35 protein-coding genes, 2 tRNA genes and 1 pseudogene are annotated in these 46,303 nt (G+C 71.6%); 32 read left to right on the top strand and 6 right to left on the bottom strand.

The window, feature by feature from the left end:
* The first annotated feature begins 216 nt into the window (after positions 1–216).
* The 3 genes and pseudogenes from ACQKM2_RS35000 to ACQKM2_RS34990 all read left to right on the top strand — a co-directional run bounded on the left by ACQKM2_RS35000 (position 217) and on the right by ACQKM2_RS34990 (position 2,415).
* Positions 217–1,604: pseudogene (locus ACQKM2_RS35000) on the top strand (pyridoxal phosphate-dependent decarboxylase family protein).
* Positions 1,601–2,056: an HD domain-containing protein gene (locus ACQKM2_RS34995; protein WP_427716991.1), complete on the top strand. Its 456-nt coding sequence runs from the start codon at positions 1,601–1,603 to the stop codon at positions 2,054–2,056. Before ACQKM2_RS35000 ends, ACQKM2_RS34995 begins: the two are co-directional and overlap by 4 nt.
* Before the next feature lie 164 nt (positions 2,057–2,220).
* Entirely contained in the window at positions 2,221–2,415 is a 195-nt protein-coding gene (locus ACQKM2_RS34990; RefSeq protein WP_007264064.1) for a hypothetical protein, read from the top strand.
* A gap of 78 nt (positions 2,416–2,493) precedes the next feature.
* On the opposite strand, the gene ACQKM2_RS34985 is transcribed toward ACQKM2_RS34990, so the two are convergent.
* Positions 2,494–2,564 (bottom strand) — tRNA-Gly (locus tag ACQKM2_RS34985).
* A 177-nt stretch (positions 2,565–2,741) separates the two neighbouring features.
* Between ACQKM2_RS34985 and ACQKM2_RS34980 the strand changes: the two genes are divergently transcribed.
* The 5 genes from ACQKM2_RS34980 (at position 2,742) to clpX (ending at position 7,482) form a co-directional block, all read left to right on the top strand.
* A tRNA-Pro gene (locus ACQKM2_RS34980) sits at positions 2,742–2,818 on the top strand.
* Positions 2,819–2,996: 178 nt separating this feature from the next.
* Positions 2,997–4,376 (top strand): trigger factor, encoded by a 1,380-nt coding sequence (gene tig / locus ACQKM2_RS34975; protein ID WP_427716990.1) that lies wholly within the window; start codon positions 2,997–2,999, stop codon positions 4,374–4,376.
* Between the two features lie 286 nt (positions 4,377–4,662).
* Positions 4,663–5,280 carry an ATP-dependent Clp protease proteolytic subunit gene (locus ACQKM2_RS34970; RefSeq protein ID WP_007264062.1) on the top strand — a complete coding sequence of 206 codons (618 nt, stop codon included), beginning with the start codon at positions 4,663–4,665 and terminating at the stop codon, positions 5,278–5,280.
* 104 nt (positions 5,281–5,384) lie between these two features.
* Positions 5,385–6,041 (top strand): ATP-dependent Clp protease proteolytic subunit, encoded by a 657-nt coding sequence (locus ACQKM2_RS34965; RefSeq protein WP_427716993.1) that lies wholly within the window; start codon positions 5,385–5,387, stop codon positions 6,039–6,041.
* A 154-nt stretch (positions 6,042–6,195) separates the two neighbouring features.
* A complete protein-coding gene (gene clpX / locus ACQKM2_RS34960; protein WP_007264060.1) occupies positions 6,196–7,482 on the top strand; it encodes an ATP-dependent Clp protease ATP-binding subunit ClpX in 1,287 nt (428 codons plus the stop codon).
* A 67-nt stretch (positions 7,483–7,549) separates the two neighbouring features.
* Here the strand turns inward: clpX and ACQKM2_RS34955 are convergent, their stop codons facing one another.
* A complete protein-coding gene (locus ACQKM2_RS34955) occupies positions 7,550–8,581 on the bottom strand; it encodes a hypothetical protein (RefSeq protein ID WP_427716988.1) in 1,032 nt (343 codons plus the stop codon).
* Positions 8,582–8,708: 127 nt separating this feature from the next.
* On the opposite strand from ACQKM2_RS34955, the gene ACQKM2_RS34950 reads away from it, so the two are divergent.
* A complete protein-coding gene (locus ACQKM2_RS34950) occupies positions 8,709–11,330 on the top strand; it encodes a valine--tRNA ligase (RefSeq protein WP_427716987.1) in 2,622 nt (873 codons plus the stop codon).
* 71 nt (positions 11,331–11,401) lie between these two features.
* On the opposite strand, the gene ACQKM2_RS34945 is transcribed toward ACQKM2_RS34950, so the two are convergent.
* Positions 11,402–11,992: a vitamin K epoxide reductase family protein gene (locus ACQKM2_RS34945; RefSeq protein ID WP_427716986.1), complete on the bottom strand. Its 591-nt coding sequence runs from the start codon at positions 11,990–11,992 to the stop codon at positions 11,402–11,404.
* Positions 11,993–12,154: 162 nt separating this feature from the next.
* Here ACQKM2_RS34945 and ACQKM2_RS34940 point away from each other — a divergent pair, with 162 nt between their 5' ends.
* A complete protein-coding gene (locus ACQKM2_RS34940) occupies positions 12,155–13,303 on the top strand; it encodes a sensor histidine kinase (RefSeq protein WP_427716984.1) in 1,149 nt (382 codons plus the stop codon).
* A 21-nt stretch (positions 13,304–13,324) separates the two neighbouring features.
* Here ACQKM2_RS34940 and ACQKM2_RS34935 read toward each other — a convergent pair whose 3' ends face one another.
* Positions 13,325–14,374: a rod shape-determining protein gene (locus ACQKM2_RS34935; protein ID WP_427716983.1), complete on the bottom strand. Its 1,050-nt coding sequence runs from the start codon at positions 14,372–14,374 to the stop codon at positions 13,325–13,327.
* Between the two features lie 117 nt (positions 14,375–14,491).
* Between ACQKM2_RS34935 and folC the strand changes: the two genes are divergently transcribed.
* The 18 genes from folC (at position 14,492) to galE (ending at position 38,531) form a co-directional block, all read left to right on the top strand.
* Positions 14,492–16,018: a bifunctional tetrahydrofolate synthase/dihydrofolate synthase gene (gene folC / locus ACQKM2_RS34930; RefSeq protein ID WP_427716981.1), complete on the top strand. Its 1,527-nt coding sequence runs from the start codon at positions 14,492–14,494 to the stop codon at positions 16,016–16,018.
* 7 nt (positions 16,019–16,025) lie between these two features.
* Positions 16,026–16,385, top strand: coding sequence for a DUF4233 domain-containing protein (locus tag ACQKM2_RS34925; protein ID WP_401251874.1), 360 nt, complete (start codon positions 16,026–16,028; stop codon positions 16,383–16,385).
* A 64-nt stretch (positions 16,386–16,449) separates the two neighbouring features.
* The gene (gene ndk, locus ACQKM2_RS34920; protein ID WP_405980701.1) at positions 16,450–16,860 is read left to right on the top strand and encodes a nucleoside-diphosphate kinase; all 411 of its coding nucleotides are present in this window, start codon (positions 16,450–16,452) and stop codon (positions 16,858–16,860) included.
* A 316-nt stretch (positions 16,861–17,176) separates the two neighbouring features.
* Positions 17,177–18,196 (top strand): rod shape-determining protein, encoded by a 1,020-nt coding sequence (locus tag ACQKM2_RS34915; RefSeq protein WP_030008578.1) that lies wholly within the window; start codon positions 17,177–17,179, stop codon positions 18,194–18,196.
* A 167-nt stretch (positions 18,197–18,363) separates the two neighbouring features.
* Positions 18,364–19,314, top strand: coding sequence for a rod shape-determining protein MreC (mreC, locus tag ACQKM2_RS34910; RefSeq protein WP_427716979.1), 951 nt, complete (start codon positions 18,364–18,366; stop codon positions 19,312–19,314).
* Between the two features lie 3 nt (positions 19,315–19,317).
* A complete protein-coding gene (gene mreD, locus ACQKM2_RS34905) occupies positions 19,318–20,013 on the top strand; it encodes a rod shape-determining protein MreD (RefSeq protein WP_427716977.1) in 696 nt (231 codons plus the stop codon).
* 16 nt (positions 20,014–20,029) lie between these two features.
* On the top strand, positions 20,030–22,192 hold the full coding sequence (gene mrdA / locus ACQKM2_RS34900; protein ID WP_427716976.1) for a penicillin-binding protein 2: 2,163 nt from the start codon (positions 20,030–20,032) through the stop codon (positions 22,190–22,192).
* A 9-nt stretch (positions 22,193–22,201) separates the two neighbouring features.
* Positions 22,202–23,401, top strand: a complete 1,200-nt coding sequence (gene rodA, locus ACQKM2_RS34895) for a rod shape-determining protein RodA (RefSeq protein ID WP_427716992.1) — start codon at positions 22,202–22,204, stop codon at positions 23,399–23,401.
* Positions 23,402–23,484: 83 nt separating this feature from the next.
* On the top strand, positions 23,485–25,008 hold the full coding sequence (locus ACQKM2_RS34890; protein WP_427716975.1) for a CHAD domain-containing protein: 1,524 nt from the start codon (positions 23,485–23,487) through the stop codon (positions 25,006–25,008).
* A gap of 75 nt (positions 25,009–25,083) precedes the next feature.
* On the top strand, positions 25,084–27,024 hold the full coding sequence (locus ACQKM2_RS34885; protein WP_427716973.1) for a TIGR03960 family B12-binding radical SAM protein: 1,941 nt from the start codon (positions 25,084–25,086) through the stop codon (positions 27,022–27,024).
* A gap of 98 nt (positions 27,025–27,122) precedes the next feature.
* Positions 27,123–28,130: a hypothetical protein gene (locus tag ACQKM2_RS34880; RefSeq protein ID WP_427716971.1), complete on the top strand. Its 1,008-nt coding sequence runs from the start codon at positions 27,123–27,125 to the stop codon at positions 28,128–28,130.
* 109 nt (positions 28,131–28,239) lie between these two features.
* Entirely contained in the window at positions 28,240–29,019 is a 780-nt protein-coding gene (locus ACQKM2_RS34875) for a TIGR03936 family radical SAM-associated protein (protein WP_427716970.1), read from the top strand.
* A 235-nt stretch (positions 29,020–29,254) separates the two neighbouring features.
* On the top strand, positions 29,255–33,310 hold the full coding sequence (locus ACQKM2_RS34870) for an Rne/Rng family ribonuclease (RefSeq protein ID WP_427716968.1): 4,056 nt from the start codon (positions 29,255–29,257) through the stop codon (positions 33,308–33,310).
* A 280-nt stretch (positions 33,311–33,590) separates the two neighbouring features.
* Entirely contained in the window at positions 33,591–33,911 is a 321-nt protein-coding gene (gene rplU / locus ACQKM2_RS34865; RefSeq protein ID WP_007264039.1) for a 50S ribosomal protein L21, read from the top strand.
* Between the two features lie 13 nt (positions 33,912–33,924).
* Positions 33,925–34,179 carry a 50S ribosomal protein L27 gene (rpmA, locus tag ACQKM2_RS34860; RefSeq protein WP_007264038.1) on the top strand — a complete coding sequence of 85 codons (255 nt, stop codon included), beginning with the start codon at positions 33,925–33,927 and terminating at the stop codon, positions 34,177–34,179.
* Positions 34,180–34,349: 170 nt separating this feature from the next.
* Positions 34,350–35,795, top strand: coding sequence for a GTPase ObgE (gene obgE, locus ACQKM2_RS34855; RefSeq protein WP_427716966.1), 1,446 nt, complete (start codon positions 34,350–34,352; stop codon positions 35,793–35,795).
* A 65-nt stretch (positions 35,796–35,860) separates the two neighbouring features.
* On the top strand, positions 35,861–37,498 hold the full coding sequence (locus ACQKM2_RS34850) for a glycosyltransferase family 2 protein (protein WP_427716965.1): 1,638 nt from the start codon (positions 35,861–35,863) through the stop codon (positions 37,496–37,498).
* Positions 37,499–37,514: 16 nt separating this feature from the next.
* Positions 37,515–38,531, top strand: coding sequence for a UDP-glucose 4-epimerase GalE (gene galE / locus ACQKM2_RS34845; RefSeq protein WP_427716964.1), 1,017 nt, complete (start codon positions 37,515–37,517; stop codon positions 38,529–38,531).
* 71 nt (positions 38,532–38,602) lie between these two features.
* Here galE and ACQKM2_RS34840 read toward each other — a convergent pair whose 3' ends face one another.
* Together ACQKM2_RS34840 and ACQKM2_RS34835 are read right to left on the bottom strand one after the other, a co-directional pair.
* Entirely contained in the window at positions 38,603–39,784 is a 1,182-nt protein-coding gene (locus tag ACQKM2_RS34840; RefSeq protein WP_427716962.1) for a glycosyltransferase, read from the bottom strand.
* Positions 39,781–42,651 carry a bifunctional glycosyltransferase/CDP-glycerol:glycerophosphate glycerophosphotransferase gene (locus ACQKM2_RS34835; protein WP_427716961.1) on the bottom strand — a complete coding sequence of 957 codons (2,871 nt, stop codon included), beginning with the start codon at positions 42,649–42,651 and terminating at the stop codon, positions 39,781–39,783. The genes ACQKM2_RS34840 and ACQKM2_RS34835 overlap by 4 nt, the downstream gene beginning before the upstream one ends.
* A gap of 159 nt (positions 42,652–42,810) precedes the next feature.
* Here ACQKM2_RS34835 and ACQKM2_RS34830 point away from each other — a divergent pair, with 159 nt between their 5' ends.
* The 4 genes from ACQKM2_RS34830 to ACQKM2_RS34815 all read left to right on the top strand — a co-directional run bounded on the left by ACQKM2_RS34830 (position 42,811) and on the right by ACQKM2_RS34815 (position 45,957).
* Positions 42,811–43,794: a glycosyltransferase family 2 protein gene (locus ACQKM2_RS34830; RefSeq protein WP_427716959.1), complete on the top strand. Its 984-nt coding sequence runs from the start codon at positions 42,811–42,813 to the stop codon at positions 43,792–43,794.
* Positions 43,791–44,258: a GtrA family protein gene (locus tag ACQKM2_RS34825; protein ID WP_427716958.1), complete on the top strand. Its 468-nt coding sequence runs from the start codon at positions 43,791–43,793 to the stop codon at positions 44,256–44,258. The genes ACQKM2_RS34830 and ACQKM2_RS34825 overlap by 4 nt, the downstream gene beginning before the upstream one ends.
* A gap of 93 nt (positions 44,259–44,351) precedes the next feature.
* Entirely contained in the window at positions 44,352–45,479 is a 1,128-nt protein-coding gene (gene proB / locus ACQKM2_RS34820) for a glutamate 5-kinase (RefSeq protein WP_427716956.1), read from the top strand.
* Positions 45,480–45,525: 46 nt separating this feature from the next.
* A complete protein-coding gene (locus tag ACQKM2_RS34815) occupies positions 45,526–45,957 on the top strand; it encodes a hypothetical protein (RefSeq protein WP_386274904.1) in 432 nt (143 codons plus the stop codon).
* The last annotated feature ends 346 nt before the right edge of the window (positions 45,958–46,303 follow it).

The following is a 46,303-nucleotide window of genomic DNA, read 5'->3' as shown; positions in this document are numbered from 1 at the left end:
CTTCGGGGCGGTCCTGAGGTCTGCGCAGCCCCGCCGGCGTTTGAGGCGCGGGGGTCTGGGGGCGGAGCCCCCAGGAAGGGGTCCGGGCGCAGCCCGGGGAACGGGCGAAGGGCGGGTAGGGGACCTGGCCCCGCGCAGCGGCGCCCGGACCCGGCCGGGCCACTAGGCGCGGATTGGCCCGCCCCCCAGCCCCCGGCGGGGTCTAGCGTGCCGCCCATGGACCGCACCCTCGCCGCCGACCTCGCCCGGCTCCCCGAGCTCCTCGACGCCACCCGCCGCGCCGCCGCCGAGGCCCTCGCGAGCCTGGACGAACGCCCCGTCGTACCGCCGCAGGACCCCCCGCCGCCGCCGGCCCCGCTCCCCGCGCACGCCACCGGCACGGAAGCCGCCCTCGCCGAGTTCCGGGCCCGCTGGGAGCCCCGCCTCTCCGCCTCCGCGGGGCCCCGCTACCTCGGCTTCGTCACCGGCGGCGCCACCCCCGCCGCCCTCGCCGGGGACTGGCTGACCGCCGCGCACGACCAGAACTCCAACTCCGCCATGGACGGCGCCGGCCAGCACCTCGAACGCGAGACCACCGGCTGGCTCCGCGAGCTCTTCGGCCTCTCCGACGCCCACACCGGCACCTTCGTCAGCGGCGCCACCATGTCCAACACCGCCGGACTCGCCATCGCCCGCGAGTGGCTCGGCGAACGCCTCGGCATCTCCCCGGCCCAGGACGGCGTCGCCGCCCTCGGCCCCGTCCGCGTCCTCTCCGGAGCCCCGCACTCCTCCATCGCCAAGGCCCTGTCCGTCCTCGGCCTCGGCCGCGCCGCCCTCGTCCCGGTGCCCACCCTCCCCGGCCGGGAGGCCGTCGACCCCGCCGCCCTGGACCGGGCCCTCGCCGACGCACCCGGCCCGGCGGTCGTCGTCGCCAACGCCGGCACCGTCAACACCGTCGACTTCGACGACCTGCGTGCCGTCGCCGCGCTCAGGGAACGCCACGACTTCTGGCTCCACACCGACGCCGCCTTCGGCGCCTTCGCCGCGCTCACCCCCGAGCACGCCCACCTCGTCGCGGGCCTCGACGCCTCCGACTCCGTCTGCGTCGACCTGCACAAGTGGCTGAACGTCCCCTATGACAGCGCCGTCCAGTTCACCCGCCGCCGCGACCTCCAGTCCCGGGTCTTCGCCAACGCCGCCGCCTACCTCGGCCCCCTCGGCCCCGACCCGGACCTCGTCCACCTCACCCCCGAGAACTCCCACCGGCTGCGGGCCCTCGCCGCCTGGTTCACCCTGCGCGCCTACGGCCGCGAGGGCCACCGCGAGATCGTCGAACGGGACATCGCCTGCGCCCGCGCCCTCGGCGAGCGCCTCGACCGCGACCCCGCCTTCCGGCTGCTGGCCCCGGTCCGCCTCAACGTCGTCTGCTTCACCCTCGCCGGGAACCCGGCCCCCGAGCGGTTGGCCGCCCTGCGCGAGGCCGTCGCCGCCGACGTCTTCGTCACCCCACCGTCCTCGGGGGAACCGCCGGCCTGCGCGCCGCGTTCTCCAACTGGCGCACCACGCCCGCGGACGTGGACCGGGCCGCCGGGGCCCTGCGCGCGGCAGCGAAGGAGATCGCATGACGGACCGCTCCCTGACCCTCGCCGAGGTGGAGGCCCTCGCCCGCTCCGCGCACGAGGGCCAGACCGACAAGGCCGGGCGGCCCTACGCCGAGCACCTGGCGGCCGTGGCCGAGGGCGTCCGCCTGCGCGGCGGCAGCCCCGCCCAGCAGGCCGCGGCCTGGCTCCACGACGCGGTGGAGGACGACGCGCTCAGCCCGGAGCAGCTCGCGTCCGCGGCCCTCCCGCAGGAGGTCAAGGACATGGTGCTGGCCCTCACCAAACGCGCCGGGGAACCGGTCGGGGAGTACACCGCCCGTATCCTCGCCACCCCCGGAGCCCTCCTCGTGAAGGAGGCCGACCTCGCGCACAACGCGGACCCCGTACGCCTGTCCGTACTGGACGCGCCCACCCGCGACCGGCTGACCGCCAAGTACGCCCACGTCCGCTCCCTCCTCGGCATCACCGCACCCTGACGCCCGAAATGTCCCCCCTGGGCGCCCGCTTGGCGGGAAAGCCGCGATGGCGATTCGTCACGGGGCGGATAGCGGGGGCCGGTTGGTGGGAGGATGGTGCATGTGGGGCGCGCAACGCCGCGCGCGCCGGGCCGGCCAGGGGACGACCGAAGGTGTGATCAGTAGTGGCCATTTCGCTGTCAGTGGTGGTTCTGTTGGCGGTCATCCTGGTGATCCTGATCCGCGGCAACCACATCAAGGCGGGCCCCGCGATCATCGCGGTCCTCTTCGGGTTCTTCCTCGCGTCCAGCTCCATCGCCCCGGACGTCAACCGCTTCCTGAACTCCCTCGCGGACACCATCGCGGGCATCAAGCTCTGAGCGGAAACGGCAAGGGCGCGGAAACGACAAGGGGCCAGGTCCTGGAGAAGATCTCCGGCCTGGCCCCGAGCCATGAAGAGCGGGTGACGGGAATCGAACCCGCGTAGCTAGTTTGGAAGACTAGGGCTCTACCATTGAGCTACACCCGCAATACGTGCGCCGCAGGTCCGGGGACCGCGGCACGAGAGCATCCTAGCGGGTCGCGCGGGGGGAGTGCACACCGCTTTTCCCGCCGTGTCCGTGCCCGCCCCGCACGCGCGTGCGCCCGCCGGGAAAACCGGGGGCGTCGGAGGGTCTCCGGGCATGTACCCTACGTGTCGCACCGACGGGGTGTGGCGCAGCTTGGTAGCGCGTCCGCTTTGGGAGCGGAAGGTCGTCGGTTCGAATCCGGCCACCCCGACCACTCAGTACCGCCCGCGCCACCGATCGTTCGCCAAGATCGCGTTGTGGGCTGATTGCCGCTTGCGGTTACTATGCAAGCTGCGTGCCCGTGTGTCTGATGCCGGGCCGAATCCGCCGAGGCCGCTGAATCGCAGCGTTCCGGCAGAACCCCAAGCAGTCAGCCACAAGGAGACCGAACCGTGAAGAGCGCCGTGGAGACCCTGAACCCGACTCGGGTTCGGCTCACTGTCGAGGTGCCCTTCGAGGAGCTCAAGGACAGCCTCGACGCGGCGTACAAGAAGATCAACCAGCAGGTCACGGTGAAGGGCTTCCGCAAGGGCAAGATCCCGAACCGCGTCATCGACCAGCGCTTCGGCCGCGGTGCGGTGCTGGAGGAGGCCGTCAACGACGCCCTCCCGAAGTTCTACACCGAGGCCGTCAACGAGGCCGACCTGAACCCGCTGGGCCAGCCCGAGGTCGACATCACCGAGCTGAAGGACGGCGAGCTGCTGGCCTTCACCGCCGAGGTGGACGTCCGCCCCGAGATCGAGATCCCGGACTACTCCGGCATCGAGGTCGAGGTCGACGCGGTCGAGGTCTCGGACGAGGACGTCGAGAAGTCGGTCGAGCAGCTGCGCGGCCGCTTCGCGTCCACCAAGGACGTCGAGCGCGCCGCCGTCGAGGGTGACGTCGTCACCATCGACCTGGAGGCCAAGGTCGACGGCGAGGTCCTCGCGGACGGCGTCGCCACCGACGTCTCCTACACCATCGGCTCGGGCGAGCTCCTCGACGGCATCGACGAGGCCGTCAAGGGCCTCGAGGCCGGCGGCGAGGCCACCTTCACCTCGCAGCTGAAGGGCGGCTCCGCCGAGGGCAAGGACGCCGAGGTCACCGTCAAGGTCACCAAGGTCTCCGCCCGCGAGCTGCCGGAGCTGGACGACGAGTTCGCCCAGATGGCGAGCGAGTTCGACACCCTCGACGAGCTCAAGGCCGACAGCCGCAAGCGCCTCGAGAACATGAAGCAGTACGACCAGGCCACGCAGGCCCAGGAGCGCGTCCTGGAGAAGCTGCTGGAGCTCGTCGAGGTCCCGATCCCCGAGAAGCTCCTCGCGGACGAGGTCCAGACCCGCAAGCACAACCTGGAGCACCACCAGCTCGGCCAGATGGGCCTGAACCTCGAGAAGTTCCTCGAGATCCAGGGCAAGACGGTCGAGGAGTTCGACGCCGAGACCTCCGAGCAGGCCGTCAAGGGCATCAAGACCCAGTTCGTCCTCGACGCGCTGGTCAACAAGGAGAAGCTGGGCGTCAACCAGGAGGAGCTCACCGAGCACCTCATGCGCCGCGCGCAGTCCTCCGGCATGTCCCCCGACCAGTTCGCCCAGGCCGTCGTCGAGGGCGGCCAGGTCCCGATGCTGGTCGGCGAGGTCGCCCGCGGCAAGGCCCTCGCGGTCGTCGTCGAGGCCGCCAAGGTCGTCGACACCAACGGTGAGGTCGTCGACCTCTCCGACGACGAGGACGAGACCGAGACGGCCGCCGAGGTCGTCGAGGCCGCCGTCGAGGGTGACGCCGAGGCCAAGTAACACCTCCGGGAGGCACCCCCGCGGAGCCCCCCGAGCAGTGCCCCGAAGGGCCCGGACGCAGCCGCGTCCGGGCCCTTCCGCGTGCCCTCGCGGGGCGCTCGGGAGCTTGCGCTCCGAGCGAACAGTTCGGGAAGCGGGATGGCGTTGTCCTACCTGCGCGTTAGGGTCCATGAATACGAGGGCACGGGAGTACCCGAAGCCGGCGGGCATCGACCCCCGGTAGGTCCGCGCCCCAGAACGAGACGCTGAGACGGCATGTGGCCGTCGGAGACGAGCAGGTGGATACGTGACGAATCTGAAGCCTTACGCCGCGGGTGAGCCGTCCATCGGTGGCGGCCTCGGCGACCATGTCTACAACCGGCTGCTCGGCGAACGCATCATCTTCCTCGGCCAGCAGGTCGACGACGACATCGCGAACAAGATCACGGCGCAGCTCCTCCTCCTGGCCGCGGAGCCGGAGAAGGACATCTACCTGTACATCAACAGCCCCGGTGGCTCGGTGACGGCGGGCATGGCGGTCTACGACACCATGCAGTACATCCCGAACGACGTCGTCACCATCGGCATGGGCATGGCCGCCTCCATGGGCCAGTTCCTGCTCACCGGCGGCACCCCGGGCAAGCGCTTCGCGCTCCCGAACACCGACATCCTGATGCACCAGGGCTCCGCCGGCATCGGCGGCACCGCCTCGGACATCAAGATCCAGGCCCAGTACCTGCTGCGCACCAAGCAGCGCATGGCCGAGATCACCGCGCACCACTCGGGCCAGACCGTGGAGGCGATCATCCGCGACGGCGACCGCGACCGCTGGTTCACGGCGGAGGAGGCCAAGGACTACGGCCTCATCGACGAGATCATCTCCGCCGCGTCCCTGGTCCCGGGCGGCGGCGGCACCGGGGCCTGACCCCGGCCCGGCGCACGGGGTCCCGTACGAGGACCCCTGCGCCCCGCCCGCCCGTGCCAGGCACCCACAGCCCGCAGAACGCCACCAGGACGGTGAACACCCAGATGATGCAGAACAACTTCTCCGCGAGCGGCCTCTACTCCGGCCCTCAGGTCGACAACCGGTACGTCATCCCGCGCTTCGTCGAGCGCACCTCGCAGGGCGTGCGCGAGTACGACCCGTACGCGAAGCTCTTCGAGGAGCGCGTGATCTTCCTCGGCGTGCAGATCGACGACGCCTCGGCCAACGACGTCATGGCGCAGCTGCTGTGCCTGGAGTCGATGGACCCGGACCGCGACATCTCGATCTACATCAACAGCCCCGGTGGCTCCTTCACCGCGCTGACGGCCATCTACGACACGATGCAGTTCGTGAAGCCGGACATCCAGACGGTCTGCATGGGCCAGGCGGCCTCCGCCGCCGCGGTCCTGCTCGCCGCCGGCACCCCCGGCAAGCGCATGGCCCTCCCGAACGCCCGCGTGCTGATCCACCAGCCGTCCGGCGGCACCGGCCGCGAGCAGCTCTCCGACCTGGAGATCGCGGCCAACGAGATCCTGCGCATGCGCGACCAGCTGGAGACCATGCTGGCCAAGCACTCGTCGACGCCGATCGAGAAGATCCGCGACGACATCGAGCGCGACAAGATCCTCACGGCCGAGGACGCGCTGGCGTACGGGCTGATCGACCAGATCGTCTCGACCCGCAAGATGAACGCGGTCTGATCCTTGCCGCCACTCGGCGCGGCCGCACCGCGGAATCCCGCGATGTGAACCGCGTCAAGGGGGCCCCGAACGGGGCCCCCGGCAAGGTACCGTCGGATATGAGGCACCAGGAGCGCTGAACCAAAGCGTCTCCCAGGCGAAGGGGAAGCACCTCGTGGCACGCATCGGTGACGGCGGCGACCTGCTCAAGTGCTCGTTCTGCGGAAAGAGCCAGAAGCAGGTGAAGAAGCTCATCGCAGGACCCGGTGTGTACATCTGCGACGAGTGCATCGACCTCTGCAACGAGATCATCGAAGAGGAACTCGCGGAGACCTCCGAGGTCCGGTGGGAGGAACTCCCCAAGCCCCGTGAGATCTACGAGTTCCTGGAGAGCTACGTCGTCGGCCAGGAGCCGGCGAAGAAGGCGCTCTCGGTAGCGGTCTACAACCACTACAAGCGCGTGCAGGCCGGCGAGAACGGCGGCGCGCAGGGCCGTGACGACGCGATCGAGCTCGCGAAGTCCAACATCCTCCTGCTGGGCCCCACGGGCTCCGGCAAGACCCTGCTGGCCCAGACCCTGGCCCGCATGCTCAACGTCCCGTTCGCCATCGCCGACGCGACGGCGCTGACGGAGGCGGGGTACGTCGGCGAGGACGTCGAGAACATCCTGCTCAAGCTGATCCAGGCGGCCGACTACGACGTCAAGAAGGCCGAGACCGGGATCATCTACATCGACGAGATCGACAAGGTCGCCCGCAAGAGCGAGAACCCGTCGATCACGCGCGACGTGAGCGGGGAAGGCGTCCAGCAGGCCCTCCTCAAGATCCTGGAAGGCACGACGGCGTCCGTCCCCCCGCAGGGCGGCCGCAAGCACCCGCACCAGGAGTTCATCCAGATCGACACGACGAACGTGCTCTTCATCGTGGGCGGCGCCTTCGCCGGCCTGGAGAAGATCATCGAGTCGCGCGCGGGCGCCAAGGGCATCGGCTTCGGGGCGACGATCCGCTCGAAGCGGGAGATCGAGGCGAGCGACCAGTTCCAGGAGGTCATGCCGGAGGACCTGGTGAAGTTCGGGATGATCCCGGAGTTCATCGGCCGCCTCCCGGTCATCACCTCGGTCCACAACCTGGACCGGGAAGCCCTCCTGCAGATCCTGGTCGAGCCGCGCAACGCCCTGGTGAAGCAGTACCAGCGCCTGTTCGAACTCGACGGCGTCGAGCTGGACTTCGAGCGCGAGGCCCTCGAAGCCATCGCGGACCAGGCGATCCTCCGCCAGACGGGCGCGCGCGGCCTGCGCGCCATCATGGAAGAGGTCCTGATGTCGGTGATGTACGAGGTCCCGTCCCGCAAGGACGTGGCCCGCGTGGTCATCACGGCCGACGTGGTCCGCTCCAACGTCAACCCGACGCTGGTGCCCCGCATCGTCCCGAAGGACCAGGGCCCGCACGAGAAGTCGGCGTAGCCGCGAGGACACACGAGAAGGGGCGCTCCCGACCGGGAGCGCCCCTTCTCGCGTACGTGCCGTGCGGTTACTTCTTGACGCGGGCGCTCTTGTAGAGCTTCGCGGTCAGGTCCGCGTCCTGCTCCAGGGTGTAGCCCGGCTTGCTCGCGAGGATCGCGGCGGCGTCGCTGGCGAAGACCGAGGCCGTGGTGCTGTAGTCGGCCCAGACGCACACCGGAAGCGTGACCTCCTTGGGGCCCTTGTTGTTCGGGTCCTTCGAAGTGGCCTTCAGCTCCGCGCACTTCATGACGGCACCGTCGAAGCCGTCGGGGGTGAACTCCTTGGGGGTGCCGACGAACTTGGCGTCCGACTTGCCGTCCTTGGTGATCTTCGCCTGCACGGTGGCGAAGGCCGCGTCGACGGTCTTCTCCGGGTCGGCGATCTCGCCGTAGTAGCCGCTGAAGGTGAGGCCCTTGAACGTGAGCGGGTTCTTCGGGTCTCCGACGTAGTAGTCCATCCCCACCTGGGTGGGGTTCTTGATGCCCGCAGCCTCGACCTGCGGCTTGTCCGCGTCGCTGAGCTGCTTGGGCTGGTACTTCGGGTCCTTCTGGAACTCGCCCACCGCTTCCGGGGCGACCAGCTTGTAGCCCTTCGTCTCGTCGGAGACGGAGCCGCCGGAGCCCAGGAACCACCAGGCGCCGCCCGCGATCACGGCGACGGCCACGACCGCCCCGATGATCGGGCCGGCCTTCGACTTCTTCGGGGGTGCCGGCGGCGGGGGGACGTACGCGGGCGTCTGGGGCTGCTGCTGCTGCGGCTGCTGGTAGCCGTACGCGGGCGGCGGCGGCGGGGGCGGCGGGGTCTGCTGGTAGCCGCCCTGCTGGGGGTAGGACGGCTGGGCGGGCTGCTGCGGGTAGGACGGCTGCGCGGGCTGCTGCGGATAGGCCGGGGCGGGGGGCTGCTGCGGGTAGCCGTAGCCGGGCTGCTGGGGCTGCTGGCCGTACGGGTTCGGCTGCTGGGGCTGCTGGCCGTACGGATTCGGCTGCTGCGGGGGCTGCTGGCCGTAGGGGTCGGGCTGCTGCGGCTGCTGGCCGTAAGGCCCCGGCTGGTTGTAACTCATCCCGCGTCCCCCTGTGAGGTGTGCTTATCCGTTTCACACATCCTGGCGGAAGGCCGGGGCGGCGGGGGCGCCCGGCCCCTGGATTACCGGTTTCAATACCGGACCGTTACGCCTCTAAACTGTGCCCGTGACCGAGAACACGCAGACACCCAGTGCCCCCAACTCCGAACTGCCGACCGCGTACGCCCCGGCCGAGGTAGAGGGGAAGCTCTACGAGAGCTGGGTAGAGCGTGGCTACTTCACGGCCGACGCCGCGAGCGAGAAGCCCGCGTACACCATCGTCATCCCGCCGCCGAACGTCACCGGCTCGCTCCACCTGGGCCACGCCTTCCAGCACACCCTCATGGACGCCCTGACCCGCCGCAAGCGCATGCAGGGCTTCGAGTCCCTGTGGCTGCCCGGCATGGACCACGCCGGCATCGCCACCCAGAACAAGGTCGAGCAGCAGCTCGCCGAGGAGGGCAAGTCCCGCCACGACCTGGGCCGCGAGGAGTTCGTCGAGCGCGTCTGGCAGTGGAAGGAAGAGTACGGCGGCAAGATCCTCGGCCAGATGCGCCGCCTCGGCGACGGCGTCGACTGGTCGCGCGAGCGCTTCACCATGGACGAGGGCCTGTCGAAGGCCGTCCAGACCATCTTCAAGAAGCTCTACGACGACGAGCTGATCTACCGCGCCGAGCGCATCATCAACTGGTGCCCCCGCTGTCTGACGGCCATCTCCGACATCGAGGTGGAGTACCAGGAGGACGCCGGCGAGCTGGTCTCCATCAAGTACGGCGAGGGCGAGGACACCCTCGTCGTCGCCACCACCCGCGCCGAGACGATGCTCGGTGACACGGCCATCGCCGTCCACCCGGACGACGAGCGCTACAAGCACCTCGTCGGCAAGCTCATCAAGCTGCCGCTCACCGACCGCTCCATCCCGGTCGTCGCGGACGCGCACGTCGACCCCGAGTTCGGCACCGGCTGCGTCAAGGTGACCCCGGCGCACGACCCGAACGACTTCGCCATCGGGCAGCGCCACGACCTGCCCAACATGACGATCATGGACGAGCACGGTGTCATCACCGTCCACGGCCCCTTCCTCGGTCTGGACCGCTTCGAGGCCCGTTCCGCGGTCGTCGGCGCGCTGCGCCAGCAGGGCCGGATCGTCGCGGAGAAGCGCCCCTACCTGCACTCCGTCGGGCACTGCTCGCGCTGCAGCACGACCGTCGAGCCCCGCCTGTCCCTCCAGTGGTGGGTCAAGGTCGAGACCCTCGCCAAGGCCGCGGGCGACGCGGTCCGCGACGACCGGGTCAAGATCCACCCGAAGGAGATGGAGAAGCGCTACTTCGACTGGGTCGACAACCTCAACGACTGGTGCATCTCGCGCCAGCTGTGGTGGGGCCACCGCATCCCGGTCTGGTACGGCCCGGACGGCGAGATCGTCTGCGTCGGCCCCGACGAGCAGCCGCCCACGGGTGAGGGCTGGACCCAGGACACCGACGTCCTGGACACCTGGTTCTCCTCCGGCCTGTGGCCCTTCTCCACGCTGGGCTGGCCGGAGAAGACCCCGGACCTGGCGAAGTTCTACTCCACCGACGTCCTGCTCACCGGCCACGACATCATCTTCTTCTGGGTCGCCCGGATGATGATGTTCGGCCTGTACGCCATGGACGGCGAGGTCCCCTTCAAGACGATCGCGCTGACCGGCCTGGTCCGCGACGAGCGCGGCAAGAAGATGTCGAAGTCCTTCGGCAACGTCGTCGACCCGCTCGACTGGATGGACAAGTACGGCTCCGACGCCGTCCGCTTCACCCTGGCCAAGGGCGCCAACCCCGGCACCGACGTGCCGATCGGCGAGGACTGGGTCCAGGCGTCCAGCAAGTTCGCCAACAAGATCTGGAACGCCACGCGCTTCGCGCTGATGAACGGCGCCACGACCGAGGGCGAGCTGCCGCCGGCCGAGCAGCTGTCGGCCACCGACCGCTGGATCCTCTCCCGCCTGAACAAGACGGTCGCGCAGGTCGACGGCTACTACGAGGACTTCCAGTTCTCCAAGCTCAGCGAGGCGCTCTACCACTTCGCGTGGGACGAGGTCTTCGACTGGTACGTCGAGCTGTCGAAGACGACCTTCTTCGCGGGCGGCGAGCAGGCGAAGGTCTCCAGCCGGGTCCTCGGCGAGGTCATCGACGTCATGCTGCGCCTGCTGCACCCGGTGGTCCCGTTCGTCACCGAGACCCTGTGGACCACGCTGACCGGCGGCGAGTCCCTCGTCATCGCCGACTGGCCGAAGGACAGCGGCTTCCGCGACGAGGCCGCCGAGGCCGAGATCGAGAGCGTCCAGAACCTGGTCCGCGAGGTCCGCCGCTTCCGCAAGGAGCAGGGCCTCGACGACAAGCAGAAGGTTCCGGCGCGCCTGGACCTGTCCGGTACGGCGCTCGCCGCGCACGAGGCGGCCATCCGCCAGGTGCTGCGCCTCCAGCCGGAGGGCGACGCCTTCAGTGCCTCCGCGACCCTCCCGGTCGGCGGTGCGACGGTGGCCCTCGACCTGTCGGGCACCATCGACGTCGAGGCCGAGCGCAAGCGCCTGACGAAGGACCTGGGCGCCGCCGAGAAGGAGAAGCAGCAGGCCGAGGCGAAGCTCGCGAACGAGGCGTTCATCGCCAAGGCCCCCGACAACGTCGTGGACAAGATCAAGGGCCGTCTCGCCAAGGCCGAGGCGGACATCGCCCGGATCCAGGCGCAGCTGGCCGGCCTGCCCGCCGCCTAGTCGCGCAGCGGGGCAAGACGTACGAAGGCCCCCGCGCCGTCTCCGGACGGTGCGGGGGCCTTCGCGCGCGTTCAGAGCAGGCCGGTGCCGAAGCGGGTCACGACCAGCGCGGCCACCGCCAGGTACAGGGCGGCCGGGACCAGCCAGTGGGGGAGGGCGCGCAGCGGGGAGCCGGGGCGGGCCAGGTGCCGGGTGACGTACCAGAACAGCGGGATCATCACCGCCCAGACGACGAGGCACCAGGGGCACAGGGCGCCGATCACGTACAGGCACTGGCCGATCAGCCACAGGGTGAGGACGAAGCCGGCGGCGAGCGCGGCCCACAGGCCCTGCCAGAGCCGGCGCGGGAGGCGGGCCCCGGCGGCGACCGCCAGGCCGAGGCCCGCGAGGGCGGCGAAGGCGGCGAGGCCGAGCAGGGCGTTGGGCGGGCCCAGCAGCTCGCTCTGCCAGGCGGTCATCACGTCGCCGCAGCTCAGCACCGCGTTGATGTTGCAGCCGGGGGTGAAGAGGGGGTCCTCCAGCGCGCGGATGTGGTCGTAGGCCAGCGCCCCGGAGGCCAGGGCGCCGGCCAGGCCGCCGATGAGGAGGAGCAGCCCGGTGCGGCGGCTCTCGGCGGACGGGGCGGACGTGGCGGACGTGGCGGACGTGGCGGCGGTGGTCATCCTTCCGACGCTACGGGGGCCGGCGGGGGCGGCGGCAGGGCGGAAGGTCGCTTCGGGGAGGGGCTTCGGTCCCCTGTCACGAACCAAGCGGAGTGCCGCATATCACTTGATATGTCCCAGCCGTCGATCCGATCCCGGGCGCGGACCACGGATGATGGGGAGATGCACGTCAAGCCCGCCCCGTCGGCGTTCCAGCGGCTCGTGGCCTTCGGCCGCCGGTCGGCCGGGGGCCGGGGAGCCTCTCCGCGGGCGCAGGACGTCCTCGCGGCGCTGAGCTGCCTGGCCCTGATGGCGCTCGACCTGCCCGGCCTGGCCGCCGCCGACAACTCCCTCAACGGGGCCGGGGCCGCCGTCGTGCTCACCGTGGGCTGCTCGACGCTGCTGCTGCGGCGCCGGATGCCGTGGGCGGCGTACCTCACGGCCCTGGTGTTCATCGGCTGGCTGCACGAGCTGACGCTGATCCAGTTCGCGCTGTACTCCGTCGGCCGCTACCGGGGGCGGCGCGCCGCGGTGCTGGCCACCGTCGGGTACCTGGCCTTCACGGTCGCGGTGTTCTGCGTGCCGGGCTGGCCCGAGCCCAAGGCCGAGACGCTCAGCTCCTTCCTCGGCCTGGTGGTGCCCATCGGGGTGCTCGCCTCGGCCGTCGGGATCGCCGCCTACCGGCACGACCTGGTGCGCGAGCTGGAGGCCAGGCGGGCCGAGTCGGCGGTGCTGAACGCCGTGCAGGAGGAGCGGACCTCGGTCGCCCGGGACGTCCACGACTTCGTGGGGCGGGAGCTGACCCTGCTGACGGTGCGCTCGGAGGTGCTGTCGATGCGGGCGCGCGAGACCCCGTACGCGAAGGACTTCGAGGAGCTGTCGGACACGGCGCGGCGGGCGCACCTGGTGCTGAACGAGATCATCGTCCAGCGCGGGGAGCGCGCCGCCACCCCCGGCGTGGACGGGCTCGCGGCGCTGGCGGAGGAGAGCGGGCGGGCTGGCTCGCCCGTCCGGCTGGCGATGGACCCGCAGGCGCACGGGCTGTCGCCGCTGCGGCAGGCGGCGGTCTACCGGGTGGTGCAGGAGTGCCTGACCAACGCGGCCAAGCACGCGCGCGGCGAGACCATCGAGGTGTCGGTCCGGGCGGACGGCCCCCACGTGCGGATCGCCGTGAGCAACGGCCTGCCGGGCGGCGCCCCGGGCCGGGCCCCGGTCTCGGCGGGCTCGGGGACGGCGAGCATGGCCGAGCGGGTCCGCAGCCTGGGCGGCACCCTGACGGCGACCCGGACGCCGGACTCGTACGAGGTCGTGGCGGTGCTCCCGCGCGGCTGACCGGGGCGCCCCGGCCGCCGGTCAGGCCTTCGCGGGGGAGAGCAGGCCGCTGAGGGTGTCGAGGTCCTCGACGCAGCGGCCGGAGCCGAGGGCCACGCAGTCCAGCGGGGCGTCCGCGACGAACACCGGGATGCCGGTGGCGGAGGCGATGCGCAGGTCCAGGCCGGGCAGCAGGGCGCCGCCGCCGGTGAGGACGATGCCGTGCTCCATGATGTCGCCGGACAGCTCGGGCGGGCAGTCCTCCAGGGTGGCGCGGACCGCGGCGATGATCGCCTCGACGGGCTCGTCGAGGGCGGCCCGGACGTCGGGAGCGGTCAGCTCCAGGGTCTTGGGCATGCCGCCGACCTTCTCGCGGCCGCGCACGGTGAAGGTCCGGGTCTCCAGCTCGGGCCGGTCCGGGACGGGCCAGGCGGAGCCGATGGCGACCTTCACGTCCTCGGCGGTGCGCTCGCCGATGAGCAGTGCGTGCTCCTTGCGCACGTAGTCCATGATCGCGGCGTCCAGCCGGTCCCCGCCGACCCGCAGGGACTGCGAGGTGACGATCCCGCCGAGGGAGATCACGGCGACCTCGGAGGTGCCGCCGCCGATGTCCACCACCATGGAGCCGCGCGGTTCGGCGACCGGCAGGCCCGCCCCGATCGCGGCGGCCATCGGCTCCTCGATGAGGTGGACGGTCTTGGCCCCGGCCCGGGTGGAGGCGTGGATGATGGCCCGCCGTTCGACGGGGGTCACGCCGGACGGCACGCAGATCACCATCCGGGTGCGGGGGCGGCGGCCGGGCACGGCCTTGCGCACGAAGTGCCGGATCATCTCCTCGGCGGCCTCGTAGTCGCAGATCACCCCGTCCTTGAGGGGGCGGATGGCGGTGATGGAGCCCGGCGTGCGGCCGATGGTCTCCTTGGCCTCCGCCCCGACGGCCAGGGCGGTGGTGGTGCCGGCCTTGACCGCCACCACGGACGGCTCATTGAGGACGATCCCGTGGCCGCGGGCGTAGACGAGGGTGTTCGCGGTCCCCAGGTCTATCCCTATGTCGCGGCTGGAAGCGGTCGTGGTGGTGCTGGCCTGCGGCATTTGTTCCCCTATCTCCTGCCCGCAAGGCTTGCATAACGATCAGGTCGCTTTCGCGGCCGAAGGTCCCGAAACGGCCGGGCCGAAAGTCCCCCGGGGCCCCGTCCGTAGACTGGACCCGTGAGTGAGCAGCAGCCCGAGAGCCACGACCGCGACCGCGACCGTCCCTTCGACGAGTTCGACCAGATCGTGGCGGAAGAGTCCACCCGCGACCCCGACCTGGCGGTGATCGAGGCCGGCAGCCGTACCCTGCGCGCCCAGGCCGGGCCGCCCTCGGGCGACCCCGTGCCGACCCGCCCCGAGGACCCGGAGGTGGCGAAGGCGCTGCAGGAGGTGGAGCAGGAGCTCGCCACCCGCTGGGGCGAGACCAAGCTGGAGCCGTCCGTCAGCCGGATCGCCGCGCTGATGGACGTCCTGGGCGAGCCGCAGCACGCGTACCCGTCCATCCACGTCACCGGCACCAACGGCAAGACCAGCACGGCCCGCATGATCGAGGCCCTGCTGAACGCCTTCGACCTGCGCACCGGCCGCTACACCAGCCCGCACGTGCAGTCGGTGACCGAGCGGATCAGCCTGGACGGCGCGCCGATCAGTGCCGAGCGGTTCATCGAGACGTACCACGACGTGAAGCCGTACGTGGAGATGGTCGACGCGGCCGAGGAGTACCGGCTGTCGTTCTTCGAGGTGCTCACCGGCATGGCGTACGCGGCCTTCGCGGACGCGCCGGTCGACGTCGCCGTCGTCGAGGTCGGCATGGGCGGCAGCTGGGACGCCACCAACGTGCTCGACGGGACGGTCGCGGTGATCACCCCGATCAGCCTGGACCACACGGACCGGCTCGGCTCCACGCCCGGCGAGATCGCCCAGGAGAAGGGCGGCATCATCAAGCAGGACGCCACCGTGATCCTGGCGCAGCAGCCGGTGGACGCGGCGCAGGTGCTGCTGAAGAAGGCCGTCGAGGTCGACGCGACCGTCGCCCGCGAGGGCATGGAGTTCGGGGTCGTCTCCCGCGAGGTGGCGGTCGGCGGCCAGATGCTGACCCTGCGCGGGATGGGCGGCGAGTACGAGGGCATCTTCCTGCCGCTGTACGGCGCCCACATGGCGCACAACGCGGCGGTCGCGCTGGCCGCCGTCGAGGCCTTCTTCGGCGTCGGCGGGGAGCACGCGCGGGAGCTGGACGCGGACACGGTGCGGCAGGCCTTCGCCTCGGTGACCTCGCCGGGCCGCATGGAGGTCGTGCGCCGCAGCCCGACGGTGATCCTGGACGCCGCGCACAACCCGGCGGGCGCGCAGGTCACCGCGGAGGCGGTGACCGAGGCCTTCGGCTTCAGCCGGCTGATCGGTGTCGTGGCCGCGAGCGAGGGCAAGGACGTCAAGGGCGTCTTCGAGGCCTTCGAGCCGATCTTCGCGGAGGTCGTGGTCACCGAGAACACCAGCCACCGGGCCATGGGCGCCGACGAGCTGGCGGCCATCGCGGTCGAGGTCTTCGGCCCGGACCGGGTGCAGGTCGAGCCCCGCCTGGACGACGCCCTGGAGGCGGCCGTCACCCTGGCGGAGGAAGAGGCCGAATACGGAGGGGCCGGCGTCCTGGTGACCGGTTCCGTCATCACGGTGGGCGAGGCCCGCCTGCTGTTCAAGAAGGGCTGAGGGATCGATGCGCACGCTCTGCGCGAGCACGCTGATCGGTGAATTCTTCATCGTCGGCTTCGCGGGCCTGGTGGCCATGAAGAACCCGGACCTGACCCAGGCCCAGGTGTGGACGGTCTGCGGTGTGACGATGCTGGTGTCGGTGCTGCTGTGCGGGATGCTGTCGCGCCCCGGCGCGGTGCAGATCGGCTGGGCACTGCAGATCGGGCTGATCGCGAGCGGCTTCGTGGTCCCGACGATGTTCTTCCTGGGCGCGGTCTTCGCGGGCCTGTGGTGGTGCTCGGTGCACTACGGCCGCAAGATCGACGCGATCAAGGCCAGCTGGGCGGCCCGTCAGGCGGAAGCGGCAGCTCCTGACGCTGCGTGACGGTTCACCGTTTCGGCCCTGTAGATTCGTCGCACCGCACCCGTTTGCCGCAAGGAGTTGTCACATGACCCAGCGCACGCTCGTCATCCTCAAGCCCGACGCCGTCCGTCGCGGCCTGGTCGGCGAGATCATCGGCCGCATCGAGCGGAAGGCCGGCTGGACCATCCCCGCGCTGGAGCTGCGCACGCTGGACGCGGAGACCCTGGAGGCCCACTACGGTGAGCACAAGGGCAAGCCCTTCTACGAGCCCCTGATGGGCTTCATGGCGAGCGGCCCCGTCGTCGTCCTGGTCGTGGAAGGGGAACGCGCGATCGAGGGTGTCCGCCAGCTGGCCGGACCCACCGACCCGATCGCCGCGGCGCCCGGCTCCATCCGGGGGGACTTCGGCACCATCGTGCGCGAGAACCTGATCCACGCCTCGGATTCCGAGGAGTCCGCGGAGCGCGAGCTGAAGCTCTTCTTCCCGGCTCTCTGAGCGTAACGGAGCATGTGAGAGCGCGCTTTTCTGACGAGACATCAGCCAAATAGCGCTCATGACCTGGGGCGACCGAAGTAATTTCGGTCGCCCTTCGGTATTGCCGGAAGCATCCGGGAACGCATGGCAAGAGCACGACGTCACCACTAAGGGGGCGGGTTGCCCGTCCGGCGCCATCGCCGGAGTCCCGTCGCGCGGTACCGGTACTCGCGGCCTTACGATGGGGCCTCCACCCACACACCCACCTCGCCGACCTGACAGCAGCCGCTATCAACTGGAAGGCCAGACGCTCCTCATGGGGAACAAGGGGAACAACATGTCGTTCATCGGCCGTGACATGGCGATCGACCTCGGGACCGCCAACACGCTGGTGTACGTGAGGGGCCGGGGAATCGTTCTGAACGAGCCGTCCGTGGTCGCCATCAACACGAACACCGGTGGAATCCTGGCGGTCGGCTCCGAGGCGAAGAAGATGATCGGGCGCACGCCCGGCAACATCGTCGCCGTACGGCCCCTCAAGGACGGCGTGATCGCCGACTTCGAGATCACCGAGCGCATGCTCCGGTACTTCATCCTCAAGATCCACAAGCGTCGCTACCTGGCGCGTCCGCGCGTCGTGGTCTGCGTACCCTCCGGCATCACCGGAGTGGAGCGGCGCGCCGTCATCGAGGCGTCCACGCAGGCCGGCGCCCGCCAGGTGCACATCATCGAGGAGCCCATGGCCGCCGCCATCGGCTCGGGCCTGCCCGTCCACGAGGCCACCGGCAACATGGTCGTGGACATCGGCGGCGGCACCACCGAGGTCGCCGTCATCTCCCTCGGCGGAATCGTCACGGCGCAGTCCATCCGGGTGGCCGGCGACGAGCTGGACAACGCGATCATCCAGCACATCAAGAAGGAGTACTCGCTCCTCCTCGGCGAGCGCACCGCCGAACAGATCAAGATCACCATCGGGTCGGCGTACGACCTCGACAAGGACGAGCACACCGAGATCCGCGGCCGCGACCTGGTCTCCGGCCTCCCGAAGACCGTGGTCATCTCCGCCGCGGAGGTGCGCAAGGCCATCGAGGAGCCCGTCAACTCCATCGTCGACGCCGTCAAGACCACCCTCGACAAGTGCCCGCCGGAACTCTCCGGCGACATCATGGACCGCGGCATCGTCCTCACCGGCGGCGGCGCGCTCCTGCGCGGCCTCGACGAGCGGCTGCGCCGCGAGACCGGCATGCCGATCCACATCGCCGAGGACCCCCTCGACTCCGTGGCCCTCGGCTCCGGCAAGTGCGTCGAGGAGTTCGAAGCCCTCCAGCAGGTCCTGGACGCCCAGCCCCGGCGCTGATCAAACCCCCTCCAACGGGGCATGCGGAACACAAGGATCCGCCGTACGGGTGCTACCGCGCCCGTGCGGCGGATCGTTGATATACAGGCACAGTCCGGTGCAGCCCCGGCTCCGCCGGAGCGGCTCCGCCGCACGGGTTTTCTACGAGGAAGGCACGGCCGCCGCACGTGAGGGACACACGAGAGAGCCGGCTGCTCCTGGTGCTGCTGATCGCCATCGCGTTCGCATTGATCACGGTGGACATCAGAGCGGGCGAGGAGTCACCGGTCGACGGTGCCCGCAAGGCCGCCGCAGCGGTCTTCGGCCCGGTCGAGAAGGGCGTCGCGACCGCCGTGGACCCGGTCGCCAACGCCATAGGGGCCGTACGCGACTCCGACGAGCGCCACAACCGCATCACCCGTCTGGAGCACGAGAACTCCCTCCTGAAGACCAGGATGGGCAGCGACGAACGGGCCAAGAGCCGCATCCGCGAACTCGACGAGATGCTCAAGCGGGCCGGCGCCGGACAGTACGGCATCAAGGGTGCCGAGGTCATCGCCATAGGAGCGGCCCAGGGCTTCTCCTGGACCGTCACCATCGACGCCGGCAGCAAGGACGGCATCGAACGCGACATGACCGTCCTCAACGGCGACGGACTCGTCGGCCGCGTCACCACCGTCGGCCCCGACACCTCCACCGTCCTCCTCGCCAGCGACCCCGACTTCACCGTCGGCACCCGCCTGGAGGCCAGCGGCGAACTCGGCTTCGCCACCGGCCAGGGCGACCGCCCGCTGGCCGTCCAGATGCTCAACGGCCGCGCCAAGGTCGGCCCCGGCGACCGCCTGGTCACCTTCGGCTCCCGCGCCAACAAGCCCTTCGTGCCCGGCGTCCCGCTCGGCGAGGTCGTCCGCGTCGACCCCTCCAACGGCGGCCTCACCCGCACCATCCACGTCCGGCCCTTCGTCGGCTTCTCCCGCCTCGACATCGTCGGCGTGGTCGTGGTCCCGCCCCGCGAGGACCCCCGCGACACCGTCCTGCCCCCCAAGCCCGAACCCCCCAAGCCCACACCCACGGTCACCGTCACGGTCACGCCCACCCCGAGCGTCTCCGGCCGGCCCGCGGACGAGGAGGAACGCTGAGCCATGCGCTTCAACCGGATCCTGCTCTCCGCCACCCTCGTCGTGGTCGCCCTCGTCGTCCAGGTCACCATCCTGGGAAGGCTCCAGCTCCCCGGCGCCGTCCCCGACCTGATGCTGCTCACGGTCGTCGCCCTGTCCCTGGTGTACGGGCCCACCTCCGGCGCCGTCCTCGGCTTCGGCGCCGGACTCCTCGCCGACCTGGCCCCGCCCGCCGACCACGCCGCCGGCCGGTACGCCCTCGTCCTGTGCATCATCGGCTACCTCGTCGGCCTGGCCCGCCCCGACAACGGCCGGTTCCGGTCCGCCTGGGGCCCCATGCTGACCGTCCTCGCCGCCGCTGCCGGATCGATCATCCTGTACGTCGGCGTCGGCGCCCTGGTCGGAGACACCGCCGAACGCCACGTCGGCCTCGGCGGGCTGCTGTTCACCGCCGTCCTCTACGACCTCCTGCTCGCCCCCTTCACCGTGCCGTGGATCATGGCCCTGGCCCGCCGCGCCGAGAACGACCCCATGGCCGTCGAAGCCAACACCGGCCCGTCGCAGGGCGCCGACGTCTCCACCGGCTGGCTCACCGGCGGCACCGGCCTCAGGATCGGCAGCCAGCGCGGCGGCCTGCGGCTGCGCACCGCCCGCGGCCGCGCCAACCGGGCCGTCCGGATAAAGGGCGTCAAAGGCGTGAAGAACGTCAAGAAGCTGTGACGGGGGAGCACCAGGCATGACCAACATTCCCGAGACCGGCCGCACCCCCCGGGTGCAGATCCGGCTCGTCATCATCCAGATCCTCGTCTTCTCCCTCCTCTTCACCCTCGGCGGCCGCCTCTGGTACCTCCAGATCCGCAACGGCCACGAGTACGCCGACGAGGCCCGCAGCAACCACGTCCAGCGCGTGGTGCAGCCCGCCGTGCGCGGGGACATCCTCGACGCCCGCGGCGTCCCCCTCGCCGACAACGAGACCCGCCTCGTCGTCTCCGCGTCCCGCACCGAGCTGATGCGGATAAAGGACCGGGGCAAGGCCGTCCTGACCCGCCTCGCCGGAGTCCTCGACATGAAGCCGCAGGACGTCATGGACAAGATCCGGCTCTGCGACTCCCAGACCCCCAAGCCCTGCTGGAACGGCTCCCCCTACCAGCCGATCCCCGTCACCACCGAGGCCACCACCCAGCAGGCCCTCCAGATCCGCGAACGCCCCGAGGACTTCCCCGGCATCACCGCCGAACCCACCGCCGTGCGCCGCTACCCGGCCGTCGGCGGCGGCCGCGCCGCCCAGGTCCTCGGCTACCTCTCGCCCGTCACCGACGACGAGATCCAGAAGGCCAAGAACACCGACTCGCCACACCTGCGCTCCGACCAGGTCGGCCGCTCCGGCATCGAGCGCACGTACGACAGGGAGCTGCGCGGCAAGGCCCAGGTGACCTCCTACGAGGTCGACAACCTCGGCCGCGTCATGGGCGAGACCAAGTCCGACCCCGGCATCGCCGGCTCCACCCTCGTCACCAGCATCGACGCCCGCGTCCAGGCCGTCGCCGAGTACGAGCTCGCCGAGGCGATGAAGGTCGTCCGCAACGAGACCGACAACATCACCGGCCGCAAGTACGAGGCCGACTCCGGTGCCGTCGTCGTCATGGAGACCAAGACCGGACGCGTCGTCGCCATGGCCTCCCAGCCCGACTACGACCCCAACGTCTGGGTCGGCGGGATCTCCGGCCAGGACTACGCCAAGTTCACCAGCAAGGACTCCAACTACCCCCTCCTCAACCGGGCCATCCAGGGCCAGGCCCCCGCCGGCTCCATCTTCAAGGTGGTCTCCGCCAGCGCCGCCGTCCGCGCCGGCTACGCCTTCGACGACAAGTACAACTGCAGCGCCTCCTACAACATGGGCGGCCGCAGCTTCGCCAACTTCGAGTCCAAGGGCCACGGCCCCATCACCCTCGGCGAAGCCCTCAAGTTCTCCTGCAACACCGTCTTCTACGCCCTCGGCCACAAGGAATGGCAGCGCGACGGCGGCCTCGAACCCAAGAACCCGCACGACTGGTTCTACAAGACCGCCCGCGAGTTCGGACTCGGCTCCGAGACCCACATCGACCTGCCCAACGAGGTCAGCGGCCGCATCCCCGACCGCCACTGGAAGCAGAGCTTCTGGGAGGCCAACAAGGACTCCTGGTGCAAGCAGGGCAAGAAGGGCGGCACCTACGTCGAGCAGATCGCCTACGAGAGCTGCCTCGAAGGCAACCAGCTCAAGGCCTACGACAGCATCAACTTCGCCATCGGCCAGGGCGACGTCCTCGTCACCCCCATCCAGATGGCCACCGCCTACGCCGCCATCAGCAACGGCGGCACCCTCTACAACCCCACCGTCGGCAAGGCCGTCGTCAGCCCCCAGGGCAAGATCGAGGAGATCAAGCCCCAGTCCCACGGCAAGCTGCCCATCGACGCCAAGACCATCGGCGACCTCGACAAGGGCCTGCGCATGGTCGTCGAACCCGGCGGCACCGCCGCCTGGAGGTTCATCGGCTGGCCCCTGGACAAGTACCCGCTGCGCGCCAAGACCGGCACCGCCCAGGTCTACGGCAAGCAGACCACCTCGTGGCTCGCGACCTACACCGACGACTTCACCATCGTGATGACGATCTCCCAGGGCGGCACCGGCTCCGGCGCCTCCGGCCCCGCCGTCCGCAACATCTACAACGCGATGTACGGGCTCACCATGGACGGCAAGGAGACCGGCAAGGCCCTCCTGCCCAGGCCGCAGGCCCAGCTGCCCACCGTCCACCCCGACGGCACCATCGACAACCCCGAGATCAAGCCGTACGTGCCCCCGTCCCCGGAGGAGCTGGCGCCGCCCGCGCTCGCCGGCCCGCCGCCCCTGCGGCATGACTGAGACGTGATGATGCAGACCGCGAACAACTTCTCCGTATCCCGGTACGCGCCCCAGAAGGGCACGCTCGCCCGGCTGACGGCCCGCGACTCGGTCCTGCGCCGGCTCGACTGGCCGATACTGCTGTCGGCGCTCGGCCTGTCCCTGATCGGCGCCCTGCTCGTCTGGTCCGCCACCCGCCACCGCGACACCCTCAACCAGGGCGACCCGCAGTACTTCCTCTGGCGCCACCTGCTCAACACCGGCATCGGCCTCGTACTGATGATCGGGACGGTCCTCCTCGGCCACCGCAACCTGCGGGGCGCCGTCCCGGTCCTCTACGGCCTCTCGCTCGTCCTCGTCACCGCCGTGCTCACCCCGCTCGGCGCCACCATCAACGGCGCCCACGCCTGGATCGTCATCGGCGGCGGCTTCTCGCTCCAGCCCTCGGAGTTCGTGAAGGTCACGATCATCCTGGTGATGGCGATGCTGCTGGCGGCCCGGGTCGACGCCGGCGACCTCGAACACCCCGAGCACCGCACCGTCGTCAAGGCCCTCTGCCTGGCCGCCGCCCCCATGGGCATCGTCATGCTGATGCCCGACCTCGGGTCCGTCATGGTGATGGTCGTCATCGTGCTCGGCGTGCTGCTCGCCTCCGGCGCCTCCAACCGCTGGGTCCTCGGCCTGATGGGCGCCGGCACGGCCGGAGCCGTCCTCATCTGGCAGCTCGGCGTCCTCGACCAGTACCAGATCAACCGCTTCGCCGCCTTCGCCAACCCCGAGCTCGACCCCTCCGGCGCCGGCTACAACACCAACCAGGCCCGCATCGCCATCGGCGGCGGCGGCCTGACCGGCTCCGGCCTGTTCAAGGGCCCGCAGACCACCGGACAGTTCGTCCCCGAACAGCAGACCGACTTCGTGTTCACCGTCGCCGGAGAGGAGCTCGGCTTCGTCGGCGGCATCCTGATCCTCGGCCTCCTCGGCATCGTCCTGTGGCGCGCCTGCATGATCGCCCGCGCCACCACCGAGCTGTACGGCACCGTCGTGGCCGCCGGGATCATCGCCTGGTTCGCCTTCCAGGCCTTCGAGAACATCGGGATGAACCTCGGCATCATGCCCGTCGCCGGCCTGCCGCTGCCCTTCGTCTCCTACGGAGGATCGTCGATGTTCGCCGTCTGGGTGGCCATCGGCCTCCTCCAGTCGATCAAGGTGCAACGGCCCCTGTCGGCCTGACGCACACGCGGTGCGGAGGGAGGCTTTCCGCCGGCCGCCGAGGCGGCCTCCCCCCGCGCACCGATCCGGACTAGATTCGGTCCATGGCGGACACGAAGCGCGAGATCGAGCGGAAATTCGAGTTCACGAAGCCCAAGGCGGAGCGGCGCGGAGTCCCCGACCTCACCGGCACGGCCGGCATCGCCGCCGTCGTCGACCGGGGCGTCACCGACCTCGACGCCGTCTACTACGACACCCCCGACCAGCGGCTCGCCGCCGACGGCCTCACCCTGCGCCGCCGCACCGGCGGCCACGACGCCGGCTGGCACCTCAAACTCCCCGTCGCCCCCGGCGTCCGCGACGAGGTCACCGCCGCCCTCGGCGACACCGTCCCCGGCCCGCTCGCCGCCCTCGTCCGCTCCCGCGTCCGGGACCGCGCACTCGAACCCAGGGTCCGCCTCCGCTCCTCCCGCCGGACCAGCCACCTCCTCGGTGCCGACGGCGCACTCCTCGCCGAACTCACCACCGACGCGGTCACCGCCGAACACCGGGACACCACCGCCACCTGGACCGAGGTCGAGGTGGAACTCGCCGACGGCACCGACCCCGGCCTCCTCGACGCCGTCGAAAAGGCCTTCGGGAAGGCCGGGCTCAAGGTCTCCGACGCCCCCTCCAAACTCGCCCGCGCCCTCGCCGAGACCGGCGACCAGCCCCCCGCCCGCCCCGGCCCCGACCCGGCCGGCGAGGGGACCACCGGCGCGCACGTCCTGGCGTACCTGCGCGAACAGGTCGACGCGCTGATCGCCCACGACCCCGCCGTCCGCCGCGACCAGCCCGACGCCGTGCACCAGATGCGCGTCGCCTCCCGCCGCCTGCGCAGCGCCTTCAAGACCTACCGCAAGGTCCTCGACCGCGAGGCAACCGACCCCATCGGCGAGGAACTGCGCCGGCTCGGCACGGAACTCGGAGCCGACCGCGACCGCGAAGTCCTCCACGAACACCTCCGGACCGCCCTCGACGGCCTCCCCCGCCCCCTCCTCGCCGGACCCGTCCGCAGGCGCCTGCGCACCTGGAACACCACCCGCCGCTCCGCCTCGCGCCGCCGCGCCCTCACGGCCCTCGACAGCCCCCGCCACCTCGCCCTCCTCGACACCCTGGAGGCCCTGCTCGCCGACCCGCCCCTGCTGCCCGGCGCCGCCAAACCCGCCGGCAAGGCCCTCCCCGAGGCCGTGCTCCGCGACTACGCCAGACTCGCCTCCCGCGTCGACCACGCCCTCTCCCTGGACCCCGGCCAGGAGGCCGACCACGCCCTGCACCAGGCCCGCAAGGCCGCAAAACGTGCCCGCTACGCCGCGGAAGCCGCCGAAGCCGCCCTCGGGAAACCCGCCGCGAAGTTCGCCAAGGCCGTCAAGGCGGTCCAGAACCTGCTCGGCGAACACCAGGACAGCGTCGTCGCCCGCACCGCCCTGCGTGACCTCGCCCACCAGGCCCACGGCGCCGGCGAGCCCTCCTTCACCTGGGGCCTGCTCCACGGCCGCGAGGAGGCACGCGCCGAACGCTGCGCCCGCGACCTCCCCGCCACCTGGGCCGAGGCCGCCGACCCGGCGCTCCGGGCCGCCCTGGAGTGATCATGTGGCCAGGAGGATCCGGGCCTCAAGGTACGCTTGAGAGTCGCCCCCTGCCCGCTTCACGAAAGTCGCGTGATGTCCGAGTCGGTCTTCCCACAGCTCGAAGCTCTGCTCCCGCATGTGCAGAAGCCCATCCAGTACGTCGGTGGTGAGCTCAACTCCACCGTGAAGCCGTGGGAGTCCTGTGACGTCCGCTGGGCGCTCATGTACCCGGACGCCTACGAGGTGGGCCTGCCCAACCAGGGCGTCATGATCCTCTACGAGGTGCTGAACGAGCGCGAGGGCGTCCTCGCCGAGCGCACGTACTCGGTGTGGCCCGACCTGGAAGCCCTGATGCGCGAGCACCAGGTGCCCCAGTTCACCGTCGACAGCCACCGCCCCGTCTCCGCCTTCGACGTGTTCGGCCTGTCCTTCTCCACGGAGCTGGGCTACACCAACATGCTCACGGCGCTGGACCTCGCGGGCATCCCGCTGGAGGCGAAGGACCGTACGGTCGACCACCCCATCGTGCTCGCGGGCGGCCACGCGGCCTTCAACCCCGAGCCGATCGCGGACTTCATCGACGCGGCCATCATCGGCGACGGCGAGCAGGCCGTCCTCGACATGACCGAGATCATCCGCACCTGGAAGGCCGAAGGCCGCCCCGGCGGCCGCGAGGAGGTGCTGCTGCGCCTCGCGAAGACCGGCAGCGTCTACATCCCGGGCTTCTACGACGTCGAGTACCTGGAGGACGGCCGCATCGGCCGCGTCGTCCCGAACCGCTCCGGCGTTCCGTGGCGCGTCTCCAAGCACACCGTCATGGACCTCGACGAGTGGCCCTACCCCAAGCAGCCCCTGGTCCCGCTCGCCGAGACCGTCCACGAGCGCATGTCCGTGGAGATCTTCCGCGGCTGCACCCGCGGATGCCGTTTCTGCCAGGCCGGCATGATCACGCGCCCCGTGCGGGAGCGAAGCATCACCGGCATCGGCGAAATGGTCGAGAAGGGCCTCAAGGCGACGGGCTTCGAAGAGGTCGGCCTGCTCTCCCTGTCCTCCGCGGACCACACGGAGATCGCCGACATCGCCAAGGGCCTCGCGGACCGCTACACGGACGACAAGGTGGGCCTGTCCCTCCCGTCGACCCGCGTGGACGCGTTCAACGTGGACCTGGCCAACGAGCTGACCCGCAACGGCCGCCGCTCCGGTCTGACCTTCGCCCCCGAGGGCGGCTCCGAGCGCATGCGCAAGGTCATCAACAAGATGGTCTCGGAAGAGGACCTGATCCGCACCGTCGCCACCGCCTACGGCAACGGCTGGCGCCAGGTGAAGCTGTACTTCATGTGCGGCCTGCCGACCGAGACCGACGAGGACGTCCTCCAGATCGGCGACATGGCGGTCAACGTCATCGCCAAGGGCCGCGAGGTCTCCGGCCAGAACGACATCCGCTGCACGGTCTCGATCGGTGGATTCGTCCCCAAGCCGCACACCCCCTTCCAGTGGGCCCCGCAGCTCTCGGCGGAGGAGACGGACGCCCGCCTCGGCAAGCTCCGCGACAAGATCCGCGGCGACAAGAAGTACGGCCGCTCCATCGGCTTCCGCTACCACGACGGCAAGCCGGGCATCGTCGAGGGCCTCCTCTCGCGCGGCGACCGCCGCATCGGCGACGTCATCCGCGCGGTCTACGAGGACGGCGGCCGCTTCGACGGCTGGCGCGAGCACTTCTCGTACGACCGCTGGATGCAGGCGGCGGAGAAGGCCCTGCCGGCGTACGGCGTGGACGTGGCCTGGTACACGACCCGCGAGCGCACGTACGAGGAGGTCCTGCCCTGGGACCACCTGGACTCGGGCCTGGACAAGGACTGGCTCTGGGAGGACTGGCAGGACGCCCTCGACGAGACCGAGGTCGAGGACTGCCGCTGGACCCCGTGCTTCGACTGCGGCGTCTGCCCGCAGATGGACACCCACATCCAGATCGGCCCCACGGGCAAGAAGCTGCTCCCGCTGAGCGTGGTGGGCGGCGCCTCCCCGAAGGCGTGACGTGACGTCCGATGTCCCCCTGCCGCCCGGCAGGGGGACATCGGCGTTCCCGGGGCCGCCGGCGCAACGGAAGCGCGGGTTCTGGTGTCCTTAGCGGCATGCAGATGGAGAAGGCGCAGGCCGCGCCGGGTGGGGACGGGTGTCTGACCGGGGTGGTCAGGGTGCCCGTGAAGGTCGTCGCCGTGCTCGTGGTGTTGCCGGTGCGGGCCCTGTGGGACCTGCTCGTGCTGGGGGCGCGCGGTGCGCAGAGGCACGTGCTGGCGCCGCTCGGCAGGGGGGCCGGGTGGGTGCTCCTCCAGACGTGGCGGTACCTGCTGCGGCCGTTGCTGCTCGTCCTCTTCTACTGGCCCTGGGTGGGTCTGTGGCGTTATGTCGTCGTGCCCGTCGCCGGCGTGCTGTACCGGTACCTGCTGCGGCCCCTCGGGCTGGGCACGGCCTGGCTGTGCGTGGCCTTCGGGCGGTACGTGCTGGTGCCGGCCGGGACCGGGATCGCGTGGCTGCTGCGGCACGCGGTGGTGCTCCCGTCGGGCTGGCTGTACCGGGAGGTGCTCACCCCGGTCGGGCACGGGCTGCGGTGGCTGGTGCGCGGGCTCGGCTTGCTGCTGTTCGTCTGGCCCTGGGTGGGCGCGTGGCGGTATGTGCTGGTGCCGCTCGGGCAGGGGCTGGTCTGGGTCGGGCGGTACGTGTTCGTACCGGCCGGGCACGGGCTGGCCTGGGTGGGGCGGTACGTGCTCCTGCCGCCGCTCTCCCTGCTGTACCGGTACGTGCTCCTGCCGCTCGGGGAGCTCCTCGCCGGCGCCTGGCACATCGCCGGCCGCATCACCCGAGCCCTCGGCCGCGGCCTGCGCCGGCTGTGGCGCGGCTGGGTCGCCCGGCCCGCCGCGTGGGTGTACCGGCAGGTGGCCACACCCGTCGGGCACGCCGTGCCCGAGGTGTGGCGCACCTCCCGCGCCGCGGTGCGCGAGGCGCGGGCCGAGGTGCGCCGCATGCTGTTCGGAGGGCCGCCGGGGGAACCGGCGAGGTCACGGGCGCGTACTCTGGGTAGTACGACAGCCGCCGACGCGGCACCCGCTCCCGAGATCTCCCCGCGCAAACGGCGGGGGTGAGCCGGACGGGTCGACAGACCTCAGGGCGGCGCGCGAGCCGCGACGCCCCGCACAAGGAGAAGAACCACTGGGCAAGCGACAGCCCGAAGGCCCGCCTCCCGCACCGGTGGTGCAGCGCATCCGACTGCGCTACACCAAGCGTGGCCGCCTCCGGTTCACCAGCCACCGAGACTTCCAGCGCGCGTTCGAGCGCGCCCTGCGCCGCGCCGAGGTGCCCATGGCGTACTCGGCGGGCTTCACCCCCCACCCCCGCGTCTCGTACGCGAACGCCGCTCCCACCGGGACCGGCAGCGAGGCCGAGTACCTGGAGATCGGTCTCGCCCAGCACCGCGACCCCGAGAAGCTCCGCGAGCTGCTCGACGAGTCGATGCCGGTCGGCCTCGACATCGTCGACGCCGTCGAGGCCCGGACCTCCGGGCTCGCGGACCGGCTGACGGCCTCCGTCTGGGAGCTGCGCCTGGAGGGCGTGGAGCCCGCCGAAGCCGCGCGGGCCGTGGAAGTCTTCCTCGCCGCCGAGGCGGTCGAGGTGCAGCGCCGGACCAAGAACGGCATGCGGACCTTCGACACCCGCGGCGCCGTCGTCAGTCTCGAAGCCCTTCCTGCCCAGGTTGATAGGCCGCTGGACAATGCCTGTGCGATACTGCGGCTGGTTGTTCGGCATTTGACACCTGCCGTGCGACCCGACGACGTCCTGTCCGGTCTCCAAGCTGTGGCCGACCTGGCGCCGCCGGTCCCCGCAGCGGTGACCAGGCTGGCGCAGGGGCTCTTCGACGAGGAGTCCGGCACGGTGACCGACCCGCTCGCGCCCGACCGCGAGGCTGTCACGGCCGCCCCACCCACGGCCGCCGTGAACGCCGACGCGAAGGCGCCGGAAGGTCCCGCCGCGTAAGGACCGTCGTCGTCGCGCCGCCCTGGAACTCGGGAGCCACCTGGGTCGGGCAGCGCACTGACCTGAAGACTTCCGCCAGGCCGTACGGACAACACGTACGGAACCGGCGGTCATGGACTACAGCTCCCGTGTGGCGAACGCGCCCCGGAGGCCGGCTCCGCGCCCCATCGTGCGGAGCCGTGCCGGACCGGATGTCAGCCGCGGCGCCCGGGAGCGTGACGGGAGAACCGCCCGCATGCTCGACAACGAGAACGACAACACCCCCGCCGCCGACAGTGGCAGCCCGAGCGACAACCTGCCCCCGCGCAGGCGTCGCCGCGCGGCTTCCCGGCCGGCCGGCCCGCCCGGCGGCGCCGCCGCCGAGGCGCCCGTAGAGGCCGCGCCCGCCGCCGCTCCCGCGCCGGCCGAGGAGGAGGCTCCGGCCGCTCCCGCGCCGCGTACGCGCCGTCGTGCGACCCGTGCCGCCACCGCTCCGGCCGCCGTGGCCGAGGCCGCCGAGGTCGTGGCGGAGGCCGCGCCCGCCGCCGCTCCGGCGCCGGTTGTGGAGGAGGCTCCGGCCGCTCCCGCCCCGCGTACGCGTCGCCGTGCCACCCGTGCCGCCACCGCTCCGGTCGCCGAGGCCGCCGAGGCCGTGGTGGAGGCCGCCCCGGCTCCCGCGCCGGTCGTGGAGGAGGAGGCTCCGGCCGCTCCCGCCCCGCGTGCCCGTCGCCGTGCCACCCGTGCCGCCACCGCTCCGGTCGCCGAGGCCGCCGCCGAGTCCGCCGAGGCCGTGGCGGAGTCCGCTCCGGCTCCCGCGCCGGTCGTGGAGGAGGCTCCGGCCGCTCCTGCGCCGCGTACGCGTCGTCGTGCGACCCGTGCCGTCGCCGCTCCGGTCGCCGTGGCCGAGGCCGCCGAGGTCGTGGTGGAGGCCGCTCCGGCTCCCGCGCCGGTCGTGGAGGAGGAGGCTCCGGCCGCTCCCGCGCCGCGTACGCGTCGTCGTGCGACCCGTGCCGTCGCCGCTCCGGTCGCCGTGGCCGAGGCCGCCCCGGTCGTCGAGGACGAGGAGGAGGCCGAGGAAGAGGTGCAGGCCGTCGCGGAGGAGGCCCCCAAGGCCGCCACCCGCGCCGTCACCGTCGCCGACGCCGTGGACGCGCCCAAGCGCGGCCGCCGCCGTGCCACCCGCGCCTCGGCCCCCGCCGCCGCGCAGGCCGCTCCGGCCGCCGCCGAGCCGGAGGCCGCCCCGAACCGCGCCGCGCGCCGTGCCGCGCGTCCGGCCGTGGCCGTGTTCCAGGCCCCGGTCTTCGCCGAGCCGATGTTCCAGACCCCGGAGACCGCGGCCATGGCCGCCGCGGCCGCTGCCGCCGCCGCCACGACGGAGGAGGCCGAGGAGGAAGAGGCCGAGGCCGCCGCCGAGGTCCAGGCCCCCGCCGCGCAGCCGGCCGGCCGTCGTCGCCGCCGTCGCGGTGCCGCCGAGCCCGTGGCCCCGGCCGAGCCGGAGCTGGTGGAGGAGGAGCCCGAGGCCGAGGCCGACGGGTTCGACGAGGACGAGGCCGACGAGTCGGACGAGCGCCCGTCGCGCCGCCGCCGTCGCGGTGGCCGTCGCCGCCGTCGCGGTGAGGCCGCCGACCTGGACGAGTCCGCGTACGAGGAGACCGAGGGCGAGGCCGCCGCGCAGGAGGCCGAGCCGCAGGAAGCCGACCAGGACGAAGAGGACGAGGACACCGAGGAGGCCCTCGGTTCCACCTCCAGCCGTCGTCGCCGCCGTCGTCGCCGCCGCAGCGGTGACGGTGCCGTCGAGGTCGAGGCGGGCGAGGAGGACGGTGTCCGCACCGTGCTCAAGGTCCGCGAGCCGCGCCCGGCGCGCGAGAAGGCCGAGCCGTCCGACGAGGTGCAGTCCATCAAGGGCTCGACCCGTCTGGAGGCGAAGAAGCAGCGCCGCCGCGAGGGCCGCGAGCAGGGCCGACGCCGCGTGCCGATCATCACCGAGGCCGAGTTCCTGGCCCGCCGTGAGGCCGTCGAGCGCGTGATGGTCGTCCGCCAGTCCGGTGAGCGCACCCAGATCGGCGTCCTCGAGGACAACGTGCTCGTCGAGCACTACGTCAACAAGGAAGAGGCCACCTCGTACGTCGGCAACGTCTACCTGGGCAAGGTCCAGAACGTGCTGCCGTCGATGGAGGCCGCCTTCATCGACATCGGCAAGGGCCGCAACGCCGTCCTGTACGCCGGTGAGGTCAACTTCGAGGCGCTCGGCATGGCCAACGGGCCGCGCCGCATCGAGTCCGCCCTGAAGTCCGGCCAGTCGGTCCTGGTGCAGGTCACCAAGGACCCGATCGGCCACAAGGGTGCCCGTCTGACCAGCCAGGTCTCGCTGCCCGGCCGCTACCTGGTGTACGTGCCCGAGGGCTCGATGACCGGTATCAGCCGCAAGCTGCCCGACACCGAGCGCGCGCGTCTGAAGACCATCCTCAAGAAGATCGTCCCCGAGGACGCGGGCGTCATCGTGCGCACCGCCGCCGAGGGCGCGAGCGAGGACGAGCTGCGCCGCGACGTCGAGCGTCTGCAGGCGCAGTGGGAGGACATCCAGAAGAAGTCGAAGCAGATCACGACCTCGTCGCCGAGCCTGCTGTACGGCGAGCCGGACATGACGGTCCGCGTCGTGCGCGACATCTTCAACGAGGACTTCTCCAAGGTCATCATCAGCGGTGACCAGGCGTGGGAGACCATCCACGGCTACGTGTCCCACGTGGCCCCGGACCTGGCCGACCGGCTGTCCCGCTGGACCTCCGAGGTCGACGTCTTCGCGACGTACCGGATCGACGAGCAGCTCGCCAAGGCGCTCGACCGCAAGGTGTGGCTGCCCTCGGGCGGCTCCCTCGTGATCGACAAGACCGAGGCGATGATCGTCATCGACGTCAACACCGGCAAGTTCACCGGTCAGGGCGGCAACCTCGAGGAGACCGTCACCAGGAACAACCTGGAGGCGGCCGAGGAGATCGTGCGCCAGCTGCGGCTGCGCGACCTGGGCGGCATCGTCGTCATCGACTTCATCGACATGGTCCTGGAGTCCAACCGCGACCTGGTGCTGCGGCGCATGCTGGAGTGCCTGGGCCGGGACCGGACCAAGCACCAGGTGGCCGAGGTCACCTCGCTGGGCCTGGTGCAGATGACCCGCAAGCGGGTGGGCCAGGGTCTGCTGGAGTCCTTCTCCGAGACCTGCGTCCACTGCAACGGCCGCGGTGTGATCGTGCACATGGAGACCCCGACCGCGGTCGGCGGCGGTGGCAACGGCAAGCGCGCCAAGCGCCGCGGTGGCCGCGCCGTGGAGCACGAGCACGAGCACGGGCACGAGCTGGAGACGGCCGGGACCGCCGAGGCCGAGGTGCTGGAGGCCGAGACCGAGGCCGAGGTGGCCGCGGAGCTCGCCGCGCCGCGCGCCCTTCCGGAGCCGGCGTTCGTGCCGGACGAGGAGCTGTACAGCAGCCCGGCCGAGGCCGAGGCCGCGGCGGGCATCAGCGGGCGTCGCAACCGTCGCCGCGCCACCCGCAAGGCGACCGCTCCGGCGGGCGCCCCGCGCGGTGCGGAGCGGTTCGCCGCCCCGGCGCCGGCCGCCCCCGCGCCGGTGGTCCCGGTGGTGGAGGCGGAGCCGGTCACCGAGCCCGCGGACACGGTGCTGGAGCCGGCCGCCGAGGTCGTCGCCGAGGCCGTGGAGGCCGCCGAGACCGCCCCGGCCGCCCCGGCCGCGCCGGTGGAGGAGGCCGCGCCGAAGGGCCGTACCCGTCGCCGGGCGACCCGCAAGGCGACCGCCCCGGAGCCGGAGCCCGTCGTGGCCCCGGAGCCCGTGGTCGTGGCCGAGCCGGAGCCGGTCGCCGAGCCCGTCGCCGAGGAGCCGGCCGTCGAGCCCGAGCCCGTCGTCGCCGAGACCCCGGCCGAGCCCGTCGCGGAGGCCGCCCCGGCCCGTCCGCGCCGTCGCGCCGTCCGCAAGGCCACCGCGCCCGCGGGTGCGGCCGAGGCCGCCGTCGTGGTCGTCGAGGCCCCGGCCGCCGAGCCCGTCGCGGAGGCCGTCCCGGCCGAGGCCCCGGCCGCCGAGGCCGAGGCCGAGGCTCCGGCTCCCGCGAAGAAGGCCGCCCGCAAGGCTCCGGCCAAGAAGGCGGCCACCACGGCGAAGAAGGCTCCGGCCAAGAAGGCCGCGGCCGCCAAGAAGACCGTCGCGAAGAAGGCGACGGCCAAGAAGACCACGGCGAAGCGGGCCACGAAGAAGACCGCGGCGGCGGAGCAGAGCGCTCCGTCCGTCACGGCTCCGACCGAGGCCTGATCCGTTCCGTGACCGTGGACCCCGCCTCCGGGCGGGGTCCACGGTGCTGCGGGGCCCGGTTTGACCCTCCGGAACCAGCCCCGTAACCTAGACCGTCGGCGTGTCTTGGACGATTTTCCGTTCAGCGCGCGTCGCGCTCCTGAGCACCCTCCTCCCGCACGACCGCGCAAGCGGCCGGGTCACGGGAGAGGCCGCTCGTCCAATCCGGATCACCGTGGGCCCCGGCCCGTGTGAGCGGCTGGCTTCAGGAGCATCCGTCCCGAGTGAGAGAGAGATCCGCGTGTACGCCATCGTGCGCAGCGGTGGTCGCCAGCACAAGGTTGCTGTCGGCGACATCGTTGAGGTTGACAAGATTTCCACTGCCAAGGCTGGCGACACGGTCGAGCTCTCGACCCTGCTCGTTGTCGACGGCGACGCCGTGACCAGCGACCCGTGGGTGCTGGCCGGGATCAAGGTCACGGCCGAGGTCGTGGACCACACCAAGGGCGCCAAGATCGACATCCTGCGCTACAAGAACAAGACCGGCTACCGCCGTCGCCAGGGTCACCGCCAGCAGTACACGGCGATCAAGGTCACCGGTATCCCCACGGCTGCGAAGTAAGAGGGACTGAGACATGGCACACAAGAAGGGCGCATCGTCCACCCGGAACGGGCGCGATTCCAATGCTCAGCGGCTCGGCGTGAAGCGCTTCGGCGGTCAGGTCGTCTCCGCCGGCGAGATCCTCGTCCGCCAGCGCGGCACCCACTTCCACCCGGGTGCGGGTGTCGGTCGCGGTGGCGACGACACGCTGTTCGCGCTGCTGCCGGGTGCGGTGCAGTTCGGTACGCACCGTGGCCGCAAGGTCGTCAACATCGTTCCGGCCGCCTGATCCAGCTCCTGCTGAATCTCAAGCGTTCGTAACACCCCGAGGGCGGATCTCAGCTCTTCCCGGCACACGCCGGGAAGAGAGGTCCGCCCTCGGCGCGTTGTCACATAGACACGTTTAATGGGCAGCAAGGCCTGCCCGGGACATTCCCGTATGTATCTGGAGGAACACCCATGACCACCTTCGTGGACCGCGTCGAGCTGCACGTCGCCGCGGGTAACGGGGGCCACGGCTGCGCCTCCGTACACCGGGAGAAGTTCAAGCCGCTCGGCGGACCCGACGGCGGCAACGGCGGCCGTGGCGGTGACGTCATCCTGGTGGTGGAGCAGGCGATCACCACCCTGCTGGACTACCACCACAGCCCGCACCGCAAGGCCACGAACGGCAAGCCCGGCGAGGGCGGCAACCGCTCCGGCAAGGACGGCCAGGACCTGGTCCTGCCCGTGCCGGACGGCACCGTCGTCCTCGACAAGCAGGGCAACGTCCTCGCCGACCTCGTCGGCCAGGGCACCACGTACGTGGCCGCCGAGGGCGGCCGCGGCGGCCTCGGCAACGCCGCGCTCTCCTCCGCCCGCCGCAAGGCGCCCGGCTTCGCCCTCCTCGGCGTCCCCGGTGACAGCGGCGACATCGTCCTGGAGCTGAAGACCGTCGCCGACGTGGCCCTCGTCGGCTTCCCCAGCGCCGGCAAGTCCTCGCTGATCTCGGTGCTCTCCGCCGCCAAGCCGAAGATCGCGGACTACCCCTTCACCACCCTCGTCCCGAACCTGGGCGTGGTCACCGCCGGCTCGACCGTCTACACCATCGCCGACGTCCCGGGCCTGATCCCCGGCGCCAGCCAGGGCAAGGGCCTCGGCCTGGAGTTCCTGCGCCACGTCGAGCGCTGCTCCGTCCTCGTGCACGTGCTGGACACGGCCACCCTGGAGACCGACCGCGACCCCGTGGCCGACCTCGACGTCATCGAGGAAGAGCTCAAGATCTACGGCGGCGGCCTGGAGAAGCGTCCGCGCCTCGTCGTCCTGAACAAGGTCGACATCCCCGACGGCCAGGAGCTCGCGGACATGGTCCGCCCGGACCTGGAGGCCCGCGGCTACAAGGTCTTCGAGGTCTCCGCGGTCGCCCGTACGGGTCTGAAGGAGCTCTCCTACTTCCTCGCCGAGGTCGTGGCGAAGGCGCGCGCCCGCAAGCCCAAGCAGGAGGCGACCCGCATCGTCATCCGCCCGAAGGCCGTGGACGACGCCGGCTTCACCGTCACCTACGACGAGGTGGAGGACGTGTACCGGGTGCGCGGCGAGAAGCCGGAGCGCTGGGTGCGCCAGACCGACTTCAACAACGACGAGGCCGTCGGCTACCTCGCCGACCGGCTCAACCGCCTCGGTGTCGAGGACGCGCTGAGGAAGGCCGGCGCCAAGGCGGGCGACGGCGTCGCGATCGGTTCCGAGGAGAACGCGGTCGTGTTCGACTGGGAGCCGACCGTGATGGCCGGTGCCGAGATGCTGGGCCGCCGCGGTGAGGACCACCGCCTGGACGCTCCGCGTCCGGCGACCCAGCGCCGCAACGAGAAGGAAGCCCGGCGCGGCGACTCCGCCCAGAAGGAGTACGACGAGTTCCGCCCCTTCTGACCGGGCGGGGGCGGCGGAGGGCCGGTTTGAAGTCGGCTTTACACCGTTCGCCTAGGATCCTGCGGGTGAGCAGCAGCCATTCCAGCAGTGACACCGCCGCGGGCCCCTCGGTCTCGGTGGTGGTGATCGCGTACAACGACGCCGGGCTCGTGGGCGAGGCCGTCTCCTCGGCCCTCGCCCAGGGCCCGGTGGTCGCCGAGGTCATCGCGGTGAACGACGCCTCCTCGGACGGGACCGCCGGCGTGCTGGACGAGCTGGCGGCGGCCCACCCGCGCCTGCGGGTCCTGCACCGCACGGAGAACAGCGGCGGCTGCGGCACCCCCCGCAACGACGGGATCGCCGCCGCGACCTCCCCGTACGTCCTCTTCCTCGACAGCGACGACGTCCTGCCGCCGGGCGCCGCCGAGGCGCTGCTGCGGGCCGCCGAGGAGCACCGGGCGCCCGTCACCGTCGGCGCGTGCGTGCGCCGCGAGCTGCCCGAGGGCCGCGAGGTGCCCTGGATGCCGGGCCTGTACACGCCGGGCGAGGTCGTCGAGCGGCCCGCCGACCGGCCCGAGCTGGTCCGCGACACCCTCTGCGTCAACAAGCTGTACGAGCGCGCCTTCCTGGAGAAGCACGGGATCCGCTTCCCCGACGGCCGGTTCGTGTACGAGGACTTCGTCTTCACCTCGCGGGTCCTGGCCGCAGGGCCGCGGATCGCGGTCGTCGGCGACCTCGTCTACGTGTGGCACGTGCGCCGCAGCGCCGCCCAGGTGTCCATCTCCCTGGACCGCAAGGACGTCGGCAACTGGCGTTCCCGCGTCGAGGCCCACCGCACCGCCTCCCGCACCCTCGCCGCCGCCTCCCCGGAGCTGGGCCGCGCCTGCCAGGTGAAGTTCCTCGACTACGACCTGCGGATGTACCTGCGCGAGCTCGGCAAGGACCCGGAGTACCGGGCCGCCTGGTGGGCGCTGACCCGCGAGTACCTGGCCGGCTTCGACCCCGCCGACACCGCCGCCGCGCCCGCCCGTGCCCGCTGGGCGGCCGGGGTGCTGGCGGCCGCCGAGACCCCGCCCGCGGACGTGGAGCGGCTGATGCGGTTCGCCGCCGAGCCGGCCCGGCTGCTGCCCCCGTACGCGCGTGACGCGGCCGGGGCGCCGGTGTGGAGCGCGGAGCTGCCCGTGCCGCTGGACGGGCTCGACGTCCTGCCGGTGGCGGAGCTGCCCGTCACCGTCGACGCCGAGCCCGCCGGGGCGGGGGCGCTCCGGCTGCGGGTCCGAGACCTGTACGGGCGGCTCGCCGGGGCCGGTCCGCAGACCGTCCAGCTGAGCTTCCCGCCCCGGGCCGGGGGCGATCCCGTCCTGCTGCGGCCGGTGGAGCTGCGGCCCGCCGCCGACGGGGACGGGTGGAGTGCCGAGGTCCCGTTCAGGCCGGCCGCGCTGGCCGCCGAGGGGCGCCGCCGGGGGCTGCGCGGGATGCAGGCCTGGGACGTCCGGGTGGGCGTGCGCTGCGCCGACGGGAGCTCCCTGCACACCTCCCTGCGCCCCCTGGGCGGTCTGCTCCGCCGCAGGGCCCTGCCCAGCAGCCGGTACGGTGTTCTGCTGGCGCAGCCCTACCGCACGGCCGCCGGAGCGCTGGCCGTGCGCCTCGCGCCCGGTGCCGGGGGCGCGCTGACCTTCGTACGCAACCGCCTCGACCGCGCCCGCACGCGCAGGTCACGCTAGAGCTCGGGAGATACGCATGACATTTCTGATCACCGGTGGCGCCGGCTACATCGGCGCGCACGTCGTCCGGGCGATGCTGCTCGCGGGTGAGAAGGTCGTGGTCTTCGACGACCTTTCCACGGGCCGGGAGGACCGCGTTCCGGAGGGCGTCCCGCTGGTGACGGCCTCGGTGCTGGACCGCCTCGCCCTGGACGAGGCCCTCCGCGAGCACAAGATCACCGGCGTGGTGCACCTGGCGGGCAAGAAGCAGGTGGGCGAGTCCGTCGAGAAGCCGCTGTACTACTACCGCGAGAACGTGCAGGGCCTCACGGTGCTGCTGGAGGCCGTGGCGGCGGCGGGCATCCGCAACTTCCTGTTCTCCTCCTCCGCCTCCGTGTACGGGATGCCCGACGTGGACTCCGTCACCGAGGAGACCCCGTGCAAGCCGCTGAGCCCGTACGGCGAGACCAAGCTGGCCGGCGAGTGGCTGGTCCGCGCCGCCGGCAAGGCGCACGGCATCTCCACCGCCTGCCTGCGCTACTTCAACGTGGCCGGCGCGGCGGCCCCCGAGCTCGCGGACACCGGGGTCTTCAACCTGGTGCCGATGGTCTTCGAGCGCTACGACGCCGGCGAGGGCGCCCGCATCTTCGGCGACGACTACCCGACCCCGGACGGCACCTGCATCCGCGACTACATCCACGTGGAGGACCTCGCGGACGCCCACGTGGTGGCGGCCCGCAGGCTCGCCGAGTGGGGTGCGGCGGGGGAGTACAAGGACCTCACCGTCAACATCGGGCGCGGTGAGGGCGTCTCCGTCAAGGAGATGGTCGAGCTGCTGAACGCGGGCACCGGGCACACCTACGCGCCGGTCGTCACCCCGCGGCGCCCCGGTGACCCGGCGAAGGTCGTGGCCTCGGCCGACCGGATCGCCTCCGAGCTGGGCTGGAAGGCGCGGCACGACGTCCGCGAGATGATCACCTCGGCGTGGGCAGGCTGGGAGGCCAACCGCGCGGCCGGCCACCGGGACCACCACCGGGACGTCCACAAGGTCTGAGCACCGCGTACGCGAAGGGCCCCCGCCCCGGACCAGGTCCGGGGCGGGGGCCCTTCGCGTACGCGTGCGGGTCAGCGCTCCAGGAAGGCGAACAGCTCTTCCCACCGGTCGGTGATCTCCGCGGGGGAGTAGCGCCGCACGCTGCGGAACGCCTCGTCGCCGAGGGCCTCGCGGGTCTCGCGGTCCGACATGAGGGTGTCCAGGTGCCCGGCCAGCTCCATCGTGTTGCCCAGGCGGGCCAGCAGCCCGTCCGCGCCGTGCCGCACGATCTCCCGTACGCCCGGCGCGCAGTCGAACGCGGCCACGGGCAGGCCCGCGGCCATCGCCTCCAGCAGGGTGATCGGGAAGCCCTCGGCCCGGGAGGCCTGCGCGAAGACGGACGCCCCGCGCAGCGCGCCCAGCACGTCGGAGGTGCTGCCCATCCACTCCACGGAGTCGTCCAGGCCCAGCGAGGTGCAGTGCGCCCGCAGCGTCGCCTCCTCGGTGCCCGCGCCGTAGATCCGCAGGGTCCAGTCCGGGTGGTGCGGCGCGGTGTCCGCCCAGGCGTCGAGCAGCAGGTCCACGCCCTTCTCGAAGGCGAGGCGGCCGACGCTCGCGACGACCTTCTCGGTGCGCGGGGCGGGGGAGTCCGGCATGAACGGCAGCGGGTTCGGCATGCTGGCGACGTTCTCCATGCCGGCCCGGATCCACAGGTCCGCGTCCTCCGGGGTGAGCACCAGCAGCCGGTCCACCTCGGGGTAGAAGCGGCGGACCCGCGCGCCCCGGGTGGAGGTCTGGCTGGCCTCGAAGGACTCGTGGCTCATGCCGATGACCGACAGGCCCTTGGTGTCGGAGAGGGCCACCCACTCCATCGCCCACACCTGGGTGACGATGACGACGGCGCCGGGCCGGGCCGCCCGGAACAGGGCGTTCAGCGTCTCCGCCTTGGCGCGCATGCCCGCCCGGCGGGCGGCCTGCCGGCGCCGCTCCGGGGCGTTGAGGCGGCCCTTGATGCCGCGCAGGCGGCGGGCCCGGGGCGGGTGGGTCTCGTACAGGGTGGTCATCTCGTACGGGAGGCCGTCCGGGAGCTGCTGGCGGACCTCCTCGGCGACGGGGGCGATGCCGACGATGTGCACCCGGTGGCCCCGGTCGGTGAAGAGCCGGGCCATCTGGTGCGACCAGGTGGTCACGCCGCCGAGCTCGTCCACGCTGTTGGAGACGATGAAGACGTCCCGGCCGCCCTGCGCCGCGGGTTCCTGGGGCTGCTGGGTCACTTGCCGCTCCTGGTGAAGAACTTCTCTACGATCCGGCGGGCCGCGTCCCCGCGGTCGTATTCGCCGAACTCGGCGAGGAAACGCTGGCGGGCCTCCGCGTACTTGGCGTCGGCCTCGTCGAAGGCGGCGACGGCCTGCATCAGCTCGTCCGCCGTGGCCACGACGGGGCCGGGCGCCTTCTCCTTCAGGTCGAAGTAGGTGCCGCGGATGTCGGTGGAGTACTTCTCGTAGTCGTACGCGAAGAACAGCATCGGCCGGTCCAGCACCGCGTAGTCGAACATCACGGACGAGTAGTCGGTGATCAGCCCGTCGGCGAGCGCCAGCAGCGGGGTGATGTCGTGGTGCCGGGACACGTCGACCACCCGGCCCGCCACCGACGGCGGCAGCGAGGCGCTGTTGAGGTAGTGGGTGCGCACCAGCAGCGTGAAGCGGTCGCCGAGCCGGTCCGCGAACTCCTCCACGTCGAAGGGGAACTCGAAGCCCTCCACCGTGCCGTCCGCGCTCGCCCGGAACGTCGGCGCGTACAGCAGCACCCGCTTGTCCGGGTCGATGCCCAGCTCGGCGGCGAGCGGCCCGCGCACGCGCTCCCCGCTCTGCGCCTCGGCGCGGTGGGCCTCGACCAGGGCGTCGTTGCGCGGGTAGCCGGTGCGCAGCAGCACCTCGTCGCGCAGCCGGAAGCCCTTGGCGAGGGTGCGCACGTCGTGCTCGGAGCGGATCAGGAAGTGGTCGAAGCGGTCGACGGCCTTCTGGAAGCGGTCCTGCGCGACCTTGCCCTGCGCCTTGGTGCGGGGCTCGTGGAAGCCCATGCGCTTGAGTGCGGAGCCGTGCCAGGTCTGGATGTACGTGGTGCCGGGGCGCTTGGTCAGCGCCAGCGGGAAGCCCTGGTTGTCCACCCAGTACTCGGCCTGGGCCAGCGCCCGCAGGTACTGCCAGCTCCAGCGCTTGACCAGGGTGGCCTGCTCGGGGAAGCCGGTGGGCTTGGCGCCCGCGTAGGACCAGATCGCCTCGAAGGGGGCGCCCTGGCGGACCAGCTCCTCGTAGATCGCCTTGGGGCTGTCGCTGTACTGCTTGCCCATGTGGCTCTCGAAGACGACCGTGCCCTTCTTGACCGGCAGCTTCGAGAAGACCTCGTGGTAGACCTTCACCTTCTGCTCGCCCGAGCCGATGTTGCGGCGGGCCTTCAGGGCCCGGCGCAGGCTGCGCTTGACCAGGCCGGCGGCCTTGCCGTGCATGGCGCTGCCCAGCAGGGTCTGGGTGCGCACGGCCGCGGGGCCCTCGGCGGTCAGGACGTAGGAGAGGTTGCCCTTCTTGGTCACCTCGGGTTCGAAGCGGTCCGAGACCAGCCGGGTCAGGCGCGGGCGCACCCGCAGCCGGGCCGCCGACTCCAGGTCGACGCCGCCGACCGAGACGCGGGTGGTCAGCTTGTCGCCGCCGGCCGTCAGCTTCAGGCGTACGTCCCAGACGGCGTCGATGATGCCGAGGGGGCGGACGGTGCTGCCGATGTCGGCGGTGGCGGTCCACTCGATCGTGCTACCGGCGTGGCGCACGGTTGCCACCGGGAAGCTGAAGGAGCGGACCCCGATCTGCCGGCGGGCCCGGAACTCCAGGGAGGCCTTCAGCCCGGTGCCCTCCTGGATGCGGCCCAGGGGGTTCACGACGGTGCCGGACAGGGTGACGGTGCCGCGCCCGTCGTCCTCGTACGAGGTCAGGCGGTTGCCCAGGGCCAGGGAGGACAGCGGGGCCGTGTGGAAGCCCTGGCCGGTGACGTCCAGTATCCGGCGGCCCTCGGCGTCGTCGAGGTGCTCGGCGCACCAGTAGACCCGCCCGTCGCGCTCGGCCAGCGGGGAGGACAGCCGGCCCTTGTTGGTCATCGCGTCGGCGGCCGGGAGGAGGTTCTTCCAGTCCTCCTTGCCGAGCAGGTAGGCGCAGATGGCCTGGAGGTACGTGACGTTCTCGTACGCGGCCGGGTCGATGCCGGCGAGGTAGCCGTTGGCGAGCCGGGCGAACTCCTGGCGGTAGGCGTCGCCCAGCAGCGGCAGGTCGCGCAGGTGCAGCACGAGGTCGTGCTTGAGGAACTTGGCGTCCTTCGCGGTCTTGATGGCCGTGTGGCCCTTGGCCGCGAGCAGCTCGTCGACCCGGCGGTGGATCTCCATCCGGTGGACGAAGTTCGCGATCTCGTGGCGCCGGTTGCTGATCGACTTGGCGGCGGCCTTCTCGACCACGTTCCAGTAGTAGACGTGGTTCGGGATCAGCGTGATGCGGCGGGCGGCGACGTAGGCCTGCGCCGAGAACAGCAGGTCCTCGTAGTGGATGCCGACCGGGAACTCCAGGCCCTGCTCCAGCAGGAAGGCGCGCCGGTAGCACTTGTTCGTGGAGAGGGTGTCGTAGACCAGCAGGTCCGGGTACTCGGTGATCGACTCCAGCGTGCGGGTGCGGGAGTAGATCCACGGGTACCACTCGGTGGTCTTGCCCCACCGGTTGTCGAGGTGCACGCGCACGCACATGCCCGAGACCAGGTCGGATCCGGTCCGCTCGGCGGCCGCCAGCATGTTCCGGCAGGCGTTGCGGTCCAGGACGTCGTCGCTGTCCAGGAACATGACGTAGGTGCCGGTGGCCTGCTTGATGCCGTGGTTGCGGGGGGCGCCGCAGCCGCCGCTGTTCTCGGGCAGCTGGAAGGCGCGCACCCGCCCCGGGTTCGCCGCTTCCAGCTCCCGGGCGACCGCGTACGAACGGTCCTTGCTGCAGTCGTCCACGATCACGACCTCGACCCCGTGCAGGGTCTGGTCCAGAACCGACTGGACGGCCGCCGGCAGACGCTCTGCGTCGTTGTAGACGATGACGACCACGGAGACGTCAGGCACGTGCACCTCGATCCTTTCGTTCCATTCCGCTTATCCCGTCAAAGCTACCGTGTGCCGCACGCGACTCGGGCAGGCCGACCACCGGCGTGCATACTTCTAAGGAAGAGGTGAGTGGCGGGTCCGGTCGCCGACAATCACCCGTTAGGACGCCAGCAGGAAGTGCTCATGACCAAGCTGTCGGTAGTTGTCCCCTGTTACAACGAAGAAGCCGTCATCGACCGGTTCGACGCCGAGATCCGCAAGGTGCTGGACGCCCTGCCCGTCGAGTACGAGGTCTGCTACGTCGACGACGGCAGCCGCGACGGCACCCTCGGAAAGCTCCGCAAGATCGCCGCCGAACACGGGGAACAGACCCGCTACGTCTCCTTCAGCCGGAACTTCGGCAAGGAGGCGGGCATGCTCGCCGGGCTCCGCGAGGCCACCGGCGACGCCGTGGTCATCATGGACGCCGACCTCCAGCACCCGCCGGAGCTGATCGCGACCATGCTGGAGCACTACCGGCAGGGCCACGACCAGATCATCGCCCGGCGCACCCGCGAGGGCGACAAGAAGGTCCGCTCCGCGCTCAGCCGCCTCTACTACCGCGGGGTCAACCGCTGGGTCGACGTCGAGCTCACCGACGGGGTCGGCGACTTCCGCATGCTCTCGCGGCCCGCCGTCGACGCCCTGCTCGCGCTCCCCGAGTACAACCGCTTCTCCAAGGGCCTGTTCTCCTGGATCGGCTTCGACACCGTCCACTTCGACTACCAGAACGCCCAGCGCGAGGCGGGCGAGACCAAGTGGAAGTTCGGGTCCCTGCTGAACTACGGCATGGACGGGCTGATCTCCTTCAACAACAAGCCGCTGCGCCTCGGCATCTGGCTCGGCGTGTCGCTGGTCGCGCTGACCGGCCTGTACGCGCTGTGGATCACCGTCATGGCGATCACCAACGGGATCGACTCGCCCGGTTACGTCACGCTCGTCGCGATGATCGCCGGCATCGGCGGCATGCAGATGATCATGCTGGGGCTGATCGGCGAGTACATCGGCCGCATCTACTACGAGACCAAGCGCCGCCCCCACTTCCTGGTCAAGGAGGCCCACGGCGCCGACGCCGAGCGGATGCCCGGCATCTCCGAAGCCGTGATCGCGGAGCGCAGCCGCCGATGAGCGACCACAGCCGGCGCGACCAGCTCGGCCAGATCATCCGGTTCGCCCTGGTCGGAGGCGTGAACACCGGCACCTTCTTCGGCATCTACCTGCTGCTGCACCCCTGGATGCCCTACTTCGCCGCGTACACGCTCGCCTTCGTGCTGTCGATGATCGGGTCGTTCTTCATGAACACCTACTTCACCTACCGCACCCGGCCCACCTGGAAGAAGTTCCTCCTCTTTCCGCTGACGAACGTCACCAACTACGTCATCCAGTCCGCCGGCCTCTACGCCCTGGTCAGCTGGGCCGGCATGGACACCCGCATCGCACCGCTGGTCGCCGCCGTCGTCGCCATCCCGTTCACCTTCCTGCTCTCGCGCAAGATCCTCATCCCCGGCACCGGAGCCGCCGGAGCCGCCGGAGCCGCCGGCTCGGCCGCCGGCGAGGGCCCGGCGCGGGACCGCTCCTCGTCCACGGTCTGAAACCGGCGGGCGGGCCCGCCGCCCCACCCCGTAGATTGGGCCAGTCGGTCGGCCAATCAGCGGGCCATCGGGTTCTGTGGTGAGGGGAAAGACGTGTCAACGGCTAGGCAAGGTGTCGTGGACGCCCGCAGGATCGTGGTCAAGGTCGGCTCCTCCTCCCTGACCACCGCGGCGGGCGGACTCGACGCCGACCGGGTGGACGCGCTGGTCGACGTACTCGCCAAGGCGCGCAGCGGCGGCGAGAAGGAGATCGTCCTGGTCTCCTCCGGAGCCATCGCCGCCGGCCTCTCCCCGCTCGGCCTGGCCCGCCGCCCCAAGGACCTCGCCCGGCAGCAGGCCGCCGCCAGCGTCGGCCAGGGCCTCCTCGTCGCCCGCTACACCGCCTCCTTCGCCCGCTACGGCATCCGCGTCGGCCAGGTCCTGCTGACCACCGACGACACCAGCCGGCGCGCCCACTACCGCAACGCCTACCGGACCCTGGACCAGCTCCTGGCCATGGGCGCCCTGCCGGTCGTCAACGAGAACGACACCGTCGCCACCGACGAGATCCGCTTCGGCGACAACGACCGGCTGGCGGCCCTCGTGGCCCACCTCGTCCGCGCCGACCTCCTCGTCCTCCTCTCCGACGTCGACGGGCTGTACGACGGCGACCCGTCCCTGCCCGGCACCACCCGCATCGCGGAGGTGCGCGGCCCCGAGGACATCGCCCACGTCTCCATCGGCAGCGCCGGCAAGGCGGGCGTCGGCACCGGCGGCATGGTCACCAAGGTCGAGGCCGCGCGGATCGCCGCCGCCGCCGGGATCCCCGTGGTCCTGACCTCCGCCAGCCACGCCGCCGACGCCCTCGCGGGCCGCGAGACCGGCACGCACTTCCACGCCACCGGCCGCCGCTCCGCCGACCGGCTGCTGTGGCTCCAGCACGCCTCCACCCCGCAGGGGCACCTGGTCCTCGACGACGGCGCCGTCCGCGCCGTCACCGAACGCGGCAGCTCCCTCCTCGCCGCCGGCATCGCCGCCGTCGAGGGCGACTTCAGCGCCGGCGACCCCGTCGAGCTGCGCGCCGCCGACGGCCGCGCCGTGGCCCGGGGCCTGGTCAACTTCGACGCCAAGGAACTCCCGCAGCTCCTCGGCCGCTCCACCCGCGAGCTTGCGCGGGAGCTCGGACCCGCGTACGAGCGGGAGGTCGTCCACCGCGACGATCTGGTGCTGCTGCAGGGCTGAGGTTCGGGAAAACCGCCGCACGGCGGGCCGGGGACTGGTCAACTGTGTGGGGCGGACACGCGTAGCGCAGACAGGAGGCGGGCTGGTGAGACGAGCGCTGACCAGCGTGGGCGGCGGCGGGGACGAACAGGCCGAGACCTCCCGCCTGTGGCACATCACCCTCAGCGTCTCCGGCAAGCCGGCGCCGCTGTCCGAGGTGCGGCGCGGGCTGGAGCAGCTCGCGCACGACCACCCCTTCCTGCTGACGAGCCGGTACGCCGACGACCACGCGGAGATCCGGTACTGGGAGGAGGCCCGCGACCTCCACGACGCGGCGGCCGTCGCCCTGCGCCTCTGGGGCGAACACCGCTCGACGGCGCAGCTGCCGCCGTGGGAGATCGTCGGCCTGGAGGTCATCGACCGCCCCACGTACCACCAACGCGTGGCAGAGGGCTACGGCCCACCCCCGGCCCACCCCGTGGGCGTGCACCCCTACTAGACGCGCCGCTCGCGCGGCTCGGCGCCGGGGCGCCTCCCCGGCTTCGCGGTGCTGCGCCGGACTCCGTCCGTCGGGGCCGGGGCGGGGCCGGTTCCCGGTGCCGGTAGGTCGGGTGTGGGTGGGTGTGCCGCTGCGCGGGCTGGGTCCCCTACCCGCCCTTCCACCGTTCCCAGGGGCTCCGCCCCTGACCCCGATACCGGACGCTGCGCGACCGGTGCGCTCAATCGCCGCGCGGGCTGGAATTTCGCTGCGCGAAATCCAGCCCCGCCGGCGTTTGAGGCGCGGGGGTCTGGGGGGGGGGGGCCCCGACAGGGGGGGCGGGGGGTGGGCGGGGGACGGGGGTAGG

The sequence above is a fragment of the Streptomyces sp. NPDC004126 genome (assembly GCF_050275515.1).
GTDB lineage: Bacteria > Actinomycetota > Actinomycetes > Streptomycetales > Streptomycetaceae > Streptomyces.
This window is presented reverse-complemented; position numbering and strand designations above follow the sequence as displayed.

Excerpts from the sequence above, each read along its gene's own strand:
- ACQKM2_RS34995 (WP_427716991.1), top strand. The coding sequence starts at position 1,601 with ATGACGGACCGCTCCCTGACCCTCGCCGAGGTGGAGGCCCTCGCCCGC.
- ACQKM2_RS34965 (WP_427716993.1), top strand. The coding sequence starts at position 5,385 with ATGATGCAGAACAACTTCTCCGCGAGCGGCCTCTACTCCGGCCCTCAG.
- ACQKM2_RS34955 (WP_427716988.1), bottom strand. The coding sequence starts at position 8,581 with ATGAGTTACAACCAGCCGGGGCCTTACGGCCAGCAGCCGCAGCAGCCC.
- ACQKM2_RS34945 (WP_427716986.1), bottom strand. The coding sequence starts at position 11,992 with ATGACCACCGCCGCCACGTCCGCCACGTCCGCCACGTCCGCCCCGTCC.
- ACQKM2_RS34940 (WP_427716984.1), top strand. The coding sequence starts at position 12,155 with ATGCACGTCAAGCCCGCCCCGTCGGCGTTCCAGCGGCTCGTGGCCTTC.
- ACQKM2_RS34935 (WP_427716983.1), bottom strand. The coding sequence starts at position 14,374 with ATGCCGCAGGCCAGCACCACCACGACCGCTTCCAGCCGCGACATAGGG.
- ACQKM2_RS34925 (WP_401251874.1), top strand. The coding sequence starts at position 16,026 with ATGCGCACGCTCTGCGCGAGCACGCTGATCGGTGAATTCTTCATCGTC.
- ndk (WP_405980701.1), top strand. The coding sequence starts at position 16,450 with ATGACCCAGCGCACGCTCGTCATCCTCAAGCCCGACGCCGTCCGTCGC.
- ACQKM2_RS34915 (WP_030008578.1), top strand. The coding sequence starts at position 17,177 with ATGTCGTTCATCGGCCGTGACATGGCGATCGACCTCGGGACCGCCAAC.
- mreD (WP_427716977.1), top strand. The coding sequence starts at position 19,318 with ATGCGCTTCAACCGGATCCTGCTCTCCGCCACCCTCGTCGTGGTCGCC.
- mrdA (WP_427716976.1), top strand. The coding sequence starts at position 20,030 with ATGACCAACATTCCCGAGACCGGCCGCACCCCCCGGGTGCAGATCCGG.
- rodA (WP_427716992.1), top strand. The coding sequence starts at position 22,202 with ATGCAGACCGCGAACAACTTCTCCGTATCCCGGTACGCGCCCCAGAAG.
- ACQKM2_RS34890 (WP_427716975.1), top strand. The coding sequence starts at position 23,485 with ATGGCGGACACGAAGCGCGAGATCGAGCGGAAATTCGAGTTCACGAAG.
- ACQKM2_RS34885 (WP_427716973.1), top strand. The coding sequence starts at position 25,084 with ATGTCCGAGTCGGTCTTCCCACAGCTCGAAGCTCTGCTCCCGCATGTG.
- ACQKM2_RS34880 (WP_427716971.1), top strand. The coding sequence starts at position 27,123 with ATGCAGATGGAGAAGGCGCAGGCCGCGCCGGGTGGGGACGGGTGTCTG.
- ACQKM2_RS34870 (WP_427716968.1), top strand. The coding sequence starts at position 29,255 with ATGCTCGACAACGAGAACGACAACACCCCCGCCGCCGACAGTGGCAGC.
- rpmA (WP_007264038.1), top strand. The coding sequence starts at position 33,925 with ATGGCACACAAGAAGGGCGCATCGTCCACCCGGAACGGGCGCGATTCC.
- obgE (WP_427716966.1), top strand. The coding sequence starts at position 34,350 with ATGACCACCTTCGTGGACCGCGTCGAGCTGCACGTCGCCGCGGGTAAC.
- galE (WP_427716964.1), top strand. The coding sequence starts at position 37,515 with ATGACATTTCTGATCACCGGTGGCGCCGGCTACATCGGCGCGCACGTC.
- ACQKM2_RS34830 (WP_427716959.1), top strand. The coding sequence starts at position 42,811 with ATGACCAAGCTGTCGGTAGTTGTCCCCTGTTACAACGAAGAAGCCGTC.
- ACQKM2_RS34825 (WP_427716958.1), top strand. The coding sequence starts at position 43,791 with ATGAGCGACCACAGCCGGCGCGACCAGCTCGGCCAGATCATCCGGTTC.